The sequence below is a fragment of the Caballeronia sp. LZ062 genome (genome assembly GCF_031450785.1).
Lineage (GTDB): Bacteria > Pseudomonadota > Gammaproteobacteria > Burkholderiales > Burkholderiaceae > Caballeronia.
The window spans coordinates 1-57,671 of record NZ_JARTWB010000003.1; the positions used below are offsets into that span (position 1 = coordinate 1).

The following is a 57,671-nucleotide window of genomic DNA, read 5'->3' on the forward strand; positions in this document are numbered from 1 at the left end:
CTGAAACTTATGACGTCATCGGGGAACGCACGCCGCGCGCAGATCTCATCCTTGTGATTCATCGCAAGAATGGCGAGCGCGTCGAAGTGCCCGTGACGTGCCGTCTGGACACTGCGGAAGAGGCATCGATCTATGAAGCGGGCGGCGTGCTGCAACGCTTCGCTCAAGACTTCCTGGAATCGTCGAAGGCAGCGGCCTGACAGTCAACAAGGATACGATTCACATGGCACACGCACCTCAGATCAAGATCGCCGCCACCTACATGCGTGGCGGCACCAGCAAGGGCGTCTTCTTTCGCCTAGACGATTTGCCGGAGTCGGCGCGCGTCGCAGGACCCGCGCGCGATGCGCTCTTCTTGCGCGTCATCGGCAGCCCCGATCCCTACGGCAAGCAGATCGACGGCATGGGCGGCGCGACATCGAGCACGAGCAAGACGGTCATCGTCTCGAAGAGCACGCGGCCTGATCACGATGTCGATTATCTCTTCGGGCAAGTTGCAATCGACAGGCCCTTCGTCGACTGGAGCGGCAATTGCGGCAATCTCTCGGCGGCGGTCGGACCGTTTGCTATCGCGAGCGGCCTCGTTGACCCAGAGCGCGTGCCGGATAACGGCATCGCAATCGTACGCATCTGGCAGGCGAACATCGGCAAGACGATCATCGCGCATGTGCCGATCACCCATGGCGCCGTGCAGGAAACCGGCGACTTCGAACTGGACGGCGTGACGTTCCCCGCCGCCGAAGTGCAGCTCGAATTCCTCGATCCCGCTGCGGAGGAAGAAGGCGCGCAAGGCGCCATGTTTCCGACGGGCAATGTCGTCGATGATCTCGAAGTGCCGGGCATCGGCACCTTCAAGGCCACGATGATCAACGCGGGCATTCCGACCATCTTCCTGAACGCAGAAGATATCGGCTACAAGGGAACGGAGTTGCAGGACGCGATCAACGGCGATAACGCGGCGTTGACGCGCTTCGAAACCATTCGCGCCTATGGCGCGTTGCGCATGGGTCTCATCGAGAAGCTCGATGACATTACCAAGCGTCAGCATACGCCCAAGATCGCGTTCGTCGCGCGTCCGGCCGAATACGTCGCGTCGAGCGGCAAGCGCATCGGTGCGGAAGATGTCGATGTGCTCGTGCGCGCCATGTCGATGGGCAAGCTGCACCACGCGATGATGGGCACGGCGGCTGTTGCCATCGGCACGGCGGCGGCGATTCCCGGCACGCTCGTCAATCTCGCTGCAGGTGGCGGCGCGCGTCAATCGGTGCGCTTCGGACATCCGTCGGGCACGCTGCGCGTCGGCGCGGAAGCGGTCGAAGCGAACGGCCGATGGACCGTCACGAAGGCCATCATGAGCCGCAGCGCGCGCGTGCTGTTCGAGGGATTCGTCCGCGTGCCCGATCCCACGGCTTGATTTATTAGGCACTCACGAGAGGCGGCAGACCGCCTCTCGCTGGGATTAACGCAGGCCGCCGCTCGCCACGATGCTTTCGCCCGTCAGCCAGCGTGCGTCGTCCGATGCGAGGAACACGGCAACCGACGCAATATCGTCCGGATTGCCCAGCCGGCCGAGCGGCGTCTGTGCGACGATGCCCGTTTCCATCTCCGAGCCGATGATGCCCGCCGTGTGCGTGCCTTCCGTCACGACCATGCCGGGGTTGATCGAATTCACGCGGATCTTTCTGGCGCCGAGTTCGCGCGCCAGCACGCCGGTAATCGCGTCGACAGCGCCTTTTGTGCCGCTATAGACGGCGCTCGCCGGCGGCGTAATGCGGCTCACCACCGAACTTACATTGATGATGCTGGCGCCCTCGCCAAGATGCTTCGAAGCGGCCTGCGTCACGAGCAACACGCCGAGCACGTTCACATTGAACTGCTTATGGAAATGTTCTTCCGTGATTTCCTCGATGGGCGAAAACTCGTAAATGCCCGAGTTGTTCACGACGATATCGAGCCGGCCATACGTTTCCACCGCTGCATTCACGATACCTTGCGCGTCGGCGGCCTTCGATACGTCGCCGCCCACTGCGATCGCCTTGCCGTTAGCCGCGACGATGTCGGCCACCACTGCATCCGCGCCGTTCCTGCTGCTTGAGTAGTTCACCACGACCGCCGCGCCTTCTGCCGCGAGCGCACGGGCGATGGCGGCGCCGATACCCTTCGATGCGCCCGTGACGACAGCTACTTTGCCTGAGAGCTTGCTCATGATCGTTTCCTTGGAATATTGAATACCACGAAGAGGAAGTCGGCGACCGGCTGAACGCGCCGAAGCGCCACGTCGCCAATGTAGACACCTCGCCCTTCGCGATAAAGCGGCCCAAAACGAATTGACTGGCTGGAAACGATGAACAATGTATGCAAAAGACCAGAAGCGGTCAGGTGGCGGACGAACGGGCGGACGCTCGATCGCTTCGGCGCACGGATGTTTTTCGCCGGCCCACGCTGACCGGCGCGGCAAGCTACGGCGCGGCGAACATGTCGACCAGTTGTTCGCGCAGCCACCGGTGCGCGGGCAGCGTTTCGTTGCGCTGATGCCAGAACAGGCTGATGACGCGATCCGGCGCTTCAAGCGGCGCGCGCACGCTGACAAGTTGGCCGCTTGCCGCCGCGCGCTCGCACAGATCGCTCGGCAATACGCCAATAAGATCACTCGCGCGGATCATGTCGCATGCAACCGTGTAGTGGTTCACCGTCGCGACGAGATTGCGCTTCAGTCCCCGTGACGCGAGAAAAGTGTCGAACGTGGGCTGCGTCTGTCCCGCCAGACTGACATCGACGTGAGGCGCGTTCAGGAAGCGCCGCGTCGTCAGCTTGCCCGCTTCGGCGAGCGGATGGTCGCGTCGCATGATGCATCCATAATCCACGGTCCACAGCGAACGCGAGTGAATATGCGCTGGCGGCAGGGTCTCGTTCACATACACGCCGATCAGGCAATCGACGCGATTGCCCTCCAGCAGCGCGGGCGCATCGAGCAGAATGTTCGGCACGGTCTGGAAACGGACGCCGGGCGCGGATTTGCCGAAGCGCGTGATGAGTCGCGGCATGACGATGCCCGCGACGTAGTCGGACATCGACAGGCTGAAGTTCACGTCGGCGAGAGCCGGAACGAAGGTCTGCTCGTCGAGCGCGCCGCGGATGCGGCTCAACGAATCGCCGATCGGCCCCCATAGCGCCATCGCACGTTGAGTCGGCGCGACGCCCGCGCCGTGGCGCACGAAGAGCGGATCGCCGAAAGCCTCGCGCAAACGCCCGAGCGCGTTGCTCACGGCGGGCTGCGTGAGCGACAGCTTGGTCGCGGCGCGGGTGACGGCGCCCTCGGTCATCAGTGCCTCGAACACTTTGAGAAGGTTGAGGTCCAGCGTCCGGAAGCTCATTGGTCATTCACCACGTCAATGGACAGGATCACGATTATAAATATGGCTGAAGTCGGCCGCCTCATAGAATGGGCGGATTCAATGTCGGAATCCCATTGTCGCCTTGTCTGGAGAGCCCAGTGTCGAACGTATCCGCGCGCATCGAACGTCTTCCTTTCGGACGCTTTCACTGGCGACTCTTGATGATGGGCGGCTTCGGCTATGCGTTCGATGCCATGGACGCCGCCGCCGTCGCCTTCGTGCTGCCTGTGCTGCGGCACGACTGGGCGCTGACCAGCGTGCAGACCGGCGTGCTCGGCAGCGGCAACTTCATCGGCTACTTCTTCGGCGCGCTGTTCGCAGGCACGCTCGGCGACCTGATCGGGCGGCGCAAGGTGATGATGTATGCGCTGCTGCTCTACAGCATCGCTTCGATTGTCAGCGCGATGACCGATTCCTGGCCCACGTTTCTCGCCTCGCGCATCGTCGCGGGGATGGGCACGGGCGCGGAGAGCGCGATCATCGCGCCGTATCTCGCGGAGTTCGTCGCTAAGCGCTACCGCGGTGTCTTCACTGGCGCGCTCGCGGGCTTCTTTTCGTTCGGTTTCGTGGCGGCGGCGCTGCTCGGCTATTTTGTGGTGCCGGCGTTCCCGACGGGCTGGCGCACCGTGCTCTTCATCACGGCGTTGCCGGTGGTGATGCTGTTGTGGTGGCGCCGCTCGTTGCCCGAATCGCCACGCTGGCTCGAAAGCCGCAAGCGTCACGACGACGCCGACCGCGTGCTCGCCGCTATAGAGGCAGATTTCGCGCGCCAAGGCATCGCCCTGCCCGCCGCTGAAGCCGCGCGTCCGACAGGCGCACTGCCTGCGCCCACCGGCACGCTCGTCGCGAACTTCCGCGCACTCTGGGCCGGCCGCCAGGCACGCATCACCGTGATGACGTGGCTGATGTGGCTTTCCATCACGTTCAGCTACTACGCGTTCTTCACATGGATTCCGGGTCTGCTCGTGCAGCACGGCATGAGCATCACGCGCAGCTTCGGCTATTCACTCGCGATGTACGTCGCGCAGGTGCCGGGTTACTTCACGGCGGCGTGGCTGAACGAACGCATCGGCCGGCAGGCGACCATCGCCTCCTACATGCTGTGCGGCGGCGCCTGTGCGCTCGGCATGGCCTTCGCGAGCACCAACGGCGAGATCATGCTGGCGGGCATCTGTCTGTCGTTCTTCATGAACGGCACGTATGCCGGCGTCTACGCGTACACGGCCGAAGTCTTCCCGACCGCAGTGCGCACGACCGGCGCGGGCACGGCATCCGCCATCGGGCGAATCGGCGCGATCGTCTCGCCGATTCTCGTCGGCTATTTGTATCCAATATCCGGCTTCGCAGGCGTATTCGGCGCGACGACCGTCGTGCTGCTGCTCGGCGCACTCGCGGTGGTGGTGATGGGCGTGCCGACGCGCGGGCGCTCGCTCGAAGACATCGCTGCCGGCGAAGCGGAAGCCGTACCTTCCGTGACGCACGCCGCGAAATATTGAATGCATAACGCTGAACGCAAAATTCCAAGGGAGACTGATTCCGTGCAAAGCATCCTTTTCCAGAACGCCGCATTGCTCGATCCGGCGCGAGCCGAAGTGCGCGACGCGCATCACGTCCTCGTCGAGAACGGCGTCGTGAAGGAGATATCGGATAAGCCGCTGCAGAGCGCGTCGTCGCGTGTCATCGACCTCAAGGGCAAGACGCTGATGCCCGGCCTCGTCGACTTACATGTGCACGTGGTCGCGGTGCAACTCAATCTGTCGCAGCAAGTGCACATGCCGAACGTTCTCGTCACGCTGCGTTCGGTGCCGATCATGCGCGGCATGTTGCGGCGCGGCTTCACCACCGTGCGCGACGCCGGCGGCGCGGGCCATCCGCACAAGATCGCAGTGGAAAGCGGGCTCGCCATGGGGCCGCGCCTCTTCGTGGCCGGGCGCGCGCTCAGTCAGACGGGCGGCCACGGCGATATGCGCGCCCGCTCCGACTATGTGGGCGACAGCGCGCCATGTGGCTGCTGCGTGCGCGTGGGTGCGCTCGCGCGCGTCGCGGACGGCGTGGACGAAGTGCGCCGCGCGGCGCGCGAGGAATTGCAGATGGGCGCCGACCATCTGAAGATCATGGCGTCGGGCGGCGTTGCTTCGCCTACCGATCCCGTCGGCGCATACGGCTATGCGGAAGACGAAGTGCGCGCGATCGTCGAGGAAGCGCGCGCCCGCAAGACCTACGTCATGGCCCACGCCTACACGGCGGATGCGATCGCGCGGGTCGTGCGCTGGGGCGTGCGCACGATTGAGCACGGCAATCTGATCGACGCGCCCACCGCCGCGCTCATGGCCGAACACGGCGCCTACGTTGTGCCGACGCTCGTCACGTACGAAGCGTTGGCGTCTGAAGGCGCGCAGTACGGTCTTGGTGACGAGAGCGTCGCGAAGATCGAAGACGTGCGCGAGGCGGGGCTGCGCTCGCTCGAAATCTATCGCGACGCAGGCGTGAAGATGGGTTTCGGCTCCGACTTGCTGGGACCTTCGCAGCGGCTGCAAAGCGATGAATTCCGCATACGATCCGAAGTGCTCGGCAATGCAGCGGCACTCGCGGCTGCCACGACGACGGCGGCCGAAGTGCTCGGCCTGCCCGGCAAGCTGGGCTGCATTGCGCCCGGCGCGTGGGCCGACATAATCGTGGTCGACGGCAATCCGCTCGAAGACATCTCCTGCATGCTAGGACAGGGCGAGCGGATTCCGCTGGTCATGAAGGGCGGCGAGATCCAGTTCGACGAACTGGAAGCGCGCTGAAGCCGGAGGTCTACGACTCCGCGCTTTCGTCGTCGACGAGATGGGCGATTTCGTCGACTTCGATGCTTCGACCCAGCCGATTCTTCACGCCCCATCCCCACGCATGAACGTGCGCGCCCGGCGTCAGATAGTCCGACAGGGCTTCGGCCGCATGCGGCGGCATGCGTAGCGACGTTCCGTCGTCGAGGAACGCGCCGCGCAGTTCGCCTTTCGGGCCGTGCAGGGCGAGCAGCACTTCGCCCGCGGCTTCCATTTCTCGCTGCTGGATCTCCGGCGGATGATGCTTGCCGCCATGCTCGGGACCTTCATCGACGATAGTCCGCCCCGCGTTGGTTGTGACAGCGACGGCCGCCACCATATCCGCGCCGCGCGGCTTGATGCCGCGCACGGTAACGGCATCGCCGACTTTCACGTTGCGCGTCAGTTGCCTGGAAAGATGCGGCGGCCAATGCACTTGCCGCGAGTCGTCCAATATGAATCCGTCGAGCTCGCCATGTGGGTTCAGCAGAAACCGCGTCACCGTGCCGCGCGTTTCAGGCAAACAGTCGGGATCGATCCAGTGCATCCGTGCTTCTCCTTTCGATGAGTTTGGTCAATGGCATCTTGCGTTTTGCATGCCGTCACCATGCATGCGGCATGCAAAACATCTAGCAAGAGCCTCGCCTTACAAGCGAGAAAGCAGGATGTGCAACGTGTCAGCCGGCGTCCGAAGACTTGGTCGACGCCTCTTGCGCCCGCCGCAGACGTTCCCGGCTGTTCGAGAGATGCATGCGCATCGCGGCGCGCGCCGCCTCGGGATCACGACGCTCGATCGCATCGTAGATGTCCTCGTGTTCGCGGTTCACGCGATCGAGGTAACTGCCCGGATCGTTGTGCGCGAGCGCAGCCGAATTGACCCGCGTGCGAGGAATGATCGTATTGCCGAGTTGACTGAGGATGCTGTGGAAGTAGCGGTTGCCCGTCGCCTTCGCCAGTTCCAGATGGAATGCGACGTCCGCGGCAACGGCGTTTTCCGTGCCGGACGCGATGTGCCGTTCGAATTCATCGAGCGCACGGCGCATCTGCGCGAGGTTCTCATCCGTGCGACGGATCGCGGCGAGGCCCGCAGCCTCCGCCTCGAGGCTAATGCGCAATTCGAGAATCGCCATGACGTCGCGGATGGTCAGGTCGCCTGCGGCTTCGATCTGGAAGCGGTCATGATCTCCCGCCTCGAGCACGAAGGTGCCGATGCCGTGCCGCGTCTGGACGAGCCGCGCTGCCTGCAGCCGCGAAATGGACTCGCGCACGACCGTCCGGCTCACGCCGAGCTGCGCCATGATTTCGGATTCTGTCGGCAGCTTGTCGCCGGGCTGCAACGTCCCGCTGCGGATTCGCTCGGACAGTTCGGCGACGACCTCCTCGGTCAGATTGCGGGAACGGCGGAGCGCGCCAGTTGCGAGTGCAGGAGCCATTGAGAGAGTGGTCGTAGAGATGCCAACGAACCATTATAGAGGCGCGCACCAGCTTGTACGATGACTATCGCAGGCCGGACATGGATCGTCTGCCGCTTCGCCTGTATGCAAAATGCAAGAGTTTGGCGCCATGCATGCCGAAACCACTCATTGAAAGGCCGCGACTTGCGGCGTAGTGTTCATGTACCGCATGAAGTGAACGCCGCCCGCCCCGCTCGCCGGAGCGAGGCATCGTCCGTTCTTTGCTCTCGGCTCGCGAATCCCATCCGCATCCGTTAGGTTCGCCAGCTTTCGCGCATGGGCGGGCTTTGAGAAATGCGGTCTTCGGCTGTCGTGATGAACGGCAATGTCCGCCGGCTCGGTTCTCTGCCTTGCTTCTTCTATCACGCGACGGCCGGCGGCCGGCGTCCTTCATCCGACGCGGGCAGGCGATGCGCGGCCAAGCGGTAGTCAAGGAGACGAGCAATGATGCGAGAAGTGACGGGTGCGTTCTGCGGCCCGCGCAAGCTGGACGAGGCATTGGAAGACTTGCGCGCCGAGGGCATAGCGGGAGACCGCATCCGGGTGGCATGCGTTGAGCGCGTCGCCGACATCCAGATGTCGATCGCGCTCAGCGCGAGTTCGCCCACGCAATGGATCACCGCGGAACATGCGGGTTACGCCGCGTATTTCGACGACTCTTCCCACGACGCTGACTCCGCCGCCGGCATCCTTCCAGACTTACGCGATCGCGACGACGCCTGCGACACAGACAGCATGGGCGCGATCACACGCGTCATCGTCCGCATTCGCGATGAATCGGAGTTGCGCGCCGTTTGCGATATCTTCTCGCGCCTCGGAACCGACGACATCGACGCTGATAGCGCGGCGATCTGACTCGCCGCGCCCCACGCGGACTGCTTACTGCGTCGTGGTGTCGGCGGGCTTCGCCTTTTTCTTGTGCTTGAAGTGAAAGCCGCCCTTGTGCGTGCTTCCGGGAGCGGATGTGTTGTCTCCGCCCACCGTCGGCCCGGAAGTCGCCGCTCCGTGCGCATTGCCACCGCCCGAGCCGCCGTTGCCGTTGCCACCAGCCTGCGCCATGGCACCGCCCGAGGCCAGCGCCACACCGGTCGTAAACGCAACCAACACTGCCAGTCTGCTGTTTCTCATCTCGTCTGCTCCGTTTATCGAGGTTGGTTTCCGCGCGTCTGAGTCCGCAGATCATTTTGCATTCTTCATGCCGGACGCCGCATGCCGCATGCCGTATGCAATCGCACGGTACATGGACGGTGGCTGGCAGAACATCATCGCCGACGAACCGCCATGCAAGCCGTCGATGCGACTACAGCAGGTTTCGTGCTCGTTCGCGCCTGCGCGCGACGCGGCCATCTTCCATATGCCGATTCAATCGCGGTGTGCCACGTGCGTCGGGTCGTACCGGCTGCGCATAAGCCGCGCGAATCAGTGAAGACAGCGTCAAGGAAAACGTCGGTCATCGAAGGCACCGTGCGGCATCGCACGGACGTGCACCCCGCGGAATCCGTTAAATACGAACAAACAACCTCGTGGTGAATGCGAGGGCTCTTCGAATCGGATTGAGTTGACAGAGCGAATACGTCACCGCCCGTACGCCCCGGCTTGAATAACGTAAATGGCGTTCGTTGAGGGGAATTCCCTAGAGCGCCCAATCGGCCGGTTGCACCGTTGGCCAGGTACAAGGGAACCAGACATAATGAAGACTGAATTGCGCCGCATCCTTTCCGAATCTGCACGCCTCGACGTGCCCATCGATACCCTCGCCGACAGCGACGATCTTTATGCCGCCGGTCTTTCGTCGCTCGCTACCGTTCATGTGATGCTTGCGATCGAAGATGAGTTCGGTATCGAGATTCCCGACCATATGCTCACGCGCCGGCTTTTTTCCAGCGTCGATTCGCTGGCCGCCGCAGTCGAGGAGCTTCGCCGTCAACAGGCGGCAGCATGAACGCCGCCGCGCAGGAGCTCGAAGCGTCTCAGTTGGCTGAGCTCGATCGCAGCGCCCAGGCGCGTAGCGAGAGCGAACTGCTCGAAGCCGCGCGTCGCGTTGCCGCGATCGCAGCCAATCACGCAGGCGCTGTCGATAAAGATGCGCGGTTTCCCGCCGAGGCCGTCGCTGCGATGCGCGAAGAACGGCTTCTCTCTGCGATGGTCCCCGTGATTCATGGTGGCGACGGCCTCTCGCTTTCGGGTGTCGCTCGCTTGTGCGAAGCGCTTGCACAAGGCTGCGCGTCGGCCGCCATGATCTACGCGATGCATCAAAGCCAGGTGATCTGCATCGTCGATCACGGCACGAACGTGCAATGGCAGCGCGATTTCCTGACGCGCATGGTGAAAGAGCAATTGCTGCTCGCTTCTGCGACGTCGGAAGAGACTATCGGCGGCAATATGCGCACGAGCGCCTGCGCGGTCGATCTCGTCGATGGCGCGTTCTCTATCGAGAAGCTCGCGCCGACGATCTCGTACGGCAAGTATGCCGACTGCATTCTCGTCACCGCACGCCGTCATCCCGATGCCCCGCCCTCCGATCAGGTCCTGATCGTGGCGCCGCGCGAAACCTGCACGCTAGAGCAGCGCGGCACATGGGACACGCTCGGTATGCGCGGTACGTGCAGCGAAGGACATCGGCTAGTCGCAAGCGGAACCGCAGAGCAGATTCTGCCCGTCCCGTTTTCGAAAATTGCCGATGAAAGCATGCTGCCCGTATCGCATACCTTGTGGTCGTCGGTGTGGATCGGTATTGCATCCGACGCCGTGAACCGCGCGCATCAATTCTTTCGCAATCAGGCGCGCGGCAAGCCGGGCGCCTTGCCGCCTTCGGCATCACGGCTCGCTCAGGCAGTGACGCTCGTGCGCATGATGCAGGCACGCTTGCGCGAATCGCTCGCAGCCGTCGAAGCGTCGCAGCGTCAACGCGTCGTCCGTCAGGCTAGTCAGGCAGACGACATCGACGCACCGCTCACGGCTTCCATCGGTCTGGCGTCGGACCTCAACATGCTGAAGCTTTCGATTTCACAGTCGGCTGTGCATGTGGTGCAAGAGACACTCATGATTTGCGGAATGGCCGGATATAAAAACGACACGCCGTTCAGCGTCGGGCGGCATTTGCGCGATCTGCATTCCGCGCCGCTCATGATCAGCAATGACCGCATTGAATTAAACACGGCAAATCTGCTGCTTGCGCAGCGCGCCGCAACCGGGGACCTGTAACCATGAACATGCCGACGGAACAAGCCGCGCTCGTGCCGGCCGATGCACCCGTGCAATCGCAATCGAACGCCACGCAAACACCGTATGACAAGTCGGACGTCACATTGCGAGATCGCCTGATCGAGGCGGGGATTCTCATCGATACCGGCGAAGACGGCCTGTATGGCCGTAGTGCAATTTTCGAAGATATCGTCGAGCGCCTGAATCAGGCCATTACCCTGCTCGGCGCGGACCAGCACGCTGAAGTGCTGCGCTTTCCGCCCGCCATGCGCCGCCGCGATTTCGAAGACAGCGAATATCTCAAGAGCTTCCCGAATCTCGCAGGCACGGTTCATTCGTTTCAGGGCAGCGATCGCGGGCATCATCGTCTGCTCGAAGCGCTCGACAAGATCGTTCATATCGGCGAAGAAGACGAGCGTTCCGACGAATGGATGGACCAGCAAAAGCCGACTCGACTCGTGCTCACCCCGGCCGCCTGCTATCCGATCTATCCGCTCGTCGCGAAACGGGGAAACCTCGCGAAGGACGGTGCAACGTTCGACGCATTCTCTTATTGCTTCCGTCACGAGCCTTCCATCGATCCGGGCCGCATGCAGATGTTCCGCATGCGCGAATACATTCGCGTCGGCAGCCCCGAACAGGTCATGGCGTTCCGCCAGAAATGGATCGAACGCGGCTCGCTGCTTGTGAATCTCTTGCAATTGCCGTTTGAAATCGATCTCGCTAACGATCCATTCTTTGGACGCGGCGGCAAAATCGTAGCGGACAGCCAGCGCGCACAGGAATTGAAGTTCGAACTGCTCGTCCCCGTTGCGACGCCCGACCGTCCGACCGCTTGCCTGTCCTTCAACTATCACATGGAGCATTTCGGCGAGCTGTGGCACATTCGCCAGGCGGACGACAGCGTGGCGCATACGGCATGCGTGGGCTTCGGCATGGAGCGCACGACACTTGCCCTCTTCCGCCATCATGGTCTCGATGTGAAAGCGTGGCCGTCGGCCGTTCGGGAATTGCTCTGGGGCGACGCGGCACCGATGATCGCCGATGGCCTCGCCAAGCTGGGCAAAGAGGCATGAACGCGCGCTCGCCCGCAGAAGCGTTGAGTGGCGCGGACGACGAAGCAAGCCGCCATGCATTGCATCGCGGCGAGCGCGTCTGGCTCGAAACCAATTGCTATGTCGACTTGTGGATCGAGCTGTTGCATCACTTCGGCTGCGATCCCCATGCGGCGCTCGGCTTCACGGTGACGCAAGCGTTCGAGGGGGACCAGTTCACGTTCCCCAAGTTTTCGCTCGATGACATCGGCAGGCTCTACGGCTTGCAGGCGCAAGAGCTTGCGATCTACGACACGCTCGAAGCACACGTCTGCGAGCAGACAAAGCGCGGACATGTTGTGGTCGCAGAAGTCGACGCGCATTATCTGCCCGATACGCGTGCGACCGCTTACCGTCAGACGCATTCGAAAACGACTATCGCAATCGATTCGATTGATGCTCAGGCGAAGCGCCTCACGTATTTCCATAACGCAGGCTACTTCGCGTTGTCGGGTGAGGACTATGACGGCGTGTTTCGCTTGATGCCGGGCCTCGCAAGCGACGTTCATGCGCTCTTCCCCTACGTGGAATTCGTCAAGCGCGCTAGAGATCCGCTTACCGGCGATGCGCTGCTGCAACGTTCGCTGGAACTGCTCAAGCTGCGTCTGACGGATCGGCCAACTGCGAATCCTATTTCTCAATGGCGTGCGGAATTTCCGGACCATTTGCGGGCGCTGCTCGAACGCGACGTTGCGTATTACCACCTGTACACGTTCAACGTGATGCGCCAGCTCGGCTCTAATTTCGAGTTGCTGTCGAAATACCTCGCATGGCTCGATTCGCAGGGCGTTGCCATTCCGGAGGAAATCCGAATCGGCGCCCAGACCATTGCAAGCGAAGCGATGGTGATGCAGTTCCGCCTTGCTCGCGCGCGCATGCGTTCGCGCTCGGACCCATGCAACGACTGCCTGGATGCAATCGAAGCAGCTTATGAGAAAGTCATCGAGCCGCTTGCCGTGCATCTCCTCTAGGACATGTGCCGCGCGCTAGAGCGGCACATGTTTCCTGCCTGGTCCGTTTGAAGGTCGCTATATGAAAGTCTCGCCGTTCTCGCCTCTGCGCCTGGACGCCGGATGGCAATGCGTAAGCACGCCTGCCGCCGCCTATGCTACGCCCATGGCGCTCGATGCCGACATGAAGTGGCTCGATGCGCCGGTGCCGGGAACGGTCGCATCCGCGCATCGCGCAGCAGGCATGGACGATGAATCGCTGAGTCAACCCTATGCGCTGTCGGACCACTGGTATCGCCTGACGTTGCACGCGGAGGGAAAGCGACGCCTGCGCTTCAACGGACTAGCCACGATTGCTGAAGTCTGGATCGACGATAGCAAGGTGCTGGAATCGGATTCGATGTTTATCGCTCATGACGTCGATCATGAGTTCGCGGGACCGACCGCGATCCATCTTTGCTTCAGGTCGATTGCGCCGGCACTTGCAGCGAAACGTGGCCGCGCGCGTTGGCGACCGAGGCTCGCGCAACCCGCTACGCTTCGTAATGTACGCACGACGCTGCTCGGCCATATGCCTGGTTGGTGCCCGACGGTGCAACCTGCTGGACCCTGGCGCGCAGTGGAACTCATTGGCGAATCGCCTGCCTCGATCGATTCCGTCGATCTAACGACTAGTGTCGATGGCGGTGATGGCATAGTCGATCTAAGCGTGCGGTTTTATCACGCGCAAGCGCCCGATGATCTGTGGCTGGAATGCGGCGATGCATCGGCCAAGCTGACGTGGAAAGACGCGCATACAGCTACCGGCCGGGTGCGCGTCCCGCAAGCGCGCTTATGGTGGCCTCATACGCACGGGCAACCTGCGCGTTACACAGTGAGACTTGTGGGGGCATTGGAAGCCGATATTGCTTTAGGCAACGTCGGCTTTCGCACCATCACGGTAGATCGCGGCGCGGATAACGCGGGCTTTACGCTCGTCGTGAATGACGTGCCGGTTTTCGCGCGCGGCGCGTGCTGGACGTCCGCGGATATCATTGCGCTCGATGCCTCGCGCGACAAATTGGACTCGGTCTTCAAGGCTTGTCGCCGCGCTGGTCTGAATATCATTCGTGTGAGTGGGACGACGCTCTATGAATCGGATACGTTCTATGAGCTGGCCGACGAGAACGGCATTCTGGTCTGGCAAGACTTCGCGTTTGCGAATTTCGATTACCCGAGCGACGAGCGTTTTCAGCACGCCGTACAGCAAGAAGCGGAGCAGTTCCTCGCGCGCACGCGGCGATTCGCATCGCTTTCCGTGCTATGCGGCGGAAGCGAAGTGCATCAGCAAGCCGCGATGTTCGGGCTCCCGTTCGACGCATATCAACAACCGCTATTCACCGAGCTATTGCCCGCGATCGTCGCAGCAATGCGTCCAGACGTGCCCTACGTCGTCAATTCACCGAGTGCAGCCCCCAGCGACATGCGCTCGATGCCGTTCGGCACACGCGGTGGCATCACTCATTACTATGGCGTCGGCGCATATCAGCGTTCCTTCGATGATGCGCGCCGCGCAGCGGTCCGCTTCGCATCGGAATGCCTTGCATTCGCCAACGTTCCCGACGACGTGGCGCTGCGGTCAGTGCCGAACGCCTCGCGGCCGCACGAGCCACGGTGGAAAGCCGGCGTACCGCGCGATCCCGGCGCCGCATGGGACTTCGATGACGTGCGCGAGCACTACCTACGCACGGTTTATGGAGCCGATGTCGCGCGTTTGCGATACGAAGATCCCGAACGGTATCTGACGCTGTCGCGCGCCGTTGTCGCTGAAGTCATGGGCGCGGTCTTCTCCGAATGGCGACGCAAGGATTCCTCGTGCTCGGGTGGCATTGTGTGGAACCTGTTGGACGTGCGGACAGGCGCCGGTTGGGGAATCATCGACGTGCACGGCGTCCCGAAGAGTCCCTTGCACGGTCTTGCACGCGTGCTGCAACCGGTGCAGGTAACAGTCACCGATGAAGGCCTCGACGGGCTCGACGTGCATGTCATCAACGAAACCGCGCATGAGATTCGCGCCCGTCTTGAACTGAGTTGCTTGCGAGACGGTGTGGTGAAAGTCGCGAGTGGGTCCTGTGAGTTGACGCTGCTGCCCCGCTGCGTCGAGCGAGTCAGTTCCAATACGCTCATCGGCGCGTTCTTCGATATTACTTATGCGTATCGCTTCGGGCCGCGCGCTCACGACGCAACGCACGTTGTCTTGCGGGATATTCATACAGGGCAAGTCCTTTCCGAGGCCTTCCATTTTCCCGATCTCGCGGTTGCAGACCGCTGCGATCCGGGTCTGAGTGTCGGCGTCGAGAAGCAGGACGAACGATGGTGCCTCGATGTGACTGCAACGCGCCTCGCGCGCTGGGTCCATGTCGTCGATCCCAACTACTATGCGGAGATCGACTGGTTTCATATCGCGCCCGGGAGCAGGCGGCGGATTCCACTGATTGCGCGTCGCGCAGACGTTTCCTCGAATCCGGAGGGGGATGTTTTCTCGATCAACGCAATGGCCGGTGTATCGTATCGCGCGTGAGGTCAATCTCTCAGGCAGGCGTTTCGTTAAAAACGTCTGCCTGCTCACGGAACCGAGGCACGCGAAACATCGCGTCGAACTCGTCAGTGAATTCCTCAACACAGTCGATGCTGAGAAGAAACTTATCGACGCGGATCATCTCAATGATGCCGTCCGCCAGAATGATCCGATAAAGCTCGCCGGCTTCGTTCTTGATGCCGACGCACATGCCGACGCGCGGCTCCAATAAGCAGGCCGCGTTCTTCGACACGAAGTCCAGGATCTGCGTATCGAGCGCCGATCTGGCAGCGCCATGGATAAGATGGCTGCGCATGGAGGTCTCGCATTTCCAGACCTTCCCACAATACCATGGTCGCATCGCAGCCGTCGCAATCTGTGCCTACTCTTACTTCGCGATTTCATCGGCAGAATCCGCATACGACGCGAGGCCGCGTCCGAACGACCAATCTTCACGTCGGTTAGGAGCAAGCACAACGAGTACGTCCTCCGGGCGCAATCCGGGTGACGCGCTCAGACGCGTCGCAAGCGCTTTATAGAGAGCCTTCTTCGTTGGAAGGTCACGCCAATCGCTAGCGGTGATATGAATGAACACGACATCGTCGCTGCGCTGAATGCCCAGATAGTTCGCATCGTAGATGAACCTGTCGCGGTCGTACTCGGTGATCAACTGGAAACGGTCGTCAGCCGGCACCTGGAACGTTTCAACCAGTGCTTCGTGCACGCCATCCGAGATGGCGCGAATGTACTCGGGCGACTTGCCGTTCATGAGTGAGATATTGACCAGTGGCATCAGCGATTCTCCATGGGAAGGGTTGCACGAGGAAGAATCTATTCCGCCCGACCGACGATGAAAATAGTAAAGTTTAGAACCGACAGTTCCAATTATGTGGACGGTTGGCAGTCAGGCGGCTTCCGCGCGACGCGGCCGCCCTGTTAGCTTCACTTCCACGCATACCTGAGTCCGACCCAGACGCCGCGCGGCGCACCCAGGCCAAGAAACTGTTCGTTTGTCGTGTCCGGTCCGCTGAATGTGTGATTGGGCCCATTGAATGCGTTCTGCCCAAGAATCGCAAAGTTCGCGTAGCGCTTGTTCAACAAGTTCTTCACGGTCGCATAGACTTGAAGTTGCTTGGTCACGTTGTAGCTCGTATCCAGGTCAATCAAAACGTAACCCGCGACGCTGCCATTCACATCCTGATTGTTCTCATCCCCGCGTGCAAAGACATCGCCACGATAAGTCAGATTCGTGCCGATGTTCCACCGCGAGATCGGCTGATAATCCACGCGCAGCTTGACGGTGTTCGCGGGAATGCCGGGAATGCGGTCGCCCGAGTGCACGGTAATGTTGCCGTCACCGTCTGCCTTCGAATTGCTCGCGCTGTTTTCGATCCACGTCGAGCGATAGGTCGCATTGACATAGCTATAGCTGGCGGTGACGCTGACAGGCCCCCACTGCGATTTGCCCGCCAGTTCGAAGCCTTGGCGACGTGTCTTGCCCACGTTCTGGAAGTAGCCTAGCGTGCTAGATGCGCCCTGGCTGCTCACGAACTGGATGTCGTCGGAGAGGGTCGTGCTGTAGACCGCCGCGCTCCAGCTCGTCGCGTTGCCGATGTGGCCGCGCGCACCGACCTCGAATGTACGCGAGATAACCGGCTTCAGATCCGGGTCCGCAAGGAACTCATTCGGCAACGAGCATGGGGCGTTAGGGTCTGCGCAAGCGAGTTCAATGGCAGTCGGCGAGCGCATGCCTTCGTTGTAGGTCGCATATGCCGTAAGCCAGGGCGTCGGATTCCAGTTGAAACCTATTGCTGGATTGAAGCGCGAGAACGTGTGATTTCCATCAAGTAAAGGTTGCGCGCCGCTTTCGTCGCCAATAGTCGCTTTGGACCAATTGTATCGACCTGCAAGCGTCATTGACCATTGTTCCGTGAATGAGAACGTATTCTCGAAGTACACGCCCCAGTTCTCATTACGCGTCCTCGCGTTTGTGTCCGCCGCGTAGGGGCCGATACCGATGGTCGCGCGGGTATCGGTGAATTCCGCCGGCTGCGTCGCCTGCGTGAAGTGAGTGTTGGCGAAGTCGCCAGCCGCCCCGAGAATCAGTTGGTTGTCTTTGCCGAATAGCTTGTTCAGCAGCGTCAACTGAAGGCTAGCGCCATAACTGTCAGTCAGTATGACGGATTGCTGATTCGTTGCCTGCACGAGGTCGATGTCGCCGCCGCCCGTGCCGGGATCGTAGTCATCGTTGACGTTGCTGCTGATGTTTTTGTTTCGATAATGCCGGTAGTAGACGTTGCCGCTCACTTCCAGGTTCGCAGAGAAGTAGTGCTCGGCATTGATCGTGAGATAGCCGACCTGATTCTCGTTCGTGTCGGGGAATGTGTACGCCTGGCGAAAATTGTCGAGAAACGATCTCGGGATGGTTTGCGATCCGTTGAGCGTATTGTCGGCACCGCCTATGGATAACGACACCGTGGTGTCGGCATCGGTATAGCGCAGCTTTCCGAACGCCTGACGCAAGCGGCTCGCATTGTGCTCGGCCCACCCGTTGTCATTGGTAATGTTAGCCGTGAAGTAATAGTCGATGTGATCGCTGATCGCGCCGCCCTGCTCGATCTGCGCCGCCTTTCTGCCCCATGAGCCCCCGCTTAGGTCGATATTTCCCCCGGGATTACTGCGGCCGTTCTTGGTCGTCACCGCAACGGCACCGCCAAGCGTATTGAGACCGTAGGTCGGGTTGGAGCCGGGGATGATCTGCATCGTCTGCATCGCTGCCTGCGGAATCAGGTCCCAATTCACAACATCGCCGAATGGTTCGTTGACGCGCACGCCATCGAGAAAGACCGACAAGCCCTGCGGAGTACCGAGCAGAGGCGAGGCCGTGAAGCCGCGATAGAGAATGTCCATCTGCGACGGGTTGCCCTGTGCGTCGTTGACGTCGACACTCGTCACATTCTTCTGCATGTAATCTGTTAAGGTCGAAGTAGTCGAGGTATGTTGCGCTTGTATCTCGCTGCCTTTGATCGTTTGAATGTTAGCGGGCACCTTTTCGAGCGGGGTGCCGACGCCTACCAGTGGCGTGGTGCCGACGACAACGATAGTCGGCAACTCAGTGCCTTCAGCAACGGATGCCGGATCGGGGGCGTTTGCCGCTTGCGCCCATGCGCTCACGCTCATGCTCGCCAACGCGCCACCGAACACGAGCCTATATCGCGCGCGGAGCCTAAACGAAGGCCCTCGCCCAAAGGTGCACGAAATGCTCGTCATCGTCGTCTCCTGTCTTTTAGCTTTCTGCACGGGTACAGGGAGTTGTTCTGGCTTTGAAAGAATCGCATACGGAATTGCCTGGTGCGGCGGGACTTTTTCCCGATCGCGGGAGGAGAGTCTCCCGAAGGCTGTATCGGAGCGGCGGCGAGATACGCTCTGATACGAAAAGAGCAACGCGCCAGTACTGGCTCAACGGACAATACGAGGACTGAGGAATGATGGAACGCTTCCGGCCGGCAGCATCGAAGTATGTGTACGGCGCACTCGTTGGACGCATCACCGACGGCAAAGAGAATCCGAACGGCAGCTCGCCGCATTACGAGATTCTCGTCGATGCGGCTGGCGCGCCCTATCGCGTGGCGGTCAATATTCGTTCGGTGGAAGGCAGCGAAGTGCTCGCCTACAGCGATAGCCAATACACGAACGATACCAAGCTCGGTCTGCCGCAACGCCTGAGCGGAACGCAGGGCTTTACGCCCCTCACTACCGGCAAGAACGGTCAAGGACTCGACTATCTGCGCGATGACCTTTTCCCACTCGCCGGGATGAAACCTATTGCGCCCGACGGACGCGACGGGACCATGTCCGCACTGCTCGATGCACAGATTCAGCGCGCGAAGAAAGATGCTCAAGCAGTGGTGCTTGCCATCGGAGACAAGTTCGATGACTACGCCACGCGCGAACCACTCGCCTTTTCGCTGGGCCGCGGCGTGCACGACATCCATATGATGCAAGGAAACTCAGGCAGGTTTGCGGACGACAATCGAATCAACGGCGACGGCGCCCTCTTTATCCGCTTCGCGGGCGGTGACACGTTTGCGCTCTTCGTACGCTTTGCGACGCAGACGACGCAAACCGATGAGAACGGTAATCCTATTAAGACCAGTTAATGCGCCCGCAGGGCATCGACGATATTCATCCGCGATGCCCTCAGCGCCGGCAAGAAGCCGCCCAGGAAGCCCATGATGAGCGAGAACACGACTGTTTGAAACGCCACCGAAGGCGTGAGCATGAAGCGGAACGACAAGTCGGAGAACGTCTGGAAATTGGTCGTGGAGAATGAGGCGAACTGCATCAACGAGGCGCAGCCCAAGCCTGCGATGCCGCCGACGAAGCCGAGCAGCAATGCTTCGAGCAGAAATGCGAGCAGCACGTCGAACCGTTTGAAGCCGAGTGCACGCAGCGTCCCTATCTCCGCGACGCGATTGGCCACCGACGCGTACATCGTGATCATTGCGCCGATCATCGCTGCGATCGAGAAGATGATGGAGAGCGTGAAGCCGAGAATATTGATGAAGGTCGAGAGGGCTTTCGACTGATCGCCGTAGAAGACCTGCTCGCGCTTGGCTTCGTCCGCGAGACGCGGATCAGTGTCGATATCAGCTTTGAAGCGTTCGAGCGCGTCGCTGCGCGCAAGACGAACGACCATCGACGAATAACTCGTGCGGCGGAATGACTGCATGAGTTGATCGACGTCGCCCCATATTTCCGAGTCGAAGCCGCTGCCGCCCGCATTGAAGTGACCGACCACGGTCCAGTCGCGCTGCGCAAAGCGCAAGTGCTCGCCAATGCGCGTGCCCGCGAAGCCTTTTGCGATACTGCTGCCGACGATGATTTCCGACGACCCTGGCCTGAACATGCGCCCTGCCGTCAGCTTGATCTGCGGGCGCAATTCGGCACCCATCGAAGAAACGCCGCGTATCACCACATTGGCAGGCATGTTCGTCCCGACCTTGATGAGAGAGATCAGCACGACCGTTTCCTTCGATGCAAGCGGCTGACCTTCGTGGTTCATCGCGACTGACGGATGCATTTCCATGACATTCGCCTGCGCCCGATCGATGGAACTCTGGATCTCCGTTTCCGCGCCCTTCCGAATCACGACGACGTTGTCGCGCTCTCCCGTCGAGACGAGCGTCTTCTTCAGGCCCGCATCAAGCATCAGCACGGTGGCAAATACGAACACGACGAGCGCGAGGCCGCTAGCGGTCAGCAGCGTCGTGAGACGGCGCGCCCAGAGATTGCGCGCGACATACGATACGGGGATGGCCATCGTCGTATGCCCTAGCCAATGGCCCGCAGGCCTTCGACGACACGCACACGGCTTGCCTGTACCGCCGGCACAATGGCGGCTGCAAGCGCAATAACAAGCGAGCAGGCGGCCTGCAATAGCATCGTTTTGTGCGAAACCTTGAACACGGGAAACACCCCACCCGTCGCATGCTGGAACACGACGGCTGCGGGTGGCGTCGCGAGTAATCCCATGCCGCCGCCGATTGCACAGATAGCGATCGATTCGCCCAATACGATTGCCGAGAGAAACGCGGGCCCGAAACCAAGCGCCTTGAGCGTTGCATATTCGACGGTACGCTCGCGCGCACTCATTGCCATCGCGTTAGCCATGACCGCCATGATGATCACGATTACTACATAAGAGACAATCCGTATAGCCGCTATGATCTGGTTCGACATGGCGACGAAGCCGAGCTGAAAAGCTTGCTCTGTTTCGGTCAGCGTCTCGGCGAGTGAGTTCTTGAAGACGGCATCGATGTTGCGGGACACCGTCGCCGCTTCATCGGGATTGTCGATGCCGACGATATATACGCCCACCTGATCCACGTTGCGTTTCGTGGTCTTGCGAATGCTTTCGTTCAGATATTCCCAGTGAAACACAAGCTGCCGCGTAATCGTGGATTCGTCGCGTCCTTCCAGGATGCCTCGCACGACGAAGTCCCATGTGCCGGGGTAGATCGTGCCTTTGAGCGGAATCACGTCGCCGACCTTGAAACCGTATTGCGTCGCAAGCTGACGCCCGATGAGACATCCCTTGCGGTCGCGCTGATAGTCGGTGCGGGCTTGCTGCGAGATGACAAACTCGGGGTAAAGATCGAGGTAATTGTCCGACACCGCGAATTGCGCGAAGAAATTCTTCGGGTCCCGATAGATTCCGCCGAACCAGTTCGAGCGCGCAACCATCGTTACACCGTCGACCCCGCGAATGCGGTTCTCGTACGCGAGCGGTAGTGGAAAGACAAGCGATATCGCATTGCGCGTGACGAGTCTCGCGTTCGATGCAGCGGCAGCACCGGCATACCACGCATCCACGACGGTATAGAGAAGACCATATGCGAGCACGGCAATAGTCAAGCCAAGTACTGTCAATGCGGTGCGCAATGTATGGCGCGTCGCGTTGCGAAGAATCAGCTTGAGCACGTACATAGGTCAGCGCGCCTCGGCATCGATGAGTTCGCCTTTCTCCAGATGCACGAGCTTCTTGGCCGCATTCGCCGCGTGGGCGTCGTGCGTCACCATGATGATCGTTTTGGCGAGGCGGTCGTTCAAACGCTGCAACATCGTCAACACTTCCGCTGCGGACGTGCGGTCCAGATCACCGGTGGGTTCATCGGCCACGATCAGCTTTGGATCGGTTACTACCGCACGCGCAATGGCGACACGTTGCTGTTGCCCGCCGGACAACTCCGACGGATAGTGACTCATCCGCTCACTCATGTTCACCATGTCGAGCACCATCGACACACGCTCGCGCCGTTCGGCACGCGAGAGACGCGTGAGCATCAGAGGAAGCTCGACGTTTTCATACGCGGTGAGCACGGGCATCAGGTTATAGAACTGAAAGATGAAACCGACGTTCGATGCACGCCAGTCCGCAAGCGCCGCCTCGGGCAAGCGCGTGATATCTACTCCGCCGACACGCAGTTCGCCGCTGTTCGGCCGGTCGATGCCCGCAATCAGATTAAGCAACGTGCTCTTGCCCGAACCCGACGGACCCATCAACGCGACGAAGTCGCCTTCTGCAATGGACAACGTGATGTCGGTGAGGACCGGCACCGTCTGCACGCCGCGCCGATACGACTTCGCGACATGGCTGATCTCGACCAAAGGCCCTGTGTTCACGCTATTTCTTCGCCACAGTGACGCTGGCGCCATTCTTTATCTTCTCGCTGGGCGCAAGCACGAGCGTATCGCCGGGCTTCACGCCCGACACCGCCAGCAGGTCGCCCATGCGCTCGCCGGTGATCACAGGCACTTCGCGCGCCTTGTCGTTGTCGACGACGTACACCACCGTCTTGCCCTCGCGTGTGACGACAGCGGTCGGCTGCACCGCCACGACGGCTTTCTTCTCTTGCGGCGGCACAGGCTTCGAAAGGAAGGCGATCTTCGCGCTCATATCCGGCAGCACCCGAGCATCGCGCTCGATGAATCTCACCTTGACCAGCACGGTGGCTTTCGAGCGATCGACGGTCGGCACGATGCGCGATACGCGGCCTGCAAATCGCGTATCGGGCAAGGCATCGAGTTGAATCTCGCAAGGCTGATCAACGACGATACGCCCGATGTTCGACTCTGCGACGTCCGCTTCGACTTCGAGCGTCTTCATGTCCGCAATCGTGACGACCGCGCCCTTGCTGTCAGATGCGGACGAGAACGGCGTGATGTTGTCGCCGACGTTCGCGTGCTTCTCGATCACGACTCCATCGAACGGCGCGCGAATCACCGTTTGATCGACAGCAACCTGAGCCGCACGGGCATTGGCCTGCGCGGACTGAATGGCCGCTTGCTCACTGTTGATGGACGCTTTCGCCTTGTCGAATCGGGAGCGGTCTGCGTCGTATTGCGAAGCGGAAATCGCGCCGTGCGGAGCGAGCACGAGTGAACGCTTGAGATTGGCCGAGGCATTCTCCAACTCGGCGCGCTGCAACTGCAGGTTCGCCTGAGCGACCTTCACTTGCGCCTGAGCCTGCGCGAGGGCGGCGGTAACGTCGGCGCTCTCGAGCCGCGCAATGACCTGCCCTTCTTTCACCGGCGTGCCTTCGAGCACGCCGAGCCATTCGACGCGCCCTTGCGCTTTGGATGCAACCGCCGCCTTTCGCTGCGGCACTACATAACCGGTTGCATTCAAAATGGTGTAGCTCTGCGACGGATAGACAGAGGTGACAGTGGCTGTCTCGACAGTCTGCGGTCCGGCCAGCCTGAAAGCGGCGCCGATGAGCGCGAGCACGATCGTCGCGACTGCTACATAACGAAGCCAGTGGCGTCGGCGTCGCGGCTCGACGGTGCGAGAAGCCGTTCCCCGGTCAATTCTGAGTTTATCTAGGTCGTGCTCGGCCAATTTGGTACGTGAAGCGCCGTTAAATGCATGCAAGTTCGCTGCTTGGGGCAGCAATCCGGCGCGTATGTGATCAAGGGATGCTTAGTATAGCGCCGCGCTTACAGCCCCTTGCGTTTTGCACGCATTCGGGTATTCGTTGCATTCTGCATGCACGCTGCGAATGACTGACTTGGACCTAACGACGCGGCGATAGATGTGCGGCCGTCCTCGGCGGCTCGGATCGAGGGCGCATTGACGCTGTTTGCATTCAGAATGTCGGTAGCCGGGAGTCGCAACGCCGGTGCACAGTGTTTCCGCTCTTCGCACCGAGACCGGAGCCTGTCGATGCGCTCCGGTTGCACGCAAGATTCAAAATGCCAACCGCCCGGCCAATCCCCTGCTTTTATTTTAAGATAGCCGCTTGTTCGTCACGCGGCAGCGTTTGCCAGGGGTAGGTTCGTGTTTTCTCCGATACCAGGTCGCAACACCTTAGCGTCGACTGTCGGCGCGGTGCTCTGCCTGTCGGTAGCTTTTCATGCGCAACAGGCGCACAGCGCAGCGCAGGTGAGCGCCGCCAGCGCCAGTCCGGCCGCCAACGTGGCTAGCGGAGACATTCTTTCCGCAGAGTCCCTGCCGCCTCATTTCGCAGGTGACGATCCCGAACATGTGAGGGACGCGTTGGCTGCGGCCGTGGCGTCCGGGCAGCAAGCTGCGACGGCGAATCCATCTATCAGCAGTCGCGTCCGCAGGTTCCTGTCCCGGCCCTTCGTTGCCGCGGGGCATACGGCGCAAAGTGCAAGTGGCTCCCGGTCCACGAGCAGCGACGCATCGCGCCCGGACCGTACTTTTGTATTCGTCATTCCGGCTGCCTATGGCGTGCGTTTTGAATCCAAGAAGAAGCTGCTGTCGGTGAATGTGTCACTTGCCGCGCCCGACGAACCGGGCGCCATTCTTCTCAAACGTAAGGTGCATGGACAAAGCGGACGCAAACTGGTGATCGCGCCAGAAGCGAAGGCGAAAGGCTTCGTCCAGACGATCGACACGATCGAGTTGGAAACTGAATCACGCGCGAAAACGAGCGTGCGCGGGCGTGCCGTCTTGCCGACGTTCGATGCATCGCATGGAAGCAGTAATCTCGCGATCGTGCTTGTCTGCTCGCTGGAGCCACCGTATCTTTCGGACCGTATCGAACATAGTGATCCGACTGACGAAGAGCCCACGGACATCACCCGGAGAAGATCGACGTTGCACGGGCACATCGATGCACTATGGCTCGTGGACACCAACGACGGCACCATCGTGACAAGGCGCCTGCGTCTCGTGAAGTAGCCGACGGTTGCCGGACAAAAAATGGGCAACGCCGCAGCGGCGACGGTTTAGGTAGCTGCATGCATGCAAAAGACCAACTCCAACGTTGAAAGACGATGCGAGCATCTACAATCGAGGATGCCCCGGTTCGACAGTGACCGGACAACGTACGAGTGCGGAGCCGAATATCTGGAAAGCCTACGATAGCGCGCCGAGGATCGATCGAAGCCACGCTCGCGTCACGGAGAGATGAATGCGCCGTAGATTTCAAGCCGTACGCCAGAGCGGCCGAGCCGTGCGGCGGCGGATCTTTCGCCGCAATAACCATGCATGGATGCGGGTAGCCGAGATCTTCTCGCGCTTTCCGCTGCTAGCGGGCGCGCTTGGCACGGCCGTGGCGCTTTCCATGGCGGTGCTGTCGTTCGCCGCTTTGTGGCAGGGACGCGCGCAGGCATTGCAGAACGCGCACGAGGCATCGGCGAATGTAGTCGGCACACTCAGTGCGGATATTGCACGCAATATCGAATCGAGCGATCTGTCATTGCGCACGATTGTCAGCGGTATGCAAAATCCAACTGTAACCGGCCTGTCGCCCGAACTGCGCAGGCTGGTTCTTTTCGACGGCGCCACCGCCGTGAGCTACATCGGCGGCGTGTTCGTGATGGATGCGAAGGGGCATATCGTCGATGAACGCGACCCGTCGGGCCATACCGACCTCCTCTTCAGCGATCGCGATTACTTCCAGGTCCACGCCGAGCGGCCGGACGTCGGCCTGTACATATCCGGGCCGTACCGCTCTCGGTTGCGCAACGGCCAGCGCTCGCTTGCATTGAGCCGGCGCATCAACGCGCCCAACGGCTCGTTCGCGGGTGTCGCGGTAATCGCCATGAACGTGAGCTACTTCGATTCACTGCTGTCGCGAGTGAACGTGGGCCGCTCTGGATCTGTATTCATCGTGCAGCGCGACGGTCTCATGCTCGCCCGCAAACCGCCGCTGCCGCGCGACAGCACAAGCAATGTATCCGTTTCACCGACCTTCACCGCGATGAAAGATGAACGCTCCGGGTCGTACATATCGACCTCACCGCTCGATGGCGTGCGCCGCCTGTACACGTTCGTGCGCGTGCCGGGAACGAATCTGATTGCCGCCGTCGCGCCGGCTGAAGACGACGTGCTCGCAGGATGGCGCGAACGCAGCACGGTCATCGGTGGTCTCACGCTCATGTTCGGCGGCGGCTTCATCGCCATATCATGGCTGCTCGCAATTTCGCTGCGTTCACGCGCTATCGCCCACGAAAAACTGCAGCGCCTTGCCGGCACGGACTCGCTGACGGGCCTGAGCAATCGCCGCGCTCTCGATCGACGTCTCGCCGAAGAATGGCGGCGCGCACGTCGTGCCGACGATCCGATTTCCGCGCTCTTCGTCGACGTCGACCACTTCAAGTTCTATAACGACACCTACGGCCACGCGATGGGCGACGATGCACTCGTCGCCGTCGCCGATTGCATGCAGAATGCAGTCCAGCGACCTGGTGACATCGTCGCGCGTTACGGCGGTGAGGAATTCGTGATCGTGCTTCCGGGCACGCCGGCAAGTGCAGCCGTCATCTTCGCCGAGCGCCTTCGCGCGAGCATCGAGGCGCTCGCCATCCCGAATAGCAGATCCCACAAAGGCGTGCTGACGATCAGCATCGGCTGTGCGACGGTTCAGCCGCGACAGGGCGACGACGCGCTCAAGTTGCTCAACAGCGCCGATGCGGCGCTCTACCGTGCGAAAGGCGCCGGGCGCAATCGTGCGGTTCACGAAAACAGCATGGCAAGCGGCAACGCGTAAGGTCGCGGAAACGCAATTCAGGCCGCGCAAGTTGGCATTTTGCATACTAAGGAGCGCGTCAATGACACCTTCAGCGGCCGTATCGACGATCCTGCTTGCGATTCTCCTCGGCGCGATGATCCCGGGGCCGAGCTTCGTCATGGTCGCGCTAGGGGGCCTATACACACTGCTGTTCGCGGTTGAATGGCTCTATGTCGGGTTGAAGATCGCAGGCGGCGTCTATCTTGTCTACATCGCGCTGCGTATATGGCGCGGAGCCTCGCAGCCGCTGTCAGTCAGCACCGTAGGCGTAAGAGGAGCGACCAGCGCGGGACGCTCCTTTTGGCTCGGATTGAGCACCCAACTCAGCAACCCTAAGACAGCAATCTGGTACGGCAGCATTCTCGCGGCGCTTCTGCCGCTTCATCCGCCGCTCTGGTGCTACCTGGTGCTGCCTTCGCTGGTATTCGTCGTCGAGTTCGGCTGGTACATGGTCGTCGCAATGTGCTTCTCCAGTCGTAGGCCGCGAGAGCTGTATTTACGAGCGAGGACATGGATCGACCGCATCGCGGCCACCTTGGTGGGCGCTCTGGGGCTACGGCTCATCATTGCGGCCGGCGAAGGCGGCATTTGAGCAGGTTTGCATGCAAGATACCGATCGAACGATAAAGAATGCAAAACAACGAGCTATGCACGCCTGGTTGTCGTTCGGTGTGCCCGAAGGCCGCCGTTTAGTACGTACACTCGTTGCATGTGCGATCAGTTATGGAGGGGCCCGCCTTGCCGCACTTCCGGAGGGTTATTGGGCACTGATTACGACGCTGGTCGTCGTCACTCAGCCGAGTCTGACGCAAGCTTTGGGCACCGCCCGCGACCAGATCACCGGCGCATGCATCGGCGGTGTGGCCGGCATGCTCGGCGTGACGGCCATCCAGCACGGCGCTTCACCGCTCGCCGTCTTCGCGGTCGCCTTGATACCGCTCGCTGTGCTGACTGCGAAGCGCCCTGCGCTGCGCCTAGCGTGCGTGACGCTCGTGATCGTCGTCCTGATACCGGCGGGCGGCGGACCGCCGTTCCAGCGGCCGTTGCACCGCGTGCTGGAGATCCTCATTGGCGCGGCTTCGGCTTTCATCGTCGCGGCGATCTGGCCCAATCGCGCGCTCCGGACGGCACACCGATGCGTCGCCGATACGCTCGAATGCTTGCGCGAGTTGATCGTCATCCAGCTTTCGGGAGAGGCGGATGACGGTAGGGCTGCCCGCCTCGAAGCACGCAGTTCGCAAGCGCAGCAAGCACTCGAAGACGCGCTTCAGGAAGCCGAGCGCGAGCACATCATCGTTCCCCTACAGAGTCACCGTCCGGATGCCATAGACAAGGCTGCGCCGTTTCTGCGTCGCCTTCACAGTGATGCGCTATTTCTCGGAAAGGCAGTCTCGGACGGGCAGTCGGATGCATGCAAAATGCGAAATCGGGAGATGGGCCGCGCGTTGCAGGCACCATTCGAAGCATTGACCGACGCGCTCTCCGGCACACTTGAAGACCATCCGAAGCTCGAACGTGCGCGCGAGTGCGTGCGCCAATTGAAGGCCGCGCTGGACTCCGACAGTTCGAACCGTGAAGGGCAGGATGTCGCTCATTTCGTCATCGGTCTCATCGTGACGGACCTCGATGCGCTGATTGCCGCGATCTATCCGAGCAGAGAAGCCAACTCGCCTTGAGGCGGCGTCCGTAGCGTACCGATGCGCTTTGTTGCCATTGAACGCCTGGTAATCACCGTGCTCGCGCTCGACGGGTTTTTTGCATGCAACCGCAAAGCGACGACTTGGCTTGCCGCCAATGCGGCACTGTAACCGGCCGAATATCGTCGGGGCGACCAGTGCCTCCAGCGCCTGGCAGCGCACGGGGGAACGAGCGTCACGACGGCCTCGAGCTGGGCGACGCGCGCGTCACGCTCACGACGACTCATCCGCGGCATGCGGCATACAACATGCCGCATGCACAATCAGCCTACCGATGCCTCATGCCGTCACTTCACACTCCAGAATTGCGCCTTCATTCTTGAGCGCCTGAATGCGCGCATCGTCGAAGCCATATTCCCGCAGGACATCGGACGTATGCTGTCCAAGGAGCGGTGCGGGACGCGACGACTGAGCGACAGAATCGGAAAAGTGGATAGGCAAGCCAATGCCGCGCACGCGGCCCGCAAGCGGGTGCTCCGTCTCCACGATCATTCCCCGCGCCAAGGCTTGTTCGTGCGCTGAGGCCTCCGGAACGCCGAGCACGGGTCCGCTCGGCAAGCCAATCTCGTCGAATGCGGCCAGCCACTCGTCCGTCGTCCGTTCGATGAGGCGAGCAGTGAGAATATCGACAAGGGCCTCGCGATGCTTCAGGCGTCCGGCGTTGGTCTGAAAACGCTGATCATCGGCTAGTCCCGGTATATTCAGTACTCCGACTAATCGCGCGTAGTTGCTCTGATTTGCAGCGCCGATATTCACCCAGCCGTCGCGCGTGCGAAACGCCTGATATGGCGCGCTCGTCGGGTTGGCCGAGCCCGCTTTCGGCAGTACTGTTCCGTCAGCGAAGTAGTTCGCGAACGCCCAGTACATTTGTTGCAGTCCCGCTTCGAAGAGCGATGTGTCGACCATCTGGCCCACGCCCGTGATCTGCCGTCTTGCATACGCTGCGCTAATGCCCAAAGCCGCGAGAATGCCCGCGTTGATGTCCGTGACGGGCGACCCTGCCTTGATCGGCGCCTGTCCCGGCTCGCCCGTCATGCTCATCAAACCGCTCATGCCCTGTGCGATGAGATCGAATCCGCCTTTATCCGCCATCGGTCCGCTGCGCCCATAGCCGGAGATCGCACAGTAAATGAGGCCGGGATTCACGGCTCGCAGAGTGTCATAACCCATGCCGAGTTTTTCCATCGTGCCGCGCCGATAGTTTTCAGTGACGACGTCGGCACTAGCCAGCATCGTCCTGAGTACATCTTTACCGCCATCGGTCTTGAGGTTAAGCGCGATGCCGCGCTTGTTGCGGTTCACGATCATGAACGATGCGGATTCACCGCTTTCCAGGATCGGCGCGAAGCGCCTGCAATCGTCACCGTTCGGAATCTTTTCGACCTTGATGACCTCCGCACCCATGTCCGCGAGCATCATCCCGCAAATCGGTCCCGACATGATGTGCGCGAGTTCGATCACACGCATGCCCGCTAACGGCCCCTCGCCTTCCTTCCGCGATGCAGCCGCCGCCGCAGATGCGCCCGATGGAATTTCGTATGCCATTCAACGCCCCTTGAATTCAGGTTTGATCTTGCTCAGGAACGCCTCGTATCCCGTACGGAAGTCGACCGTGCCGAAGCAGGCGAATCCTTCGTCGCGCTCGTCGTCAGCGAGCGGCGTCGGGTCCATCACGCGGCGGATGAATTTTTTATGCCAGCGCGCGACGAGCGGCGCACCATCCGCAATGCGACGCGCCGTCTCATAGGTGTGCGGCGTCACTTCGCTATCCGGGACGATGCGCGTGACCAGCCCTTTCGCGAGCGCCTCGTTCGCGTCGAACACTTGCCCTTCGAGCAGTATCTCCAGCGCGACCGCGGGCCCCACGAGCTGCACGAGTCCTTCCATCTCGGCATGTGCCATAACGAGACCGAGGTTCTTGATCGGCACGCCAAAGCGGCTCGACTCGCCGCAGATGCGCAGATCGCACATCGCCGCGATCTCGAGCCCACCGCCAACGCAGATTCCGTGAATCATCGCAATCAGCGGGTGACGGCAGTTTTTCAACGCCGCGAGGGTGCGATGCATGATCGCGCCGTACGCACGCGCCTGTTCGACGTTGGAGCGGTCAGTGCGGAATTCACCGATGTCGTTGCCGGGCGAGAACGCCTTCTCACCGGCGCCGCGCAAGACAATGCAGCGCAGCGCGTCTTCCGCGGATAGCGTCTCGATGGTCTGCCCGAGCGACTGCCACAACTGCTTCGTCATCGCGTTGAGCTTATCGGGCCGGTCGATGATGACGGTCGCGATGTCGCCTTCACGCTCGGTCACGATGGATGGTTCAGCCACTTCGCCTCCTCATTGAATTTTGAATGCAGTTCGATCCGAGGATGAAGCCCCGGAACGACTGCCCGGCGATTCACACGAACTTGCTCGCATGCGTCGTCTCGGCCTTCTCTTCCTCGACTTCGAGCGTGCGGTCAGGGCGCATCGTGAACGAAAGAATGATCCCGGCTGCCATCAAGATCATCGATACCGTGAACGGAAGATTCCAGTTGCCGGTGCGGTCGATGAGCCATCCGCCGACGACAGGGCTGATGATCGCCGCGAGGGCCGAGCCTGAATTCATAATGCCGGCGGCAGTGCCCGAATGCTTCGGCGCAATGTCCATCGGCACTGACCACATCGGCCCGATCGTCATCTCGTTGAAGAAGAAGCCAGCCGAGAGGCACAGCGCGACAAGCGTGATCGAAAGATTCGAGACCAGCATGATCGGCGCGAGCGACAACAGCGTCAGGAGCATGCATATGCCGACCATCGTGTTGCGTGCCAGTCTCACGTTACCGCTCTTGCGCAGAATCCGGTCTGTCAGAGAACCGCCGAGCCAGTCCCCAAGTACGCCGGCGAAGAACACGCCGGAAGCGAACAGCGCCGACTTCCCGAGTTGCATGTGATAGTTGTGCAGGAAGTACTGCGGAATCCAGCCGAGGAACAACCACAGAACCCAGCCGTAGCAAAAGTACACTGCGGTCACCGGAGCCATGCGACCGAATAAGGTGCGCCACGGTACGGCTTTTCGTTCCTTCACGCCGGAATAGTGAGCCAGCGTCTGGCACTCACCTTCGGTAATGCTTGGATGATCGCGCGGATTGTCGCGGAAGTAGAACACCCATGCGAGCGCCCATGCGAAGCTGATAATCCCGGTGATGATGAACGCACCGCGCCAGCTCGTCGCGATCATCAGCCACACGATCAGCGGCGGTGCGACTGCATTTCCGATGCGGGATGCTGCATGCGTAATACCTTGTGCAAAGCCCCGTTGGTCGGCCGGCATCCAGTTCGACATTGCGCGCGTCGCCGTCGGGAAGGTCGCGCCCTCGCCCAGGCCGAGCAAAACGCGTGCGACGATCAGCGAGAAGAAGCCGCCCGCCATGCCCGTCAGCACGGTCGCGCCGGCCCAGATGATCGCGCATGCCGCGAGTGTGCGACGCGGGCCGAAGCGGTCGCCTACCCATCCTCCGATAATTTGAAACACCAGATAAGGGTACGCAAACGCGGAGAACACGAAGCCGACCTGGGTGTGCGACAGACCGAGTTCCGCGCCGAACTGGCTCGCGGCGGTACTGACGTTGACGCGGTCGATATAGGTAATGAAATACATCGCGCATAGCAGCAGCAAAACGCGCGTCGTGGCTCGACGGAACATCATCGTCTCCTTGATTGGTCGCGTGGGTGCACCCGGCACGGATGTGCCTGGTCACGCCATACGGAACAGCGTGCTCGTGCGTCTGATAACACTGGTGCGTGACGGCCGCCAATAGCGGATGGCCGTCTGTGCGTCTAATGCGTGCGCCGGCGTAGGCAGCGACTAGGTGGTTTGCGCGAGGATGTCATGGCGTCGTCTCCTGTCGCGGATCGTCAGTGTCCGCTGTTGTCATGTCGATGAACAAGTGCTGCAACTCTTACACTTCAGGCAAGCGCACGTTCGAGAACGCGCGCCACATGCCATGCTTCCGTCTGGGCCCCGTCCGCGATCTGATGCCGACAACTCGTGCCGTCCGCCACGATGATGGCGTCATCTGCGTCCCTTGCCTTGCGCACCGCGGGCAGAAGCGAAAGCTCCGCCATGGCTTGCGATGCCTCGTAATGCTCGGCTTCGTAGCCGAAACTGCCGGCCATGCCGCAGCACGACGACTCGATCGTCCTCACTTCCAGATCTGGAATCCATCCAAGCACTGTTTCGATGGGTCGCACGGCATCGAAAGCCTTCTGATGACAATGGCCGTGCAGCAGCGCGTTCGGCTTGTCGATCGGCTTCAGTGCAAGATCGAAGCGGCCTGCAGAACGTTCGCGTACCAAGAATTCCTCGAACAGAAAGGATAGTTCGGATGCCTTAAGGGCGGCGTCGCCATATCCATAGCCGAGAAATTCGTCGCGCAGAGACAGCAGGCAAGAAGGCTCCAGCCCGACAATGGCGACGCCGCGATCCACATACGGCAACAGCGTATCGAGTGTGCGGCGTGCTTCCGCTTTCGCTTCGTCAACGAGTCCGGCCGCGAGAAACGTTCTGCCGCAACAAAGCGGTCGCTCGCCCGTCTTCGTGTTGAGATGCACCGTGTAACCGGCCGCTTGCAACACGCGCTGCGCCGCGCGGGCGTTTTCCGGCTCGATGTAGTTGTTGAACGTATCGACGAAGAGCAGTACTTCTTTCGTTGCGGATGCACGCGGGCTGCTTGATGGTTCGCTTAGAAAAGGCCGTTTGATTCGCGGGAACGCGCGTTGTGGCGCGAGTCCGAGCTTCGCCTTGAGCCAACGGGCCGTGCGCGGCATATTCGTTTCGAAGGCGCTGACGAGCAACGGCATGCGGCTCGCAAAAGGCGCATAGCGCGGCAGAAATGCAATCAGTCGCTCACGCATGCGCAGACCATAACGCGCGGTCCATGCCGAACGCGCTTCGATCTTCATGCGCGCCATATCGACGCCGGTCGGACAGTCGCGCTTGCATCCCTTGCAGGACACGCACAGGTCAAGTACGTCCTTCACGTCCTGACTCGCGAGCCCTTGTCCGTCGTCACCGAGCTGGCCAGAAAGAGCAAGACGCAGCGTGTTGGCACGGCCTCGCGTCAGATGCTGCTCGTCCTTCGTGATGCGATAGCTCGGACACATAGTCCCCGCATCGAACTTGCGGCAGTGGCCATTGTTATTACACATCTCGACGGCTTTCGCGAGCCCGCCCGTAAGATCGCCGCCTGAACCCGCCACGCCTTCTTCGCCTGTCGAAGGATCGCGCGTCACGTTCCATGCGGACCAGTCGAGCTTCGGCTCAAAAGCACGCTCGCGATAAGACGGCGGAAACCGAAAGAGCGCGGCATCGTCCATCTGAGGCGGCGCGACGATGCGGTCCGGACTCATGCGGTTGTCCGGATCGAAGAGCCGCTTGATGTCGCGAAATGCTTCATTGATGCGTGGACCATATTGCCAAGCAACCCATTCGCCGCGGCAAAGACCATCGCCATGTTCGCCCGAATAGGCGCCCTTGTATTCGCGCACCATTGCAGCGGCCTCTTCCGCGATGGCGCGCATCTTGTTTGCACCGTCGCGTCGCATATCTAGAATAGGTCTCACGTGCAACGTACCGACGCTTGCATGGGCATACCACGTGCCCTCCGTGCCGTGCTTTCTGAAGACTTCGGTCAGACGGCCCGTGTATTGCGCGAGATGCTCGAGCGGTACCGCGCAATCTTCGATGAAAGACACCGGCTTGCCGTCGCCCTTCATGCTCATCATGATGTTCAGCCCTGCCTTGCGTACTTCCCACAGTGCCTTTTGCGGACCGGGCTCAGGCATTTTCACGACCGATTCGGGCAGGCCCAGGTCGCCCATCAACTCGACGAGTTGCGCGAGTTTCATCAACTGCGTGTCGCGTTCCGCGCCCGCGAACTCCACGAGCAAGACCGCTTCGGGATTTCCGACCAAAGCCTTCTCGATGACCGGACGAAACGACGGGTTGGACATCGCGAGGTCGATCATCGTGCGGTCAACCAGTTCGACGGCCACTGGCCCGAGCTTCACGATGTGCTGCGTCATGTCCATCGCGTCGTAGAAGCTCGGGAAGTTCACGACGCCAAGCGTCTTATGCGCAGGCAGCGGTGAGAGCTTCAGCGTCAATTGACGGCTGAACGCAAGCGTGCCTTCGGAACCGACCAGCAAGTGCGCGAGGTTGGGCTCTTCGTCGCTGAAGGGCAGCGGGCTCTGGCAATCAAAGAGGTCGAGGTTGTAGCCTGCCACGCGACGCAACACCTTAGGCACGCGCTCGCGCAGTTCATCGCGTTCGCGCATGGCGATGCCGCGCACGCCGTCGACGAGATCGCGCATACGTGCATCGAGTTGCATGGCGGACAACTTGCTGAATCGCGCCTCATGGCCGTCGGCGAGGATGGCGTCGATGGCCTCGACGTTGTGCACCATGATGCCGTATTCCATCGAGCGCGAGCCGCACGAGTTGTTGCCGGCCATGCCCCCTATCGAGCATTGCGCGCTTGTCGAGACATCCACGGGAAACCAAAGGCCATGCGGCTTGAGCCAGGCGTTCAGATGATCGAGCACGACGCCCGGCTCGACGGTCACCGTGCGGGCGTCTTTGTCGAAATCGACGATATTGTTGAGCCACTTCGTCGTGTCGATGACGAGCGCCTCGCCCACCGTCTGACCGCATTGACTCGTTCCGGCACCGCGCGCCAGAATGCTCGCGCCTTGCGCCCGCGCTATGTCGAGCGCCAGCCTGAGGTCGTCCTGATCTCGCGGCACGACGACGCCAACGGGCATGATCTGGTAGATGGATGCATCCGTTGCATAGCGCCCGCGCGAGGCGCGGTCGAACAGCACGTCGCCCTTCAACTCGCGCTGCAAGCGTGCCTGCAAAGGTGTGGGCGTCGCGGCGAGACGCGCCCGCGCCGAAGCGGGCATCAGGTGGATCGGCTTGACTAGACGGTCGGTGGCTGAGTTGAGCATCGTCAGTGTCGATAGGAAGGCCGTGGTCTATTGAATGCCTAATGCCGAATGCTTAATGCCGAATGCCTAATGCTTCATTCAAAATGCAACTGAACCGGAGGAAGACCGTCGATTGCGCCGAGCGCGGTGCCAGGCTTGTCGGGAAACGCCATGCCGGTGTACGAACCCGCTGTAATGACCGTGCCTCTCTCGACCGCAAGTCCACGCGATACCGCGTGGTTGATCGTCCACGCCAGCAACCGGCGCGGGTCGCCTGCGGGATTGGCGGGCGTGGCGTCGAAGAGCGGCAGGCCGTCATAGGTGAAGGTCATCTTGGGCGATATGAAGGCGAACGCCTCGTCGTACGGCACACCTTCACCGACAACCAGCGCGCCGTGGTTCTGCAAATCGGCCAGCTGCCAGAGTTTGTCGACATCCGGCCACGCAGCGAAGCGGCTCGCGACCACTTCGATTGCCGAATGAATGCAATCGACCGCCGCCATGACTTCCGCGTCGCCGTAGGGGCCGCGGCCGGCCTCGAAGCGGCGGTTGAACGTGAACGCTACTTCCAGTTCTAACGCGGCTTTCCCGAACGCCTGCATCGAAAGACGCGCGCCAGATCGATGCACGCCGTCGGCCGGCAGGAGCGCACCCTGGATAGGACCGTCCGCTGACTTCGCGCCGACCTTCCAGCCGCCGATCCCGCGAGCATCCTTGGCAACGGCGGCGCTCGCCGCAAGCGCGCGCAACGTCGCCTCTTGCACAGCGTAGGCTTCGTCCGCGTTGGAAGGCCGGGCGCTCTCCGGCAAGGTATCGAGCTTCGCGCGATGCGCCTTCGCCTGCAAGAAGAGCCGAGCGGTCGAGGCAGCGTCGAACCCGGCGCTCACGCGGCCACCTTCAGATCGGGCTTTGCGACGTGGCTCGTCAGATAGTCCATCGCCGCCGCGACGCCGCTGCTCTCGAGCGCAATGCCCGCGAGCTTCAGCCCCATCTCGCAGCCCGTGAGCGCTGCCATGAGCGTGAGATCGTTGCAATCGCCCAGGTGCCCGATGCGGAACATGCGATCCTTCAGCTTGCCGAGGCCCGTGCCCAGCGACATGTCGAAGTGTTCATAGATGAGCTTGCGGACGGCATCCGCATCGACGCCTTCGGGCATCATCACGCCCGTTAGCACAGGCGAGTACACGGCGGGATCGGCGCACTGAATCTCGAGTCCCCAAGCAGTGACGGCCGAGCGGCACGCAGCGGCAAGGCGCTGATGGCGCGCGAAGACGTTGTCGAGACCTTCGCCCAGAATCATGTCGAGTGCTTCGAGAAGGCCGTACAGCAGGTTCGTGTTCGGCGTGTACGGCCAGTAACCCTGCTTGTTCATCTCGATGATCTCGCTCCAGTCCCAGAACGCGCGCGGCAATTTCGCCTTCTTCGACGCATCGATCGCTTTCTGCGAGACCGCGTTGAAGCTGATGCCCGGCGGCAGCATCAATCCCTTCTGTGAACCGGAAACCGTGACGTCCACGCCCCACTCGTCGTGGCGGTAGTCGGCGGATGCGAGGCCCGAGATGGTATCGACGAGCAGCAGCGCGGGATGATCCGCCGCATCGATTGCACGGCGCACCGCCGCGATGTCCGACGTCACGCCGGTCGACGTCTCGTTATGCACGACGCAGACCGCCTTGATCGCATGCTGCGTGTCTTCGCAGAGACGCTTTTCGATCATGTCCGGCTGCACCCCGCGACGCCACCCTTCGATACCGGGCAAGCCGAGAAACTCGGGCTTGAGGCCGAGGTTCTCGGCCATCTTTCTCCATAACGTTGCAAAGTGGCCGGTCTCGTACATGAGGACGGCATCTCCCGGACTCAGCGTGTTCGAAAGCGCCGCTTCCCACGCCCCCGTTCCCGATGCCGGATAAATGACGACGGGTTGCGTCGTTTTGAAGATGCGCTTGACGCCGTCGAGCACCTTCAGGCCTAGCGCTCCGAACTCCGGGCCCCGGTGGTCGATGGTCGGATAACTCATTGCACGCAGGATGCGATCGGGTACCGGGCTCGGTCCCGGGATCTGCAAAAAGTGACGGCCAGCGGGGTGGAAGTCGAGCTTCAGCATGAGAGCGCGTCCTTTGAAATTGAATTTTGAATGCAAAATACTCTAACGCAGTGCTCAGTAGCGGCAAAGGATTTATTAGGCCAAATGGCCTAGGGATAACCCGCTGACGGTTTTCTGTGCTTTCGGTGAGCTAGAATTGCCTGAACCGATCTTGAGGTTTTGAATGCAAAATCTGGACATACCTGAGAGCCGCCTGCCGTCCGCCCTGCTTCCGAAGCTGGAACGACTCCGCCTGCATGACACGGTGGTCGACAATCTGCGCAGCTTCATCGTCGAGGGGTTGCTTGCGCCAGGCGTCAAGCTGAACGAGCGCAAGCTCTGTGAAACGCTGGGCATTTCACGAACGCCATTGCGTGAAGCCCTCAAGGTATTGGCCGCAGAAGGGTTGATCGACATTGCGCCCAACAGAGGCGCCTCCGTCGCGCAGATGAGCGACCTTGAGATCCGCGAGATGTTCGAGTTGATGAGCGGGCTCGAAGCGTTCTCCGGCGAATTGGCATGCGAACGCATCACGCCTGCCGAGATCGCGGATATCAAGGCATTGCACGAAGAAATGGTCCAGTGCCGCGCGCAAAACGATCTGTCCGGGTATTACGCGCGCAACCGGGCCATCCACGACAAGATCAACGAGGCGGCACGCAACACCGCTTTGCGGCAGACGTATGTGTCGATCAACCGTCGCCTGCAGGCGCTGCGGTTTCGCTCGAATTTCCAGACGCCGAAGTGGGACAGCGCCATCCGCGAACACGAAGAGATGCTTGCGGCGCTGGAAACACGCGATGGACCCCGCATGGCCGCCATCCTGCGGCGGCATCTTTTGGGCAAGCGCGATGCGGTGCTCGCAGAGCGCACGCTTACGACCGTCAAGCCCGCCGCGCCGGCAAAGCGCCGCACCAAGGACGCATTTTGAATGCAACATGCAGGCATCAGTGCGACCGGTAGCTCGCACGCGGACGATCTTCACCAACCTTCGGACGCTATCGAGTGATTCTATAAGGTCCGCGGCACTGTGCGCGTAGGTAAGAAAGCCGCGAGCGCAGACGCGATGGTGGCGCTGATGACCATGTTCCCGTCCATGTGATGTCATCACGAGAACATGGTCCGATTCCACGGTTCCCGGACAGCGAGCAAAAATCAGCGCCGTCACGCCACATCAGCATTGGCATTCATAATTCGGCATTCAGCATGGATTCGACCCCAGCCGCCGGCGCGGCCATCATCGAACTGCCGTTCACGCGCCCTTTCGATTGGACGCGCTTATGCGCCTTCATCGGCAGACGAGCATCGGCGGGCGTTGAGACGGTCGAGCGCGGCGTGTACCGTCGCGCTATCGAATGGCGCGGCGACGACGGTATCGTCGAGGTGAGGCCGCACGAGCGCAAGCATCGTCTGATCGTGACGGTGCAAGGCGATGCGCGTCGTCACATCGACGAGCTTGCACAGCCGCTGTCGCGCATGTTCGACGTCGATGCTGATCCGCGTGTCATCGGTCAGTCTCTGTCGCGCGATGCGCTGCTCGCGCCGCTCGTCGAGGCAGCCCCTGGACTGCGTGTGCCGGGCGCGTGGTCCGGCTTCGAGCTGGTGGTGCGGACCATCGTCGGGCAGCAAGTGAGCGTGAAAGGCGCATCGACGATCATGGCACGCATCGTCCAGCGCGCCGGGCGCCGCATCGACGGTCATCCGCATGAAGGCACAGCATGGCGGTTCCCTACACCCGCCGAACTGGCCGCCGCCGATCTGCAGCAAATCGGTATGCCGGGAAAGCGCGTCGAGACGGTGCAGCGGTTCGCGCAAGCCGTCGCGACGGGCGCACTGCCGATCGACACGCCGGGCGTCGACCGCGAGGGCGTGAAACGCGATCTGCTCGCCATGCCCGGCATCGGGCCGTGGACCGTCGGTTATGTCGCCATGCGGGCGCTGCGCGACCCCGACGCCTGGCCGGACGCCGACCTCGTGCTCATGCAGGCCATCGCACGGCACGATCCTTCGCTGACCACACCTCGTCAACAGCGCGCGTATCCGGATCGCTGGCGACCGTGGCGGGCTTATGCCGCAATGCATTTGTGGAACGGAGTCGCCATGCAAGCCGGACGCGCCAAAGGCGGATGATTTTGCATACGGTCGATTGTATGCAGCATGCCGGTCCATTGCATACCAAATGCGACTATGCATTTATCTGGCGCTTCGGGCTGGCCACAACGTGATGGTGGCCTTCATCATGCTTCCATCCCATGCGGCCGATGATGCACGAAATGCGAACGCCGTCGAGGCGTATAGTCTGCTTCTGGCACGAGCGGAGAACATCATGAACAACGAAACATGGCAGTATCAAGTGCGCATCCGGCTCGATCCGCACTACGCAGACCTCGCGCGCAAGGACCCGCACAATGCTGCGCTGTCATCGCTCAATGCGCTTTTGGAGAAACACGACGCCGAACTCAAATGCCAGTTCGACGCCTTTGCCGAGTACGTGGCCGAGGCCGAGCGCGAAGGCACAGAGCACTATCCGTTATATCGATGGACGCGTGAGACGATCGAAAATCCCGTGAAGAAGGCGAAGTATCTCCAGGCCTTCACCTTCTACGTGCGGGGCGCGGAGGTGTACGACAAAGCGCTAGCCGATGATCTGGAAGCCGATCTCGTCGCGCTTAAAGCGCAATTCGGCGACGCCATCATCGACATCAGCAAATTCGACACTAACCCGGCCAGCAACCCGCAGCCGCCCTCGTATGACAAGGCTTGAGAGCGGGTGCGGTTGACGCGCATACCGCCATGCAGGGCCGCAAACAAGTCATACTCGAAGCTGCCCTCGCCACTCTGTGGGAGGAAGTCGATTTGGGCTTTACACAGCCGCGCGTCGCAAAGCGCGCGGGGGTGCGCCAATGCCACCTCATCCACGATCTTCGGACGCGGGTCGAGCCCGTCGCTCGCGCAGCCATCAACGGTCAGTTCGATGCACGTGATGCAATCGCGAGCGAATCATCGCCGGCAGTCACGGCAGCATCCATCGCGGCCGCCAATGCGACGCGAGAACACGCGCGTCCTCATGCCGCTCGCGCAAGCCTCGGAGGAAGAACCTTCGATACGCAGTCTGTTCCGCGAGTTCGCCGATGCCATCGCCGCGCGCTTCATGCGAATGCTCAAGCCCTGGGCCTTGCGGTCAACAAGGTGCATATGGCCATGTCGTGGGAGCCGCGGTCGTCGATCTCGCGCTTCGACGTTCGAATAGCAAGCGGCAAGCAAGCGCCGCCATCGAAACACTCTTCGCGTTGATCCCGCCTGTCAGTGGACGCAAGTGACTCAGGCGTCGCGTTGAACGAAGCGCACGACGACACTGTGCGCGATTCGTCGGACAGATGACGGCGTCCAGCCAGTACGCGCGACATCGCATGAAACAAGTTTGCGCGGGACTTCGCTGTGGCGTTCTCCTATAGTCAGCCCGTCGCCACATGCAACATCGAGTGGCTCACTGATCGAGGAGAAACACTGTGAACGCAAGATTTCAAATCACTGACTCGTGCTCTTCGAAGGCGAGCTTGCGCTGGCTGCTGATCGTGGTGGCGACCGCGATGCTCGCGCTCTCGAGCGGTTCGGCGTTCGCGGGCTGGGCGCGCGGCGGCACGGCATACACCGGTCGCGGCGCGTATAGCGGCGCGCACGTGGGCTCGTGCGGCGGCGGGAGCTGTTCGCATGCAGGCGGCGTCATGAACCCGTGGGGCAGTGTCGCGACGAACTCCGGTACGGTCACGCGCACGGCCCCGGGCCAGTTCTCAAATTCAGGCACCGCTTACGGCCCGTACGGACGTTCAATGCAGCACGCCGGCGACACGAGCTGCGCCAGTGGGTCGTGCGCCCACACAGGCGATATCACGGGCCCGAACGGCAAAACCGCAGCGACCGCGGATACGGTGACGCGCAGCGCGCCCGGGCAATTTTCGTCGTCGGGCTCGGTCACGGGACCGAACGGCAATACATCGACGCACACTGCATCGACGAACTGCGCCGGCTACACATGCAACCGCTCGGGCACCAACGATACCGCGAGCGGCGGCACGGTCACGCATGCCGGAAGCGCGAGGAGCGTCGCGCCGGGCGTCGTCGTCACGTCAGGCACCGCCACTGCCTCCACTGGCCCGCACAGCACGACGGTGGTGGCAAGCGGCACTGTTAGCGGCACCGCGGTGGTCGCCGTGCCGCCGCCGTCGTCGACCGTGGTGGTCGCTCCGCCGCCGACGACCGTTGTCGTAGCCCCGCCCCCGCCGCCTGCGATGTACGTCGCTCCGGCGCCGCGTCCCGCCGTATGGGTTCCGGGGCATTGGGCCGGCACCGTGTGGGTTCCGGCGCACTGGGCTTGACGGGGTGATCGAAACTCCCGGAACCAGCGGACTTACGCTATCGAAACGAAGCCGACGTTCTGGAGCGCGAAGATCAGTGCCTTGCGGACCCAGCCGCGTCCGCCGGAGGTCACGAACTCATGACCACTCGTGCTTTGTCATGAGGTCAGCGTCCGGACCAAAGACTCGTAGGGCCTTCGATCTTTCTCCGCACTTCAGTGCACATGGACGAAAGCGTTGAATATCAGCGCCATCACGAGGCCAACCACGGCCACGATGGATTGCACCGCTGAGATTGTCTTGGTGGCTTCGCCCATGGTCATGCCGAACGATTCCTTGACCATCCAGAAGCCGGCGTGGTTCGCATAGTTGAAGAACAGCGAACCGCAGCCGATCGACAGAGCCAGCAAAGGCAGGTTCAGGCTCGGATCGGCGCCCGCCAGCGGAGCCAGCAAGCCCGCCGCGCCCACGATACCCACCGTGGCCGACCCCGTGGAGACGGAAAGCAACATGGCGATCACCCATCCCAGGATAAGCGGAGGAAACGCAAAGTGCTGCGTCAGATGCACGATGGCCTCGCCCACCTTTGCGCTCGTCAGCATCTCCTGGAAAGCGCCGCCTCCAGCGATGATCATGATGATGGATGCAATCGGCTTGAGACTGCTGCCGAGCGCATGGCGCAGCCTCTCGGCATCGCCGCCTCGGGCGAGGACCAATGCCACAACGGCGAAGAGTACGCCTAGCAGCATGGCAATCAGCGGATTGCCGAGGAAGCTGGCCAGATGCAACATCGGTGCGCCCTTCGGCAAGGCCATTTCCGCGACCGCATGAACCAGCATCAGGATGGCGGGCAGCAAAGCCGCCAGCACGCCGAGACCGACGCCAGGACGCTGATTCGCGCCTGCCTGTTCGACCACGGTGAATTGGTCCAGCAAGCTCTGATCCGGCCTGGTGTTCATGCGTGGCGATATGAGTGCGCCATACAGCGGGCCGCCAAGAATCATGGCCGGAATGGCCGCCAAGAAGCCGTACAGCATGGTCGGGCCGACGGAAGTCTTGAGCGTGGCGATCGCCGTCAAAGGCCCGGGATGGGGCGGGACCATGCCGTGCATGGCGGCGAGCGCCGAGATCACAGGCACGCCAACGTACACATAAGCCGAGCCTTTGAAGCGCGCCTGGCTTTCCAGCTTTCGCGCCACGCTGAAGATCAGGGGCAGCATGACGACGAGACCCACTTCGAAGAACATCGGAATGCCCACGACGAAGGCCACGAGCGTCATGGCCCACGGGATCATCCGGTCCGAGGCGCGCCTCAGAATGGCTTCGGCGATCTGCTCGGTGATACCCGCATCGGCAAGGATCTTGCCGAGCATCGCACCCAAAGCGATGACGATCCCCACCGCGCCCAACGTCTTTCCCGCGCCGTTGGTCAGGTGCTTGACGATGCTGCCCGGCTCCATGCCGGTTGCGAATCCCACGCCGATGGAAACGACGAGCAAAGCGAGCAGCGGATGCATCTTGATGCGCGACACGATGAGCGCGACAAGCACTAACACGCTGAAGAGCGCGGTCAGCAACAGATCAATATCCAGATGAGTCATGACGTGTATCTTTGGTTTTAAGTACTCTGCAGCGCGTGCCTTCGGATGGAGCATAGGCAGCGCGTGCAGCATCGGCGCTCAGGTTTGCGCGGCCTGTTCGTCGAACATGTAGAGGCTTGTTGGCGTGTGCGCCAGGACGACGTCCCGCTCTTCGCGGCTCGGTAGCAGCGCATGCAACAGGTCCAGCGATCTCGACATGTGCTCCGCGTTCTCGAACTGCGTATGAGGCCAGTCGCTACCCCACATCAGGCGATGCACTCCGAACGCTTCCTTCAAGAGATCGAAGGCTTCGCGAGCCTCATCAATAACGCTGTGATCCGGCCAGTTGCGATATGCCCCGGATACCTTGACCCACACACGCTGTGATCGCGCAACTTCGAGAAGGCGGCGAAAGCCTGGATCGCTCGCACCGAGGGCGGGATCCGGCCTGCCGAAATGATCGACGACGACATTGACTCCTGCGTCCAGGAGCGGCGCGACGATGCCGTGCAGCCTCGCTGCCTCCGCGTGCACTTCGACGTGCCATGCGAGTGCCCGAACATGAGCGAGCGTGGGGGCGCTCACCCAGTGATCGAGCGCGTAGTCGGCGTGTCCGATCAGATTCAGCCGGATTCCCACGATGCCCGCTTCGGACATCTCAGTCAGCGTCTCGAGTTCGCAGTCACGCGCGATTACAGCAACGCCACGCAGCCTGTCGCGCGCACGACCCAGCGCATCCAGCAGATAGCTGCAATCGGTGCCGAGGAAGCTGGGCTGCACGAGCACGCCGCGTGCAATGCGATGCGCATCCAGTTGGGCGAGATAAGCATGCAAGGGCGAGTCGTAATCCGGCGCATAGCGTCGATGCTCGGCGAGCGGAAGACCGCGCCTGAACACATGAGCATGGGTATCGATCGATGCGGCCTCCGTACGACGATGCGCATCTTCTCGACGGCTCACGTCTGTCCCCGACTCAGAGGGCATTGCGTATTTCTCCATCGATATCTTCCAGTCCGCGCTCGAATGCCATTCGTCAATGCCTCGAAGCGTGAGCGAGCGGACGTGCGCCCTCCGTATCGGGCGCGGCTTCGCCGAGTACGCGGCCGCGAGTCTCCGGCAGCATGAGCACCGACAGCACGACGACCGTGTAAGCGAGCCCTGCATCGATGCCGATTGCCGTGCCAAGCGACATGTTCGCGGACATATGCCCGACGAGCACGGGAAATCCCGCCGATACGACGCGGCCGAAGTTGTAGCAGAACCCGACTCCCGTGCCGCGCATCCCGCGGGGATACAGTTCGTTGAAAAGCGCGCCCATGCTCGCGGGAATGCCCGCCGCGAAGAAGCCCAGCGGAAAGCCGAAGAACAGCATCGCGGTATTGCCGAGCGGAAGAAACAGATACGCGACCACCGTGATCACGCAGCAGATCGCGAATGTGAGGATGGTTTTTCGCCGACCGATCCGATCCAGCAACTGGGCGCTGACGAGGCATCCGCAAAAGAACGCAACGATCACCACGGCGAGATAACCGCCGGTACCGAGCACGGACAGATGGCGCTCGCTCTTCAGGAACGTCGGCAACCACGTCATCAGCGCGTAATAACCGCCGTGCGCGCCGACGCCGAGCAGTGCGCCAATCAACGTCATGCGAAGCATCTGCGTCGAGAAGATGCCGGCCACGGCGGGTTGGTCCGCATTGCGGCGCACTCGCGCGTCGCGTGCCGACTGCATGGCTTGCACCGACGTGCCCGGCTCCTGCACGCCGCGTCGGACATAGAGAATCAGAAGCGCGGGAATGATGCCGATTGCAAACATCACGCGCCACGCCGTGGCTGCGGGCACCAGCGAAAACATCAGCGCATAGAGCAACACCGCTGCGCCCCAGCCAACGGACCATGCGCTCTGCACACTGCCCATTGCCTTGCCGCGATGTTCGTTGCGGATAGTCTCGGCCATCAGCACTGCGCCTGCCGCCCACTCGCCGCCAAAGCCGAAACCCTGCAGTGTCTTCAGCACGAGGAATTGCGGATAGTTCTGCGCGAACGCGCACAGGAAGGTGAACACGGAGAAGATCGCGACCGTCCATTGCAGCGTCCTCACGCGTCCGAACCGGTCCGACAGCATGCCGGCGATCCATCCGCCCAGCGCCGATGCAACCAGCGTGACGCCACTGACCAGCCCTGCTTGCGTACGGCTGATCGACCACTCCGTGATGATCGCCGGAATCACGAGGCTGAACATCTGCACGTCGAGCGAGTCTAGCGCCCATCCGCCGAAGCATGCCCAGAACGTCCTGCGTTCATTGCCCGATATTTCCTTGAACCAGTTGAACATGCCGTCTCTCCGTCGCCGGTTTGTGTGCACAACAACGCGTTGCCGTTAGCGTTCGATCACTAGCGGATCTCCGCTTGATAGATGAATTCGCTGGCGGGACCACGCGAACGGCGCCACTCCAGCGGCTGCCGGTCGTAGCCGAGCGCAAGACGCTCGATCACGACGGCGGGCGCACCCGGCTGCATTTTCAGGAGCCTTGCGTGCCGTGCGTCGATGGCTTCGACCGTCAGCGTTTCCGTGGCGGACGCGACAATCTGATTGCACTGTGTCTCGTAGACGGGGTAAAGGAGGTCGCCGATGTCCTGCAGATCCATCTTCGCGAACGCGGCAAAGCGGGCGTAGGGAAGCCAGATTTCTTCGGCAAGCATCGGTACGCCGTCGATCAGCCGCACACGGGACATTTGAATCACGCGTGCGGTGCGCGATATTTGCAGTGTCGCCGCCACCGCGGAGGGCGCGTCGACGACCTCGCGGCGCAGTATCCGGCTCTCCGGGATGCGCCGTTCGCCTTGTCGCGTTTGAAAGCGAAAGAAACGAAACAGCGAACCGTCGAAATTTGCGCGACGGACGAACGTCCCCCTTCCCTGGAACCGTTCGAGGAGACCTTCTGCGACAAGCAGATCGACGGCCTTTCTGACCGTGCCGACGGCGAGACCGTAGCTTTGCGCGAGTGCTTGCTCGGTGGGGATGGCTTCGCCGGGGCGCCAATGACGCGCCGCGATCAGGGCCACCATTTCGTCGCGCAACCGCTGATAACGGGGCAATCGGCCATCCGCCTGCATGATCGTCTCCATGAAATTCATATATATGATTACATGTTTTGATGGGCCGGCCGATGGGGGATAACCCTGCACATGGTCGATGCGGGTCAGCGGGACGATGATGGCGAGGGATGCTTGCGTGATGGCGTACGTCGCGAGGGCGCGGAATGCACAGCGGACGCTCTTGATGTAGTGGAAACGAGCGCGACCTGGACAACACCGGATACGAACAGGTCTAACGTTAGGGACTCGGCTGTATGGGCTTTGGGGCTATACGCAAGAGCTTGCCGAAATCGCATCAGCGCTTCGGCAGCCTTCGCACGCCGGATCGAACAGGCAGACGCAATGCTTGAGAAGCATTGTTTGTAGCGCAGAGACGTGACCCAACGCGGAGTCGACGGCTATGACTGCGCGATCCTTATTGCAGTACCGTTCCTTACGGCGCGCCGTTGCATGTACGCACCGCCTCCGTCGTCATCGATGAGGTGTTTCAGGCGCGCTACGCAGCCATTTCGCCGCCGGTGAACGAATCGACGAAGTAGATGCGTGATGAAGCCGCTAGGCCCGTGATCGACCGACTCGTTGCCACTGCGTAGACGGCTGCGACCGAATCCGTCGGTGTCGGCCCATAAGCGAACTCTTTCCCTGCGCGGGCCAAGGCCGCAGGCCATCGCTGGGCGTCAAAACCTGACTGTACATCTGTCGAGCAGCAAGACCAGAATCAGAAGCTCCGCGAACGACAGCGCCTCCTGTCTGACGCTCGCCTTCATCGCTAATCGACGAAACGCGGCCGGACACTTCGCACGATGGCGAGCTGACGAATCCGGCGCCGAGCCGCTCGGCTGGTCCGCGACCGACGCCCGTTGGAGATCGCGAGGAAGGTATCGGCGAGCGTACCGAGCATGACCTCGGCACTGGCGCATTGGCCAAACGACCGTCTGCGCACCGTGGCAATAAAGGCCGCCGTTCCGACGACACAGCGCAAGAACTCGCACCATCCGCTGTGCCGGCCGCGACCGCATCCCGTCCGTGAAGTGTTCGAAAGTCCGCGAAGACAGCGGCGACGTTCACCGTGCCGCTGCATCACTCTCGGTTACGAGAGGCTCAGGCCGCCCGCAGGAGTTCTCGTGCGGTGTTCAGCATGCCGTCCGCCACAGCCGCCGAATCGATCGTGTAGGTGCCGCTTTTGAGCGCAGCCTTGATGGACTCGACCTTGGTTGTATCGATATCCGATGGGCCCGACGCTAACGCGGCAGTCGACGACACATGCACCGCCGAACTCGCTCCGGTGACGGTTTGTTCCTGCTTGTCCGTGCTGGCAATGTCGGCGCTACGAACTGCGCGCCGGACCGAAATTTCACGCGACGTGTCTGCGCTGTTGCTCGTCTGAATCTTCATGCTTGGGTTCCTCGTGGCTTGTATTCCTTCTAACGGTGCCAGCGTTGAAACCTTTACCATGCGAGCGGCCCCGACCCGCGCCAGAAGCGTCGCTTTCCGCCGGAAAGCCTTGCCCAGCAAGGCTCCAGGCAAATTGCAACAGTTTGAAACAAAGTGTGAATGGCTGTTGCGCGGTCAACTGAAGACCGCGCCGAACACGGACGCACCGCGATCGACCGGTGCTTCGCTTTTGGGGAGCGGTGCAATCTGGGCGAGTTTGTCGGCCAGCGCAGCCTCCGAAAACGGCTTCACCACGTAGCCGCTCGCCCCCGCGCGAATCGCCGCAACGACGTTTTCGCGGCGGGTTTCAGCGGTCACCATCAGCACCGGAATGTCTGCAAGTTCTTCCGACTGGCGAATCTCCTGCAGGAGCGTAAGCCCGTCCATGTTCGGCATGTTCCAGTCAGTGATGACCAGGTCGAACCGCTGCGCTTTGAGCTTCTCGAGTGCTGTCACGCCGTCGACTGCTTCCTCGATAATCGGATAACCGATCGCCTTCAGCATCTTTCGAATCAAGCTGCGCATGGTGGTCAGGTCATCGACCACCAGCAGACGCATATCCTTCTTTTCCATCTGCGAATCCTTCTCTCTCTACTGTGCTGCAATGTGCGGGAAACAAGTCGTGCGCGGCATGGGCAGATGCGCGCGCCGGCCATCGAAAGCATCGAGCAGCGCTTGCTGCCTGCTCGCCACGAAAAAGGCCCGCCTAATCGCGGGCCAAGTCTTGACGGAAGCCTGGTTGCATTCGGCTACCGTGTTATCGGCACGAACGCCCCTGCTTTTAGGCGGGCCGGCCTGTCAGGAAAGATGCGGCCGGCTCCTTTCATCAATGCGTCCTGAAAGCGGACACTGCGAGCCCGAGGCGGCGCGCCTGATCGTCCAGCGACGTCGCCGCTGCCGCGGCTTGCTCGACGAGCGCCGCGTTTTGCTGCGTTACATCGTCCATCTGTGCAACCGCCCGATTGATCTCTTCGATCCCCCGGCTTTGTTCGGTCGTCGCGGCAGAAATCTCGCTCATGATGTCGTTGACACGGTGAATCGACGTGACGATTTCCTTCATGGTGTTCCCCGCGCGATCCACGAGCTCCGTACCCGCCGTGACCTTTTCGACCGAGGTCTCGATGAGCGCCTTGATCTCCTTGGCCGCCGCGGCGCTTCGTTGAGCAAGCGTGCGCACTTCCGTGGCGACCACGGCGAAGCCCCGCCCCTGCTCGCCGGCGCGCGCGGCTTCCACTGCCGCGTTGAGCGCGAGAATGTTCGTCTGGAACGAGATGCCTTCGATGACCGCGATGATCTCGGCGACACGCGCGGAACTGTCCGAGATTTCCGACATCGTAGACACGACCTGGCCGACCACATCCCCGCCCGTCTGCGCGGTCGTTGCGGCACTCTCCGCCAGATGCGCACCTTGCGACGCGTTCTGCGCGCTTTGCTGCACCGTGCTCGTCAGTTGCGCGAGGCTGGACGCCGTCTCTTCGAGCGATGCCGCTTGCTCTTCGGTGCGTTGCGACAAGTCGGTGTTGCCGGCCGACACTTCGCTCGACGCCGTGCCGATGGAATCCGAGCTGGTCCGGATCTGCGTGAGCAGATTGACGAGATTCGCTTGCATGGCAGCGAGCGCCGCCAGCAACATGCCCGGCTCGTCGGCGCTGTCGGCGTCGATCCGCGCGGTCAGATCACCCTTCGCGATACCGTCAGCCGCCTCTACGGCGCGACGCAACGGCACGCAGATGGCGCGGGTCAGCCACAGCCCCAGCATCGAAGCGAGCGCCACGGCCACCAAGGTGCCGACGACGAGGATGGTCACCGTCACGCTGCGCAGATGCTGGACTTCTTCGTTGCGCTGAGCGAGCAGCACCGCTTCCGCGTCGCGAAAGTCCTTGAGCGTTGCACGCATCTGGTCCATTTGCGGCTTGCCGGACTGCGACTTGAAGTTCTTGACGAAGTCGTCCAGCGAACCGTTGCCGGCGGCGACCGCACGGCGGGTCGCCATCATCGGTTCGATAACGGTCGAGTACCACTGCCGCTCCTGTTCGCCGAGAACTTTCAGGCGCTCTTGCTGCCGAGCGTTGTCGGCGGTGAGGGACCGCAATGCGTCGAAGCGGTCTGCAAACCGTTGCTTGCCCTCGTTCAGCGGGGCGAGCACTGCGTCGTCTGCGCTGACGGCAAACGCGCGTAGCCCGGTTTCCATGTTGACGAGCGACAGCGTCGCTTCGTCGGCCGCCTGCAAGACTTGGTAGGAGTGGTCATTCCACGCGATCGCTTGCGTGAGCCGCGAGAGATTGCTGTAACTGACCCCTGAGAGAACCACGAGAATAGCTAGGACCGTGCCGAAAGCGAGTGCTAGCTTCCTTGATACTGACAAATTTCGAATGCTCATAGTTAGATCGATGCTTCACGCCGGAGTGCCACTCTCGACGTTTGGACACCTTCGTACGTCCGTCGGAGCGCGTTGCCGCACTTGCTATTTGCATGCTTTGCGCGGTCGATGCGAGACGCGTTGAAAAGCTGCAGACCTCTTAACGGCCACAGCAGGCCGACTCTTTAGGTACGCGAGCCCAGCCACGAACGGGAACGATTTTCGCGACGCATCACATGCATGCGCCGATGCAGATGGCGAGCCTCGAGCAAACCGGCCCCAATACATCGCGGTCGCTCGTCGCATGCAGATCGCGTTCGTGAAGCCGTTTCGCGCGCTGGTCGACACACGACGATCGGCATTCGGAGTATTGCGCCTTCGTCTAAAATAAGACGTTTCCGGCTGCATCGTTAGTGCGAGCGACAACGCCCTGACGGTCGTTCGAACCCGTCCGGTCCGGACCATCGTTGCACTCTGGAGTACCAGTCATACGCATGCACGCTCACGACCACGCATTGACGCTTGCACTGCTGGACGCGAATCCAGCGTTCTGTGCCGTTCTCGGGACAGACCTGACCATCGTCCAGGCCAATACGCGGTTCATGCAGCAGTTCGGCTGGCCACCGGCCGATCTCGACGCCGAGCCGTTTCTGTCCGTCATTCGCGCCAGGCTTCCCGAGCCATCCCGCGAAGATGCCTGCGCCCGGCTCATGTCCGCCGCAAGGCAAGCACTCGCCGGGGGCCGTGTTGCCAGCGCGATCGAACATGTAGCGGACGAATCGATGCCCGGTGGCATCCAGCCGTGGCGCTTCGACTTCCGTCCTCTCGGCGATGCCACGGGCAATGCCGCATACGGCGCGCCGGCCGTGCTTCTCGTCGCCCAGCCGGACGCCGAGTCCGCACTCTTGCCGGCACAAGGCAGCGTGCCCGGCTCGCGCGAGCGCAGCGCCCGTCCCGTCGAAGGCCCGCCTCTCTCCGATTCCGACGAACAATTGACCGATTACCGGCTGCTCGCGGAGGTCATGCCGCTCATCGTCTGGACCGCCCGGCCTGACGGCACGGTCGATTACCTGTCGAGCGTCGCGTTCCAGCACACCGCGCCGGACCAGCATTTGCTCGGGCGGGCCTGGGAAGCCCTGCTGCACCCGAACGACCGCGAGAACACGCTCGCGCGTTGGGCGGCATCCGTCGCCAGCGGTACGGACTACACCATCGACCATCGCTTCCGGCAGACGGACGGCACCTATCGCTGGATGCGCTCGCTCGCAAGTCCGATGCGCCGCACCGACGGGGCGATCGTCCGCTGGGTCGGCGCCACGATCGACGTCGGCAACCCCGGCAACGTCGAGCTGGATCGGATGCGCCTGGAATCGCGGTATCGCGCGCTGGTGACGGTGGCGAGCGCGGTGGCATACGTCTGCGACGCGATGGGGCGCTTCGTCGCGCCGCAGCCGTCCTGGGAGAGCTACACGGGCCAGCCGTGGGAGGAGCACCGGGATTACGGCTGGGTGGAGATGATTCATCCGGACGACCGCGCGACGGCCCAGGCGGCGCTCGCGAAGTCGCTCGCGACCAACACGCCTTATCGCGCGGACGTGCGCGTGTGGCATGCCGCTTCATCGACGCACCGGCGCTGCCAGGTGCGCGCCGCCGGCACGCACGACGAACAGGGCGCGGTGTTCGAATGGGTCGGCATGATCACCGACGTCGAGGAGACGCTGCGCTCGGCGCAAAGCCTGCGTGAGGAACGGCACCGCCTTCACTTGTCGATCGAAGCCGCGGACATCGGCACGTTCCATTGCCCGATTCCGTTCGACCGCATCATCTGGAATACGAAGTGCAAAGAGCACTTCTGGCTGCCGGCCAATGCAGGCGTGGGCATGGAGCTGTTCTACGCGAGGGTTCATCCCGACGACCGCAACAAGACGCGCGTGGCGGTCGAGCAGTCGGTGCAGCACGGCATTCCATACGACGTCGAATACCGGACCGTGTCGCCATCCGGCGAGATCCGGTGGATTCGCGCCAAGGGCCGCACGCACGTCGACGAGCAAGGCAAGCCGCTGCGCTTCGACGGCATCACCATCGACATTACGCGCCAGAAGACGCTCGAACTGGAGCGCGACCGGCTGCTGACGAACGAGCGGCTGCTGCGCCTCGAAGCGCAGCACACGAGCCAGCTGAAGGACACTTTTCTCGCGACGGTGTCGCACGAACTGCGCACGCCGCTCAACGCAATGCAATCGTGGCTGTTCCTGCTCAAGCAGGAGAACGCGAATCCCGGCCTGACCGCACGCGGGATCGACGCTATCGAACGCAATGTGCAGTTGCAGGCGCGGCTCGTCGACGATCTGCTGGACCTGAGCCGCATCGCGGCGGGCAAGCTTCTCATCAGCGCCGAACCGTTCGATCTCGTGCCGCTCCTCATGTCCGAGATCAGCGACATAGAACTCGCCGCCGGCGCCAAGCGCGTGACGGTGACGGCCGATCTGCCCGATGCGCTCGTTGTAGAAGGCGATGAGGTGCGGCTGCGTCAGGTGTTCTCCAACCTGCTCAGCAACGCGCTCAAGTACACCGGACAAGAGGGGCGCATCCGCGTTTGCGCGAGCACTGCGAATAACTGGGTGGAAGTTCAGGTCGCGGACAACGGCGCCGGCATTGCCGCTTCGTTCATCGACCGCGTGTTCGAGCCGTTCGCGCAAGCGTCGCAGGCGACGACGCGGACCTTCGGCGGACTCGGTATCGGACTGGCCATCGCCCGCAGCATCGTGACGCTGCATGGCGGCTCGATCACCGCGCAAAGCGACGGCGAAGGACGTGGCAGCACGTTCACGGTTCAGCTTCCGCGAGCGTCGGCGGCGCGATCGCGGCAAAGCGCCTCGGAACCGGTCAACGTCGCACCGGATTGCGGCGGAGCGCTCGCGGGCTTGTCCATCCTGCTCGTCGAAGACGAAGCGGACGCGCGCGAGGCGATGAGCGCCGTGCTTCAATCGGCGGGCGCCGCCGTGTGCGATGCGGATTCGGCGGCCGCCGCGCGTCGGTGCATCGCCGCGCAGGCGTTCGATGTCGTGCTGTCGGACATCGGCATGCCGGGCGAAGACGGCTATCTGCTGATGCGGTCGTTGCGCGAGGCGGGCTGGACCATGCCGGCCATCGCCGTGACGGCGTTTGGCACGCCTGAAGACAAGGCTCGCGCACGGCAGGCGGGCTTCGACATGCATTGCCCGAAGCCGGTTGACCCGGGCGCTTTGTTCCGCGCGATCACGCAGCTCGTGGCGAGGCATCGCGGCAAAGCGCTCTAACCGGGCAGCGTCCCGCGCGGACGGACGGCGTGACCGGCGGCGCAGTCCGCGCGCCGCTCAAGATTTTTTCATCGTTTCCGTAAACAGAGCTATCCGAACACCTTGACGCGTCGCCCATTCAGCGCGACGCGTCGCCCTCAGCAAGGAAGCTCTCGCAATGATGAAGTTATTGCTCGCCGTTGCGGCAGGCGCTGTCGCGCTTTCCGCCCCGCTCGTTCACGCACGCGAAATCTATGGCCAGATCGGCACGGAAGGCGCAGGCATCGGTTTCTCACAGCCGCTCGGCACGCACGACAACGTGCGCGCCGAATTCAACGGTGTGCAGTTCTCGCGCAGCTTCAGCACGAACGACCTGCATTACGACGGCACCGCGCATATCTATCATGGCGGCCTTTATCTCGACTTCTTTCCTGCGCCGAACACCGTGAGCTTCCGCATTACGGCGGGCGCGCTGATCGGCAATGACAACGTCGATGCCACCGCCACCAGCCCGAGCGGCAGCTACACGATCAACGGCACCCAGTACTCGACGCTCGGCGAAAGCATCCACGCCCGAGCGCGCTTCCCGACGGTGCGCCCGTACCTCGGCATCGGCTTCGGCCATACGCCGGTGGCGCAAAAGGGCTTCTCCGCTTTCTTCGATGCAGGCGTCGCCTACGGCCGTCCGCGCGTGGACCTGGAAGTGCCGGCCGATATCGTCGCCGAAGCCGGTGCGGCGAATGTCGAGGAAGAAAAGCGCGAATTGCAGGACAAGGCGGACAAGCTGCGCTTCTATCCGATCGTCAAGGTCGGCGTAACGTATCGGTTCTGACGCGGCACGGTCGAGGAAGCGTTCGCCTGAACCGGTGGAAGACCGGCCGCGATCAGCGCCGCAAGTTCACGAACGGCCCGCCGCCGCGAAGCGCGGCGGGAAGCGGCCGCGGTAGCCGCATCCAACATCCGTAAACGTCCGCGCTTGCTGCTAGTTCGGACGGCGCGACGCGGCACTTCGGTCTTACTAGGCGGTTGACTGTCTCGCTGGCCCCGCCCGGCTGGCCGCCGCAACACAATGCGATGCCAGCCCGGGCCAACGTTCGCGGTATCGCAGGCGAATGCGTTACACACCCTGTTCCAGTCCCAGAATTCGACGTTCGTTCTTCACAAAGCCAACGGACAGATGCACGCGTTCACATGCTGTCCGGAAGCGCCGACGCCACATCAATCGGGCGAAGGCCTTCAACTGCCTTCCGCAGCCGCCCCGATACGCGCTCGTCCCAGCGTCGCCACGCGCTGCAAGGTCAAGAGACCCAGCACGGCCAGCCCTGCCCCCAACATGAAGTCGATTTCCACGCCCGCACGGTCGACAATCGCGCCGCCCACGGCGGAGCCTGTCGCGATCGCCACCTGAATGATGCTGACGAACATCGCGGAGCCGGCTTCCGGATAGTCCGCCGTGCCGCGCTGTATCCACACGCTGAAGCACAACGGCAGCGCGCCGAAAGCCACGCCCCAGATCAGCATCGCGACGCTCTCGCCGACGTGCGAATGGCCCAGAAGCAGCATCGACATGATCGCGCCGAGAAGCAGCAGGATCATCGCGGCGACCGATTTGACGAGATGCTTCGCGACGAACATCGACATGAGCGCGTTGGAAAAGAAGCCGATGACGCCGAACCCGAGCAGCAGCAACGTGATCGCGTTGAGCGAGAAGTCGCGTTCGAGCAATGGCGCGATGTAGGTGTAAGTCGAGAAGTGCGCGCCGAACGCGAACGCGACCATGATCATGCTCAAGCGCGCGTGCGGCCTTGCGAGCAGCGCCCGGAAATCGCCGATGCGAAGGCCCGATGCAGACGGCAGCCGCGGCACGAGCAGCGCTTGCGCCGCGAGCGCGACCGCGACGAGGCCCGCAGTCGCTGCAAACGACAGCCGCCACGACGCGAACGATGCGATGAAGATGCCGAGAGGCACGCCGATGACCGTCGCGAACGTGACGCCCGTCAGGATGATGGCCGTTGCTTTCGCTGCGTCCTTGCCCTGCACGAGTCGCGGCGCAGCAGCCGTCGCGAGTGTCCAGAATCCGCCGAGCGCCGCGCCGAGCAACGCGCGTCCCACGAGCATCGTCGAAAAACCGGGCGCCATCGCGCACACCACGTTGGACACGAACAGGACGGCCGTGAGCAGCAGGAAAACGTATCGACGGTCCATGCGGCCCGCGCCGACGAGCAGCGTCGGCGCGAAAATGGCAGCCATGACGCCGGGCGTCGTCACCATCAGACCCGCGACGCCGGCACTCACGCCCAGATCGTGTGCAATCTGCGGCAAAAGCCCGACCGGCAGGAATTCCGCGGTCACGAACGCGAATGCGCTGACTGCGACCGCAAGCACGGCAAGCCACTGGCGTAACGTCGTTGCATGATTGTCCGATACTCGGAACTCGGAAGAGGTGTCGAAGTGCATCGTGTTGACCAGAAAAATGGCGAAGCCCTGACCTCGATCCGGCATCGAACGGCCAGTGCAACAAATGCGTCACTGTAGGGGGATACGCGACGACGAAAAAGGGTTGGGCGTCGAATTGACAATCCGGGTCAGGCGAACAATCGCGCGTCATGCGCGGTTGCGGTGCAAGCGGGATCGGCGTGGTAACGCCACTCTCGAGCCGATGCACCGGTCATGCGCGAGGCCCGTGCGAAATGCTTTGGTCTCCTTGCAACGCAAGGCCCAATGCCCGATGCACTTGCCATGCCTGTCCCCCTTCGCGCCTGCCATGCGATGATGTCGGACTCGTTCGCGCGCCCGACGGCGGCATCGCGGCGCGAGAAAAGCATGGCCTGGACCACACGACATAGCGATCGCCGGAAAAAGACACGAAGAAGTCGACGTTCGGTTCATCGAGGGCGTCATTGCATGCGAAGACTTATGTGTTCGACCGCAAGCGAATCTTCATCGGTTCGATGAATCTCGATCCACGTTCCATTGCATTAAACACGGAGATCGGCGTGTATTGCGAAAGCGCGGCGGCAGCCGAACACGTGGCGGCGGGCATCGGAACGAATATAGACCGCATTGCGTGGCGTGTGGACTTGCAGGATGAAGGCAACGGCAGCACGCGCATGGTGTGGATCGATACCGACGCTCATGGCAACGCTATGGTGCTGCGAAGCGAGCCGGACGTGTCTGTGTTGCAGCGCGCGGGCATCTGGATGCTCGGCATTCTGCCGATAGAATCCCAATTGTGATTCAGCGCCCAGGCGCTATGCGTGATGGACTTGCGGCTCACCGACGACGCGCATGAGCCAGTTGTTCTCATCCGCGGTCTTGCCGGCCCAATGCGCTTCCCGACGACGCTCGGCACGAATAGGCGCAACGGCCGTCGCCGTGCCCTTGCCGCCGGCCCCTTCCGCCGCCGAATGGGAAGCCAGCCCACAGCCACGGTTTTTTTGCAACGCGTGGTCCTTTGTTAAGCTGTGCGGCCATGCCCGACATCAAGCTCAACATGACGCCCGACGACCGCCCCGCGATCGCGCCGCAAGCCGCGCTTTCGCGAGCGGACCGCGTCTATTACACGCTGCGGACCGACATCTTCGACATGCGTCTGCTGCCGGGCGACCGGCTCACGGAAGGCGCAATCGCCGAACGCTTCGCGGTCTCGCGCACGCCCGCGCGCGAAGCGCTGCAGCGCCTGCAAAGCGATGGCCTGATGCAAGGCTATGTGCGCGGCGGCTGGGAAGTCGTGCCTATCGACAACAAGCGCTTCGACGATCTGTATGAGATGCGTCAGATGATCGAAACGTTCGCCGTGCGCAAGCTCTGCGC

Annotated in this window: 49 protein-coding genes and 1 pseudogene (1 of these 50 running past the window's edge); 24 read left to right on the forward strand and 26 right to left on the reverse strand. The window is 61.9% G+C overall.

From position 1 onward, the window contains the following. Positions 1–200: hypothetical protein (locus tag P9239_RS20185; protein ID WP_309754210.1), on the forward strand; the 200-nt coding region annotated here is incomplete at its 5' end. Between the two features lie 23 nt (positions 201–223). Then, positions 224–1,414, forward strand: coding sequence for a 2-methylaconitate cis-trans isomerase PrpF (gene prpF, locus P9239_RS20190; protein WP_309754211.1), 1,191 nt, complete (start codon positions 224–226; stop codon positions 1,412–1,414). 45 nt (positions 1,415–1,459) lie between these two features. On the opposite strand, the gene P9239_RS20195 is transcribed toward prpF, so the two are convergent. Together P9239_RS20195 and P9239_RS20200 are read right to left on the reverse strand one after the other, a co-directional pair. Beyond that, positions 1,460–2,206 carry a glucose 1-dehydrogenase gene (locus tag P9239_RS20195; protein WP_309754212.1) on the reverse strand — a complete coding sequence of 249 codons (747 nt, stop codon included), beginning with the start codon at positions 2,204–2,206 and terminating at the stop codon, positions 1,460–1,462. A 253-nt stretch (positions 2,207–2,459) separates the two neighbouring features. Further along, on the reverse strand, positions 2,460–3,374 hold the full coding sequence (locus tag P9239_RS20200; RefSeq protein ID WP_309754213.1) for a LysR family transcriptional regulator: 915 nt from the start codon (positions 3,372–3,374) through the stop codon (positions 2,460–2,462). A gap of 119 nt (positions 3,375–3,493) precedes the next feature. Between P9239_RS20200 and P9239_RS20205 the strand changes: the two genes are divergently transcribed. Together P9239_RS20205 and P9239_RS20210 are read left to right on the forward strand one after the other, a co-directional pair. Further along, a complete protein-coding gene (locus P9239_RS20205; RefSeq protein WP_309754215.1) occupies positions 3,494–4,891 on the forward strand; it encodes an MFS transporter in 1,398 nt (465 codons plus the stop codon). Between the two features lie 42 nt (positions 4,892–4,933). After that, positions 4,934–6,184, forward strand: coding sequence for an amidohydrolase family protein (locus P9239_RS20210; RefSeq protein WP_309754218.1), 1,251 nt, complete (start codon positions 4,934–4,936; stop codon positions 6,182–6,184). 10 nt (positions 6,185–6,194) lie between these two features. On the opposite strand, the gene P9239_RS20215 is transcribed toward P9239_RS20210, so the two are convergent. Further along, entirely contained in the window at positions 6,195–6,749 is a 555-nt protein-coding gene (locus P9239_RS20215) for a hypothetical protein (protein WP_309754220.1), read from the reverse strand. Between the two features lie 130 nt (positions 6,750–6,879). Then, positions 6,880–7,635, reverse strand: coding sequence for a FadR/GntR family transcriptional regulator (locus P9239_RS20220; RefSeq protein ID WP_309754222.1), 756 nt, complete (start codon positions 7,633–7,635; stop codon positions 6,880–6,882). A 465-nt stretch (positions 7,636–8,100) separates the two neighbouring features. Between P9239_RS20220 and P9239_RS20225 the strand changes: the two genes are divergently transcribed. Continuing rightward, positions 8,101–8,511, forward strand: a complete 411-nt coding sequence (locus P9239_RS20225; protein ID WP_309754224.1) for a hypothetical protein — start codon at positions 8,101–8,103, stop codon at positions 8,509–8,511. 24 nt (positions 8,512–8,535) lie between these two features. On the opposite strand, the gene P9239_RS20230 is transcribed toward P9239_RS20225, so the two are convergent. Then, the gene (locus P9239_RS20230) at positions 8,536–8,784 is read right to left on the reverse strand and encodes a hypothetical protein (protein WP_404980113.1); all 249 of its coding nucleotides are present in this window, start codon (positions 8,782–8,784) and stop codon (positions 8,536–8,538) included. A gap of 562 nt (positions 8,785–9,346) precedes the next feature. Here P9239_RS20230 and P9239_RS20235 point away from each other — a divergent pair. From P9239_RS20235 to P9239_RS20255, 5 genes are all read left to right on the forward strand, one after another. Continuing rightward, positions 9,347–9,598, forward strand: coding sequence for an acyl carrier protein (locus P9239_RS20235; protein ID WP_309755493.1), 252 nt, complete (start codon positions 9,347–9,349; stop codon positions 9,596–9,598). Beyond that, on the forward strand, positions 9,595–10,860 hold the full coding sequence (locus P9239_RS20240) for an acyl-CoA dehydrogenase family protein (RefSeq protein ID WP_309754225.1): 1,266 nt from the start codon (positions 9,595–9,597) through the stop codon (positions 10,858–10,860). The genes P9239_RS20235 and P9239_RS20240 overlap by 4 nt, the downstream gene beginning before the upstream one ends. A 2-nt stretch (positions 10,861–10,862) precedes the next feature. Beyond that, on the forward strand, positions 10,863–11,936 hold the full coding sequence (locus tag P9239_RS20245) for an amino acid--[acyl-carrier-protein] ligase (protein WP_309754226.1): 1,074 nt from the start codon (positions 10,863–10,865) through the stop codon (positions 11,934–11,936). Then, a complete protein-coding gene (locus tag P9239_RS20250; protein WP_309754228.1) occupies positions 11,933–12,925 on the forward strand; it encodes a DUF1839 family protein in 993 nt (330 codons plus the stop codon). Before P9239_RS20245 ends, P9239_RS20250 begins: the two co-directional genes overlap by 4 nt. Before the next feature lie 61 nt (positions 12,926–12,986). After that, complete coding sequence (locus P9239_RS20255; protein WP_309754229.1) at positions 12,987–15,464, forward strand: glycosyl hydrolase 2 galactose-binding domain-containing protein; 2,478 nt, start codon at positions 12,987–12,989, stop codon at positions 15,462–15,464. A 10-nt stretch (positions 15,465–15,474) separates the two neighbouring features. On the opposite strand, the gene P9239_RS20260 is transcribed toward P9239_RS20255, so the two are convergent. The 3 genes from P9239_RS20260 to P9239_RS20270 all read right to left on the reverse strand — a co-directional run bounded on the left by P9239_RS20260 (position 15,475) and on the right by P9239_RS20270 (position 18,731). Further along, the gene (locus tag P9239_RS20260; protein ID WP_309754230.1) at positions 15,475–15,777 is read right to left on the reverse strand and encodes a hypothetical protein; all 303 of its coding nucleotides are present in this window, start codon (positions 15,775–15,777) and stop codon (positions 15,475–15,477) included. A 72-nt stretch (positions 15,778–15,849) separates the two neighbouring features. Then, positions 15,850–16,254, reverse strand: coding sequence for a tautomerase family protein (locus tag P9239_RS20265; RefSeq protein ID WP_309754231.1), 405 nt, complete (start codon positions 16,252–16,254; stop codon positions 15,850–15,852). A 149-nt stretch (positions 16,255–16,403) separates the two neighbouring features. Further along, on the reverse strand, positions 16,404–18,731 hold the full coding sequence (locus P9239_RS20270; RefSeq protein ID WP_309754234.1) for a TonB-dependent receptor: 2,328 nt from the start codon (positions 18,729–18,731) through the stop codon (positions 16,404–16,406). A 215-nt stretch (positions 18,732–18,946) separates the two neighbouring features. Between P9239_RS20270 and P9239_RS20275 the strand changes: the two genes are divergently transcribed. Continuing rightward, positions 18,947–19,621 carry a DUF2278 family protein gene (locus P9239_RS20275; protein ID WP_309754236.1) on the forward strand — a complete coding sequence of 225 codons (675 nt, stop codon included), beginning with the start codon at positions 18,947–18,949 and terminating at the stop codon, positions 19,619–19,621. Here the strand turns inward: P9239_RS20275 and P9239_RS20280 are convergent. From P9239_RS20280 to P9239_RS20295, 4 genes are read right to left on the reverse strand one after another with little or no spacing between them, the layout of a single operon-like run. After that, on the reverse strand, positions 19,618–20,784 hold the full coding sequence (locus P9239_RS20280) for an ABC transporter permease (RefSeq protein WP_309754238.1): 1,167 nt from the start codon (positions 20,782–20,784) through the stop codon (positions 19,618–19,620). The two genes, P9239_RS20275 and P9239_RS20280, sit on opposite strands and share 4 nt — an antisense overlap. A gap of 11 nt (positions 20,785–20,795) precedes the next feature. Continuing rightward, positions 20,796–21,950 (reverse strand): ABC transporter permease, encoded by a 1,155-nt coding sequence (locus P9239_RS20285; RefSeq protein ID WP_309754239.1) that lies wholly within the window; start codon positions 21,948–21,950, stop codon positions 20,796–20,798. Positions 21,951–21,953: 3 nt separating this feature from the next. Further along, on the reverse strand, positions 21,954–22,646 hold the full coding sequence (locus P9239_RS20290) for an ABC transporter ATP-binding protein (RefSeq protein WP_309754241.1): 693 nt from the start codon (positions 22,644–22,646) through the stop codon (positions 21,954–21,956). Between the two features lies 1 nt (position 22,647). Then, the gene (locus P9239_RS20295; protein WP_309754242.1) at positions 22,648–23,862 is read right to left on the reverse strand and encodes an efflux RND transporter periplasmic adaptor subunit; all 1,215 of its coding nucleotides are present in this window, start codon (positions 23,860–23,862) and stop codon (positions 22,648–22,650) included. Between the two features lie 438 nt (positions 23,863–24,300). Between P9239_RS20295 and P9239_RS20300 the strand changes: the two genes are divergently transcribed. The 4 genes from P9239_RS20300 to P9239_RS20315 all read left to right on the forward strand — a co-directional run bounded on the left by P9239_RS20300 (position 24,301) and on the right by P9239_RS20315 (position 28,680). Then, positions 24,301–25,170, forward strand: a complete 870-nt coding sequence (locus tag P9239_RS20300; protein ID WP_309754243.1) for a hypothetical protein — start codon at positions 24,301–24,303, stop codon at positions 25,168–25,170. Positions 25,171–25,483: 313 nt separating this feature from the next. Continuing rightward, entirely contained in the window at positions 25,484–26,983 is a 1,500-nt protein-coding gene (locus P9239_RS20305; RefSeq protein WP_309754244.1) for a diguanylate cyclase, read from the forward strand. A gap of 61 nt (positions 26,984–27,044) precedes the next feature. Then, the gene (locus P9239_RS20310; protein WP_309754246.1) at positions 27,045–27,596 is read left to right on the forward strand and encodes a LysE family transporter; all 552 of its coding nucleotides are present in this window, start codon (positions 27,045–27,047) and stop codon (positions 27,594–27,596) included. Between the two features lie 10 nt (positions 27,597–27,606). Further along, the gene (locus P9239_RS20315) at positions 27,607–28,680 is read left to right on the forward strand and encodes an FUSC family protein (protein ID WP_309754248.1); all 1,074 of its coding nucleotides are present in this window, start codon (positions 27,607–27,609) and stop codon (positions 28,678–28,680) included. Between the two features lie 300 nt (positions 28,681–28,980). Here the strand turns inward: P9239_RS20315 and P9239_RS20320 are convergent, their stop codons facing one another. The 6 genes from P9239_RS20320 to P9239_RS20345 form a co-directional block, all read right to left on the reverse strand. Continuing rightward, entirely contained in the window at positions 28,981–30,168 is a 1,188-nt protein-coding gene (locus P9239_RS20320) for a CoA transferase (protein WP_309755496.1), read from the reverse strand. Between the two features lie 78 nt (positions 30,169–30,246). After that, the gene (locus tag P9239_RS20325) at positions 30,247–31,029 is read right to left on the reverse strand and encodes an enoyl-CoA hydratase-related protein (protein WP_309754249.1); all 783 of its coding nucleotides are present in this window, start codon (positions 31,027–31,029) and stop codon (positions 30,247–30,249) included. A 70-nt stretch (positions 31,030–31,099) separates the two neighbouring features. Further along, on the reverse strand, positions 31,100–32,389 hold the full coding sequence (locus P9239_RS20330; protein WP_309754251.1) for an MFS transporter: 1,290 nt from the start codon (positions 32,387–32,389) through the stop codon (positions 31,100–31,102). 260 nt (positions 32,390–32,649) lie between these two features. Continuing rightward, a complete protein-coding gene (locus P9239_RS20335; protein WP_309754253.1) occupies positions 32,650–35,691 on the reverse strand; it encodes an FAD-binding and (Fe-S)-binding domain-containing protein in 3,042 nt (1,013 codons plus the stop codon). Positions 35,692–35,765: 74 nt separating this feature from the next. Continuing rightward, positions 35,766–36,557: a 2-keto-4-pentenoate hydratase gene (locus P9239_RS20340; RefSeq protein WP_309754254.1), complete on the reverse strand. Its 792-nt coding sequence runs from the start codon at positions 36,555–36,557 to the stop codon at positions 35,766–35,768. Beyond that, positions 36,554–37,774 (reverse strand): aminotransferase class V-fold PLP-dependent enzyme, encoded by a 1,221-nt coding sequence (locus P9239_RS20345; protein WP_309754256.1) that lies wholly within the window; start codon positions 37,772–37,774, stop codon positions 36,554–36,556. The genes P9239_RS20340 and P9239_RS20345 overlap by 4 nt, the downstream gene beginning before the upstream one ends. Before the next feature lie 163 nt (positions 37,775–37,937). On the opposite strand from P9239_RS20345, the gene P9239_RS20350 reads away from it, so the two are divergent. The 5 genes from P9239_RS20350 (at position 37,938) to P9239_RS20370 (ending at position 42,129) form a co-directional block, all read left to right on the forward strand. Beyond that, a complete protein-coding gene (locus tag P9239_RS20350; RefSeq protein WP_309754258.1) occupies positions 37,938–38,684 on the forward strand; it encodes a GntR family transcriptional regulator in 747 nt (248 codons plus the stop codon). 275 nt (positions 38,685–38,959) lie between these two features. Further along, positions 38,960–39,883 carry an AlkA N-terminal domain-containing protein gene (locus P9239_RS20355; RefSeq protein WP_309754260.1) on the forward strand — a complete coding sequence of 308 codons (924 nt, stop codon included), beginning with the start codon at positions 38,960–38,962 and terminating at the stop codon, positions 39,881–39,883. 196 nt (positions 39,884–40,079) lie between these two features. Continuing rightward, positions 40,080–40,517, forward strand: a complete 438-nt coding sequence (locus P9239_RS20360; protein WP_309755499.1) for a hypothetical protein — start codon at positions 40,080–40,082, stop codon at positions 40,515–40,517. 29 nt (positions 40,518–40,546) lie between these two features. Continuing rightward, a complete protein-coding gene (locus P9239_RS20365) occupies positions 40,547–41,047 on the forward strand; it encodes a TetR/AcrR family transcriptional regulator (protein WP_309754261.1) in 501 nt (166 codons plus the stop codon). A gap of 296 nt (positions 41,048–41,343) precedes the next feature. Continuing rightward, complete coding sequence (locus P9239_RS20370) at positions 41,344–42,129, forward strand: hypothetical protein (protein WP_309755502.1); 786 nt, start codon at positions 41,344–41,346, stop codon at positions 42,127–42,129. A 194-nt stretch (positions 42,130–42,323) separates the two neighbouring features. Here P9239_RS20370 and P9239_RS20375 read toward each other — a convergent pair whose 3' ends face one another. From P9239_RS20375 to P9239_RS20405, 7 genes are all read right to left on the reverse strand, one after another. Beyond that, positions 42,324–43,709 (reverse strand): gluconate:H+ symporter, encoded by a 1,386-nt coding sequence (locus P9239_RS20375; protein WP_309755505.1) that lies wholly within the window; start codon positions 43,707–43,709, stop codon positions 42,324–42,326. Positions 43,710–43,787: 78 nt separating this feature from the next. Further along, complete coding sequence (locus tag P9239_RS20380) at positions 43,788–44,672, reverse strand: amidohydrolase family protein (RefSeq protein WP_309754263.1); 885 nt, start codon at positions 44,670–44,672, stop codon at positions 43,788–43,790. A 49-nt stretch (positions 44,673–44,721) separates the two neighbouring features. Then, positions 44,722–46,023, reverse strand: a complete 1,302-nt coding sequence (locus tag P9239_RS20385; RefSeq protein WP_309754264.1) for an MFS transporter — start codon at positions 46,021–46,023, stop codon at positions 44,722–44,724. Positions 46,024–46,082: 59 nt separating this feature from the next. Next, positions 46,083–46,805, reverse strand: a complete 723-nt coding sequence (locus P9239_RS20390) for a GntR family transcriptional regulator (RefSeq protein ID WP_309755508.1) — start codon at positions 46,803–46,805, stop codon at positions 46,083–46,085. 1,083 nt (positions 46,806–47,888) lie between these two features. Further along, entirely contained in the window at positions 47,889–48,182 is a 294-nt protein-coding gene (gene flgM, locus P9239_RS20395; RefSeq protein ID WP_309754266.1) for a flagellar biosynthesis anti-sigma factor FlgM, read from the reverse strand. Positions 48,183–48,356: 174 nt separating this feature from the next. After that, entirely contained in the window at positions 48,357–48,794 is a 438-nt protein-coding gene (locus P9239_RS20400; protein ID WP_309754268.1) for a response regulator, read from the reverse strand. Between the two features lie 253 nt (positions 48,795–49,047). Continuing rightward, on the reverse strand, positions 49,048–50,532 hold the full coding sequence (locus P9239_RS20405; protein ID WP_309754270.1) for a methyl-accepting chemotaxis protein: 1,485 nt from the start codon (positions 50,530–50,532) through the stop codon (positions 49,048–49,050). 542 nt (positions 50,533–51,074) lie between these two features. Between P9239_RS20405 and P9239_RS20410 the strand changes: the two genes are divergently transcribed. Both P9239_RS20410 and P9239_RS20415 read left to right on the forward strand, forming a co-directional pair. Further along, positions 51,075–53,879 (forward strand): PAS domain-containing protein, encoded by a 2,805-nt coding sequence (locus tag P9239_RS20410; protein ID WP_309754272.1) that lies wholly within the window; start codon positions 51,075–51,077, stop codon positions 53,877–53,879. 157 nt (positions 53,880–54,036) lie between these two features. After that, positions 54,037–54,690 carry a hypothetical protein gene (locus P9239_RS20415; RefSeq protein ID WP_309754274.1) on the forward strand — a complete coding sequence of 218 codons (654 nt, stop codon included), beginning with the start codon at positions 54,037–54,039 and terminating at the stop codon, positions 54,688–54,690. A gap of 404 nt (positions 54,691–55,094) precedes the next feature. On the opposite strand, the gene P9239_RS20420 is transcribed toward P9239_RS20415, so the two are convergent. After that, positions 55,095–56,315, reverse strand: coding sequence for an MFS transporter (locus P9239_RS20420; protein ID WP_309755510.1), 1,221 nt, complete (start codon positions 56,313–56,315; stop codon positions 55,095–55,097). 401 nt (positions 56,316–56,716) lie between these two features. Here P9239_RS20420 and P9239_RS20425 point away from each other — a divergent pair. Next, a pseudogene (locus P9239_RS20425) lies at positions 56,717–57,094 on the forward strand (phospholipase D-like domain-containing protein); the annotation flags it as partial. Positions 57,095–57,330: 236 nt separating this feature from the next. After that, positions 57,331–57,671, forward strand: the beginning of a protein-coding gene (locus P9239_RS20430) for a GntR family transcriptional regulator (RefSeq protein WP_309754275.1). Its footprint extends 442 nt past the window's final position; the window shows 341 of its 783 coding nt (coding positions 1–341); the start codon lies at positions 57,331–57,333; the stop codon falls past the right edge of the window.

Bases quoted from the DNA above. Each gene is read 5' to 3' on its own strand.
- P9239_RS20360 (WP_309755499.1), top strand. From the start codon at position 40,080: ATGAACAACGAAACATGGCAGTATCAAGTGCGCATCCGGCTCGATCCG.
- prpF (WP_309754211.1), top strand. From the start codon at position 224: ATGGCACACGCACCTCAGATCAAGATCGCCGCCACCTACATGCGTGGC.
- P9239_RS20335 (WP_309754253.1), bottom strand. From the start codon at position 35,691: ATGCTCAACTCAGCCACCGACCGTCTAGTCAAGCCGATCCACCTGATG.
- P9239_RS20380 (WP_309754263.1), bottom strand. From the start codon at position 44,672: ATGCCCTCTGAGTCGGGGACAGACGTGAGCCGTCGAGAAGATGCGCAT.
- P9239_RS20250 (WP_309754228.1), top strand. From the start codon at position 11,933: ATGAACGCGCGCTCGCCCGCAGAAGCGTTGAGTGGCGCGGACGACGAA.
- P9239_RS20230 (WP_404980113.1), bottom strand. From the start codon at position 8,784: ATGAGAAACAGCAGACTGGCAGTGTTGGTTGCGTTTACGACCGGTGTG.
- P9239_RS20420 (WP_309755510.1), bottom strand. From the start codon at position 56,315: ATGCACTTCGACACCTCTTCCGAGTTCCGAGTATCGGACAATCATGCA.
- flgM (WP_309754266.1), bottom strand. From the start codon at position 48,182: ATGAAGATTCAGACGAGCAACAGCGCAGACACGTCGCGTGAAATTTCG.
- P9239_RS20320 (WP_309755496.1), bottom strand. From the start codon at position 30,168: ATGCGTGTGATCGAACTCGCGCACATCATGTCGGGACCGATTTGCGGG.
- P9239_RS20375 (WP_309755505.1), bottom strand. From the start codon at position 43,709: ATGACTCATCTGGATATTGATCTGTTGCTGACCGCGCTCTTCAGCGTG.
- P9239_RS20255 (WP_309754229.1), top strand. From the start codon at position 12,987: ATGAAAGTCTCGCCGTTCTCGCCTCTGCGCCTGGACGCCGGATGGCAA.
- P9239_RS20215 (WP_309754220.1), bottom strand. From the start codon at position 6,749: ATGCACTGGATCGATCCCGACTGTTTGCCTGAAACGCGCGGCACGGTG.
- P9239_RS20390 (WP_309755508.1), bottom strand. From the start codon at position 46,805: ATGCAGGCGGATGGCCGATTGCCCCGTTATCAGCGGTTGCGCGACGAA.
- P9239_RS20355 (WP_309754260.1), top strand. From the start codon at position 38,960: ATGGATTCGACCCCAGCCGCCGGCGCGGCCATCATCGAACTGCCGTTC.
- P9239_RS20365 (WP_309754261.1), top strand. From the start codon at position 40,547: ATGCAGGGCCGCAAACAAGTCATACTCGAAGCTGCCCTCGCCACTCTG.
- P9239_RS20195 (WP_309754212.1), bottom strand. From the start codon at position 2,206: ATGAGCAAGCTCTCAGGCAAAGTAGCTGTCGTCACGGGCGCATCGAAG.
- P9239_RS20315 (WP_309754248.1), top strand. From the start codon at position 27,607: ATGCAAGATACCGATCGAACGATAAAGAATGCAAAACAACGAGCTATG.
- P9239_RS20400 (WP_309754268.1), bottom strand. From the start codon at position 48,794: ATGGAAAAGAAGGATATGCGTCTGCTGGTGGTCGATGACCTGACCACC.
- P9239_RS20350 (WP_309754258.1), top strand. From the start codon at position 37,938: ATGCAAAATCTGGACATACCTGAGAGCCGCCTGCCGTCCGCCCTGCTT.
- P9239_RS20265 (WP_309754231.1), bottom strand. From the start codon at position 16,254: ATGCCACTGGTCAATATCTCACTCATGAACGGCAAGTCGCCCGAGTAC.
- P9239_RS20270 (WP_309754234.1), bottom strand. From the start codon at position 18,731: ATGACGAGCATTTCGTGCACCTTTGGGCGAGGGCCTTCGTTTAGGCTC.
- P9239_RS20260 (WP_309754230.1), bottom strand. From the start codon at position 15,777: ATGCGCAGCCATCTTATCCATGGCGCTGCCAGATCGGCGCTCGATACG.
- P9239_RS20345 (WP_309754256.1), bottom strand. From the start codon at position 37,774: ATGCTGAAGCTCGACTTCCACCCCGCTGGCCGTCACTTTTTGCAGATC.
- P9239_RS20225 (WP_309754224.1), top strand. From the start codon at position 8,101: ATGATGCGAGAAGTGACGGGTGCGTTCTGCGGCCCGCGCAAGCTGGAC.
- P9239_RS20220 (WP_309754222.1), bottom strand. From the start codon at position 7,635: ATGGCTCCTGCACTCGCAACTGGCGCGCTCCGCCGTTCCCGCAATCTG.
- P9239_RS20310 (WP_309754246.1), top strand. From the start codon at position 27,045: ATGACACCTTCAGCGGCCGTATCGACGATCCTGCTTGCGATTCTCCTC.
- P9239_RS20305 (WP_309754244.1), top strand. From the start codon at position 25,484: ATGCGGGTAGCCGAGATCTTCTCGCGCTTTCCGCTGCTAGCGGGCGCG.
- P9239_RS20245 (WP_309754226.1), top strand. From the start codon at position 10,863: ATGAACATGCCGACGGAACAAGCCGCGCTCGTGCCGGCCGATGCACCC.
- P9239_RS20415 (WP_309754274.1), top strand. From the start codon at position 54,037: ATGATGAAGTTATTGCTCGCCGTTGCGGCAGGCGCTGTCGCGCTTTCC.
- P9239_RS20370 (WP_309755502.1), top strand. From the start codon at position 41,344: ATGCTCGCGCTCTCGAGCGGTTCGGCGTTCGCGGGCTGGGCGCGCGGC.
- P9239_RS20275 (WP_309754236.1), top strand. From the start codon at position 18,947: ATGATGGAACGCTTCCGGCCGGCAGCATCGAAGTATGTGTACGGCGCA.
- P9239_RS20410 (WP_309754272.1), top strand. From the start codon at position 51,075: ATGCACGCTCACGACCACGCATTGACGCTTGCACTGCTGGACGCGAAT.
- P9239_RS20285 (WP_309754239.1), bottom strand. From the start codon at position 21,950: ATGTACGTGCTCAAGCTGATTCTTCGCAACGCGACGCGCCATACATTG.
- P9239_RS20280 (WP_309754238.1), bottom strand. From the start codon at position 20,784: ATGGCCATCCCCGTATCGTATGTCGCGCGCAATCTCTGGGCGCGCCGT.
- P9239_RS20385 (WP_309754264.1), bottom strand. From the start codon at position 46,023: ATGTTCAACTGGTTCAAGGAAATATCGGGCAATGAACGCAGGACGTTC.
- P9239_RS20330 (WP_309754251.1), bottom strand. From the start codon at position 32,389: ATGATGTTCCGTCGAGCCACGACGCGCGTTTTGCTGCTGCTATGCGCG.
- P9239_RS20200 (WP_309754213.1), bottom strand. From the start codon at position 3,374: ATGAGCTTCCGGACGCTGGACCTCAACCTTCTCAAAGTGTTCGAGGCA.
- P9239_RS20235 (WP_309755493.1), top strand. From the start codon at position 9,347: ATGAAGACTGAATTGCGCCGCATCCTTTCCGAATCTGCACGCCTCGAC.
- P9239_RS20240 (WP_309754225.1), top strand. From the start codon at position 9,595: ATGAACGCCGCCGCGCAGGAGCTCGAAGCGTCTCAGTTGGCTGAGCTC.